The 56,602-nt window shown below is 60.2% G+C and carries 55 protein-coding genes and 1 pseudogene; 24 read left to right on the top strand and 32 right to left on the bottom strand.

From position 1 onward, the window contains the following. Positions 1–165: 165 nt before the first annotated feature. The 7 genes from HFK74_RS31550 to HFK74_RS31520 all read right to left on the bottom strand — a co-directional run bounded on the left by HFK74_RS31550 (position 166) and on the right by HFK74_RS31520 (position 6,002). Positions 166–651: a hypothetical protein gene (locus HFK74_RS31550; RefSeq protein WP_180206945.1), complete on the bottom strand. Its 486-nt coding sequence runs from the start codon at positions 649–651 to the stop codon at positions 166–168. Between the two features lie 82 nt (positions 652–733). Then, entirely contained in the window at positions 734–871 is a 138-nt protein-coding gene (locus HFK74_RS33365) for a DUF4287 domain-containing protein (RefSeq protein ID WP_257230489.1), read from the bottom strand. 232 nt (positions 872–1,103) lie between these two features. Next, entirely contained in the window at positions 1,104–1,532 is a 429-nt protein-coding gene (locus HFK74_RS31540) for a HEPN family nuclease (RefSeq protein ID WP_180206944.1), read from the bottom strand. Between the two features lie 126 nt (positions 1,533–1,658). Next, positions 1,659–2,573, bottom strand: a complete 915-nt coding sequence (locus tag HFK74_RS31535) for a hypothetical protein (protein WP_180206943.1) — start codon at positions 2,571–2,573, stop codon at positions 1,659–1,661. 226 nt (positions 2,574–2,799) lie between these two features. After that, positions 2,800–3,582, bottom strand: coding sequence for a hypothetical protein (locus tag HFK74_RS31530; RefSeq protein ID WP_180206942.1), 783 nt, complete (start codon positions 3,580–3,582; stop codon positions 2,800–2,802). Positions 3,583–3,847: 265 nt separating this feature from the next. Continuing rightward, positions 3,848–4,801 (bottom strand): restriction endonuclease, encoded by a 954-nt coding sequence (locus HFK74_RS31525; protein ID WP_180206941.1) that lies wholly within the window; start codon positions 4,799–4,801, stop codon positions 3,848–3,850. 553 nt (positions 4,802–5,354) lie between these two features. Beyond that, positions 5,355–6,002 (bottom strand): TetR/AcrR family transcriptional regulator, encoded by a 648-nt coding sequence (locus HFK74_RS31520; RefSeq protein WP_008059841.1) that lies wholly within the window; start codon positions 6,000–6,002, stop codon positions 5,355–5,357. Positions 6,003–6,127: 125 nt separating this feature from the next. On the opposite strand from HFK74_RS31520, the gene HFK74_RS31515 reads away from it, so the two are divergent. From HFK74_RS31515 to HFK74_RS31455, 13 genes are all read left to right on the top strand, one after another. Next, entirely contained in the window at positions 6,128–8,164 is a 2,037-nt protein-coding gene (locus HFK74_RS31515; RefSeq protein WP_180206940.1) for an NADH:flavin oxidoreductase, read from the top strand. Positions 8,165–8,289: 125 nt separating this feature from the next. Next, on the top strand, positions 8,290–9,597 hold the full coding sequence (locus tag HFK74_RS31510; RefSeq protein ID WP_180206939.1) for a Xaa-Pro peptidase family protein: 1,308 nt from the start codon (positions 8,290–8,292) through the stop codon (positions 9,595–9,597). A 13-nt stretch (positions 9,598–9,610) separates the two neighbouring features. Beyond that, complete coding sequence (locus tag HFK74_RS31505; RefSeq protein ID WP_180206938.1) at positions 9,611–10,420, top strand: amino acid ABC transporter ATP-binding protein; 810 nt, start codon at positions 9,611–9,613, stop codon at positions 10,418–10,420. Beyond that, entirely contained in the window at positions 10,420–11,061 is a 642-nt protein-coding gene (locus tag HFK74_RS31500) for an amino acid ABC transporter permease (protein ID WP_180206937.1), read from the top strand. Before HFK74_RS31505 ends, HFK74_RS31500 begins: the two co-directional genes overlap by 1 nt. Beyond that, positions 11,058–11,717, top strand: coding sequence for an amino acid ABC transporter permease (locus HFK74_RS31495; RefSeq protein ID WP_180206936.1), 660 nt, complete (start codon positions 11,058–11,060; stop codon positions 11,715–11,717). Before HFK74_RS31500 ends, HFK74_RS31495 begins: the two co-directional genes overlap by 4 nt. Before the next feature lie 58 nt (positions 11,718–11,775). Further along, positions 11,776–12,609 (top strand): ABC transporter substrate-binding protein, encoded by an 834-nt coding sequence (locus tag HFK74_RS31490; protein ID WP_180206935.1) that lies wholly within the window; start codon positions 11,776–11,778, stop codon positions 12,607–12,609. Between the two features lie 103 nt (positions 12,610–12,712). Next, positions 12,713–13,720 (top strand): Ldh family oxidoreductase, encoded by a 1,008-nt coding sequence (locus HFK74_RS31485; RefSeq protein WP_180206934.1) that lies wholly within the window; start codon positions 12,713–12,715, stop codon positions 13,718–13,720. A 140-nt stretch (positions 13,721–13,860) separates the two neighbouring features. Then, positions 13,861–14,775, top strand: coding sequence for a LysR family transcriptional regulator (locus tag HFK74_RS31480; protein WP_180206933.1), 915 nt, complete (start codon positions 13,861–13,863; stop codon positions 14,773–14,775). A 106-nt stretch (positions 14,776–14,881) separates the two neighbouring features. After that, on the top strand, positions 14,882–15,811 hold the full coding sequence (locus tag HFK74_RS31475) for a hydroxymethylglutaryl-CoA lyase (protein WP_180206932.1): 930 nt from the start codon (positions 14,882–14,884) through the stop codon (positions 15,809–15,811). 25 nt (positions 15,812–15,836) lie between these two features. After that, a complete protein-coding gene (locus HFK74_RS31470; RefSeq protein ID WP_180206931.1) occupies positions 15,837–17,027 on the top strand; it encodes a CaiB/BaiF CoA-transferase family protein in 1,191 nt (396 codons plus the stop codon). A 12-nt stretch (positions 17,028–17,039) separates the two neighbouring features. Continuing rightward, a complete protein-coding gene (locus tag HFK74_RS31465) occupies positions 17,040–17,564 on the top strand; it encodes a gamma carbonic anhydrase family protein (RefSeq protein ID WP_180206930.1) in 525 nt (174 codons plus the stop codon). 65 nt (positions 17,565–17,629) lie between these two features. Beyond that, positions 17,630–18,946 carry an MFS transporter gene (locus HFK74_RS31460; RefSeq protein WP_180206929.1) on the top strand — a complete coding sequence of 439 codons (1,317 nt, stop codon included), beginning with the start codon at positions 17,630–17,632 and terminating at the stop codon, positions 18,944–18,946. 54 nt (positions 18,947–19,000) lie between these two features. After that, complete coding sequence (locus tag HFK74_RS31455) at positions 19,001–20,287, top strand: OprD family porin (protein ID WP_180206928.1); 1,287 nt, start codon at positions 19,001–19,003, stop codon at positions 20,285–20,287. A gap of 63 nt (positions 20,288–20,350) precedes the next feature. On the opposite strand, the gene HFK74_RS31450 is transcribed toward HFK74_RS31455, so the two are convergent. The 5 genes from HFK74_RS31450 to HFK74_RS31430 form a co-directional block, all read right to left on the bottom strand. After that, entirely contained in the window at positions 20,351–21,724 is a 1,374-nt protein-coding gene (locus tag HFK74_RS31450; protein WP_180206927.1) for a DUF1329 domain-containing protein, read from the bottom strand. A 33-nt stretch (positions 21,725–21,757) separates the two neighbouring features. Then, the gene (locus tag HFK74_RS31445; protein WP_180206926.1) at positions 21,758–22,171 is read right to left on the bottom strand and encodes a GFA family protein; all 414 of its coding nucleotides are present in this window, start codon (positions 22,169–22,171) and stop codon (positions 21,758–21,760) included. Between the two features lie 8 nt (positions 22,172–22,179). Next, complete coding sequence (locus HFK74_RS31440; RefSeq protein WP_180206925.1) at positions 22,180–23,571, bottom strand: MFS transporter; 1,392 nt, start codon at positions 23,569–23,571, stop codon at positions 22,180–22,182. Between the two features lie 72 nt (positions 23,572–23,643). Beyond that, positions 23,644–24,183: a flavin reductase family protein gene (locus tag HFK74_RS31435; protein ID WP_180206924.1), complete on the bottom strand. Its 540-nt coding sequence runs from the start codon at positions 24,181–24,183 to the stop codon at positions 23,644–23,646. Positions 24,184–24,249: 66 nt separating this feature from the next. Next, positions 24,250–25,311: an LLM class flavin-dependent oxidoreductase gene (locus tag HFK74_RS31430; RefSeq protein WP_180206923.1), complete on the bottom strand. Its 1,062-nt coding sequence runs from the start codon at positions 25,309–25,311 to the stop codon at positions 24,250–24,252. An 85-nt stretch (positions 25,312–25,396) separates the two neighbouring features. Here HFK74_RS31430 and HFK74_RS31425 point away from each other — a divergent pair, with 85 nt between their 5' ends. The 6 genes from HFK74_RS31425 to HFK74_RS31400 all read left to right on the top strand — a co-directional run bounded on the left by HFK74_RS31425 (position 25,397) and on the right by HFK74_RS31400 (position 31,772). Then, the gene (locus tag HFK74_RS31425; protein ID WP_180206922.1) at positions 25,397–26,320 is read left to right on the top strand and encodes a LysR family transcriptional regulator; all 924 of its coding nucleotides are present in this window, start codon (positions 25,397–25,399) and stop codon (positions 26,318–26,320) included. A gap of 291 nt (positions 26,321–26,611) precedes the next feature. Then, a complete protein-coding gene (locus HFK74_RS31420; RefSeq protein WP_180206921.1) occupies positions 26,612–28,039 on the top strand; it encodes an APC family permease in 1,428 nt (475 codons plus the stop codon). A 42-nt stretch (positions 28,040–28,081) separates the two neighbouring features. After that, a complete protein-coding gene (locus HFK74_RS31415; RefSeq protein WP_180206920.1) occupies positions 28,082–28,816 on the top strand; it encodes an SDR family NAD(P)-dependent oxidoreductase in 735 nt (244 codons plus the stop codon). Positions 28,817–28,871: 55 nt separating this feature from the next. Then, positions 28,872–29,780, top strand: a complete 909-nt coding sequence (locus HFK74_RS31410; RefSeq protein WP_180206919.1) for an NAD(P)-dependent oxidoreductase — start codon at positions 28,872–28,874, stop codon at positions 29,778–29,780. 62 nt (positions 29,781–29,842) lie between these two features. Continuing rightward, positions 29,843–30,742: a polysaccharide deacetylase gene (locus HFK74_RS31405; RefSeq protein WP_180206918.1), complete on the top strand. Its 900-nt coding sequence runs from the start codon at positions 29,843–29,845 to the stop codon at positions 30,740–30,742. 127 nt (positions 30,743–30,869) lie between these two features. Then, entirely contained in the window at positions 30,870–31,772 is a 903-nt protein-coding gene (locus HFK74_RS31400) for a universal stress protein (RefSeq protein ID WP_180206917.1), read from the top strand. A 22-nt stretch (positions 31,773–31,794) separates the two neighbouring features. Here HFK74_RS31400 and HFK74_RS31395 read toward each other — a convergent pair whose 3' ends face one another. Together HFK74_RS31395 and HFK74_RS31390 are read right to left on the bottom strand one after the other, a co-directional pair. Further along, complete coding sequence (locus HFK74_RS31395) at positions 31,795–32,280, bottom strand: adenosine-specific kinase (protein ID WP_180206916.1); 486 nt, start codon at positions 32,278–32,280, stop codon at positions 31,795–31,797. A 39-nt stretch (positions 32,281–32,319) separates the two neighbouring features. After that, complete coding sequence (locus HFK74_RS31390) at positions 32,320–33,531, bottom strand: patatin-like phospholipase family protein (RefSeq protein WP_180206915.1); 1,212 nt, start codon at positions 33,529–33,531, stop codon at positions 32,320–32,322. A gap of 255 nt (positions 33,532–33,786) precedes the next feature. Between HFK74_RS31390 and HFK74_RS31385 the strand changes: the two genes are divergently transcribed. Beyond that, on the top strand, positions 33,787–33,933 hold the full coding sequence (locus HFK74_RS31385) for a hypothetical protein (protein WP_180206914.1): 147 nt from the start codon (positions 33,787–33,789) through the stop codon (positions 33,931–33,933). 144 nt (positions 33,934–34,077) lie between these two features. Next, complete coding sequence (locus tag HFK74_RS31380) at positions 34,078–35,085, top strand: Ldh family oxidoreductase (protein ID WP_180206955.1); 1,008 nt, start codon at positions 34,078–34,080, stop codon at positions 35,083–35,085. A 32-nt stretch (positions 35,086–35,117) separates the two neighbouring features. On the opposite strand, the gene HFK74_RS31375 is transcribed toward HFK74_RS31380, so the two are convergent. From HFK74_RS31375 to HFK74_RS31300, 16 genes are all read right to left on the bottom strand, one after another. After that, entirely contained in the window at positions 35,118–36,698 is a 1,581-nt protein-coding gene (locus HFK74_RS31375) for an aldehyde dehydrogenase (NADP(+)) (RefSeq protein ID WP_180206913.1), read from the bottom strand. A gap of 146 nt (positions 36,699–36,844) precedes the next feature. Next, positions 36,845–38,239 (bottom strand): fosfomycin efflux MFS transporter AbaF, encoded by a 1,395-nt coding sequence (gene abaF / locus HFK74_RS31370; protein WP_180206912.1) that lies wholly within the window; start codon positions 38,237–38,239, stop codon positions 36,845–36,847. 71 nt (positions 38,240–38,310) lie between these two features. Beyond that, complete coding sequence (locus tag HFK74_RS31365) at positions 38,311–39,228, bottom strand: dihydrodipicolinate synthase family protein (protein ID WP_180206911.1); 918 nt, start codon at positions 39,226–39,228, stop codon at positions 38,311–38,313. Positions 39,229–39,354: 126 nt separating this feature from the next. Further along, positions 39,355–40,383, bottom strand: a complete 1,029-nt coding sequence (locus HFK74_RS31360; protein ID WP_180206910.1) for a proline racemase family protein — start codon at positions 40,381–40,383, stop codon at positions 39,355–39,357. Positions 40,384–40,490: 107 nt separating this feature from the next. After that, a complete protein-coding gene (locus HFK74_RS31355) occupies positions 40,491–41,213 on the bottom strand; it encodes an amino acid ABC transporter ATP-binding protein (protein ID WP_180206909.1) in 723 nt (240 codons plus the stop codon). Next, positions 41,206–41,856: an amino acid ABC transporter permease gene (locus HFK74_RS31350; protein WP_180206908.1), complete on the bottom strand. Its 651-nt coding sequence runs from the start codon at positions 41,854–41,856 to the stop codon at positions 41,206–41,208. The genes HFK74_RS31355 and HFK74_RS31350 overlap by 8 nt, the downstream gene beginning before the upstream one ends. Before the next feature lie 10 nt (positions 41,857–41,866). Beyond that, positions 41,867–42,532 (bottom strand): amino acid ABC transporter permease, encoded by a 666-nt coding sequence (locus tag HFK74_RS31345; RefSeq protein ID WP_180206907.1) that lies wholly within the window; start codon positions 42,530–42,532, stop codon positions 41,867–41,869. Continuing rightward, positions 42,525–44,303, bottom strand: coding sequence for an aconitase X (locus tag HFK74_RS31340; protein ID WP_180206906.1), 1,779 nt, complete (start codon positions 44,301–44,303; stop codon positions 42,525–42,527). The genes HFK74_RS31345 and HFK74_RS31340 overlap by 8 nt, the downstream gene beginning before the upstream one ends. A 10-nt stretch (positions 44,304–44,313) precedes the next feature. After that, a complete protein-coding gene (locus HFK74_RS31335; protein ID WP_180206905.1) occupies positions 44,314–45,132 on the bottom strand; it encodes a transporter substrate-binding domain-containing protein in 819 nt (272 codons plus the stop codon). A gap of 229 nt (positions 45,133–45,361) precedes the next feature. After that, positions 45,362–46,111, bottom strand: coding sequence for an AraC family transcriptional regulator (locus HFK74_RS31330; RefSeq protein WP_180206904.1), 750 nt, complete (start codon positions 46,109–46,111; stop codon positions 45,362–45,364). Positions 46,112–46,184: 73 nt separating this feature from the next. After that, positions 46,185–47,441, bottom strand: a complete 1,257-nt coding sequence (locus HFK74_RS31325; protein WP_180206903.1) for an FAD/NAD(P)-binding oxidoreductase — start codon at positions 47,439–47,441, stop codon at positions 46,185–46,187. After that, positions 47,438–47,674: a 2Fe-2S iron-sulfur cluster-binding protein gene (locus HFK74_RS31320; RefSeq protein ID WP_008059756.1), complete on the bottom strand. Its 237-nt coding sequence runs from the start codon at positions 47,672–47,674 to the stop codon at positions 47,438–47,440. Before HFK74_RS31320 ends, HFK74_RS31325 begins: the two co-directional genes overlap by 4 nt. Beyond that, complete coding sequence (locus HFK74_RS31315) at positions 47,667–48,782, bottom strand: FAD-binding oxidoreductase (protein ID WP_180206902.1); 1,116 nt, start codon at positions 48,780–48,782, stop codon at positions 47,667–47,669. The genes HFK74_RS31320 and HFK74_RS31315 overlap by 8 nt, the downstream gene beginning before the upstream one ends. Then, the gene (locus HFK74_RS31310; protein WP_180206901.1) at positions 48,779–49,711 is read right to left on the bottom strand and encodes a 4-hydroxyproline epimerase; all 933 of its coding nucleotides are present in this window, start codon (positions 49,709–49,711) and stop codon (positions 48,779–48,781) included. Before HFK74_RS31310 ends, HFK74_RS31315 begins: the two co-directional genes overlap by 4 nt. Positions 49,712–49,825: 114 nt before the next feature. Next, positions 49,826–50,497, bottom strand: a complete 672-nt coding sequence (locus HFK74_RS31305) for a GntR family transcriptional regulator (protein ID WP_180206900.1) — start codon at positions 50,495–50,497, stop codon at positions 49,826–49,828. A 96-nt stretch (positions 50,498–50,593) separates the two neighbouring features. Further along, entirely contained in the window at positions 50,594–51,484 is an 891-nt protein-coding gene (locus HFK74_RS31300) for a LysR family transcriptional regulator (RefSeq protein WP_032831601.1), read from the bottom strand. A 167-nt stretch (positions 51,485–51,651) separates the two neighbouring features. Here HFK74_RS31300 and HFK74_RS31295 point away from each other — a divergent pair, with 167 nt between their 5' ends. The 3 genes from HFK74_RS31295 to HFK74_RS31285 all read left to right on the top strand — a co-directional run bounded on the left by HFK74_RS31295 (position 51,652) and on the right by HFK74_RS31285 (position 55,562). Next, positions 51,652–52,734 (top strand): 4-oxalomesaconate tautomerase, encoded by a 1,083-nt coding sequence (locus HFK74_RS31295; protein WP_180206899.1) that lies wholly within the window; start codon positions 51,652–51,654, stop codon positions 52,732–52,734. A gap of 173 nt (positions 52,735–52,907) precedes the next feature. Then, positions 52,908–54,212, top strand: coding sequence for a CitMHS family transporter (locus tag HFK74_RS31290; protein ID WP_180206898.1), 1,305 nt, complete (start codon positions 52,908–52,910; stop codon positions 54,210–54,212). 96 nt (positions 54,213–54,308) lie between these two features. Continuing rightward, positions 54,309–55,562, top strand: coding sequence for an OprD family porin (locus tag HFK74_RS31285; protein WP_180206897.1), 1,254 nt, complete (start codon positions 54,309–54,311; stop codon positions 55,560–55,562). Between the two features lie 90 nt (positions 55,563–55,652). Here the strand turns inward: HFK74_RS31285 and HFK74_RS31280 are convergent, their stop codons facing one another. Then, positions 55,653–56,213: a YSC84-related protein gene (locus HFK74_RS31280; RefSeq protein ID WP_180206896.1), complete on the bottom strand. Its 561-nt coding sequence runs from the start codon at positions 56,211–56,213 to the stop codon at positions 55,653–55,655. 204 nt (positions 56,214–56,417) lie between these two features. Further along, a pseudogene (locus HFK74_RS33015) lies at positions 56,418–56,602 on the bottom strand (hypothetical protein); the annotation flags it as partial.

Raw genomic sequence — 56,602 nt, 5'->3', positions numbered from 1 at the left:
GTTGAAGCTGGGGTCACCCCATCGAACCCCGGTGTCGCTAGGTCGAACTGCCTGACAAAAGCCTCCACCACCCGGATCGGGTGATCTTCGGCGACGAAGTCATACAGACCCTCATGTCGGAAAGGGACAGGAGTGATTTAAGACTAATCACTTTGACCCCTTTAACTAGGTGCCATTCGCCTGAGCGCATGCCTTTTTGACTTTCGCCCGAAGGAACATTGCCAATAGGTTGATTTTTGCCTCGGTATCCAGATTGCTATATGACTTCACCTGGCGCTTGTGTGCCTCTGCAAGCTTCTTGTATGCGCTTTGAATCTGCACTTTGTGCTTAGCTGACAGCGATGCATAGATGTTCTCAGCATCTGTGGGGGATAGCTCATAGTTCGGTCGATGGGCAAAGCGGTTGCGCAATTTTCCAAAAGACGAAAGCGGAGCTTTCAAATCCGCTGATAGACCAGAAATGCACGCAAGTAGAACTTTTTCGTCATAGTCAGCGTTGAGATCTTTGGCGAACCTCTTGTACTGGGGAAGAGTCGATTCTAGGAACTCTCCTACCCAGTGTTCGATATGAATGTGGGCTCGAATAACCAAGCCGAGGGCGTCTTGGCTGTTCAGAGCCTCATGGAACTGGTCGTCAGTAAGTTCTTTCATGGTACCCAGCATTCAGGTTAAGGGCCGCGGAACACGGTTCCAGTGAGCGAAGCGAACGGCTTGAGCGCATTGTTAGGCACTTTTAGCGGACGCATAGGAAATGCGCAACGAGAGCGTTAGCGTTAGCGTGACCATGGCCCATACCGTATTCAGTTTTTAGCCAGGGAGTCGCAGCAACTGCGACATAGCCCAGGGAGAAACGCGACTTGGATGACGGCAAGCTTAACTGCGGTAAAAACTCAGCGCAGCAAGCCGACGCTACCTATTTGCTACCAAGTCTGTCCCACTGCTAATGACCGATTGCTGGCTGTCGCGAAGGGCAGCCAACGATCCAAAGCCGCCCTTCGTGAAGGGTAGAAATCAGCCAAAAGCGGACACTAACGTTTGGTTAAGGGGCGGGCTTTAGCCCGTCCCAGGGAGCGAAGCGAACGGCTTGAACCATTAGCTATATGTCACTGCTGCAACAAATGTTCGAGTAAATTTCTCATTAAGTTCTTGATTTGATTTGTTGGTATCTTTGCCTCGAAGCCATTTTTATCCGCAAAATAGAAGCCTTCGCATGGTCGGTGATCATTTGGAAATGGGTTTACCCTACAATGAGCGACAGAGTTTCGTAGGTGGCGTATTATTTCCCTCAGATTTAACTCTTGTGGCTCTTTGTTTGCACCAGCATTGAGAATGCATTCTGGATTAAAACCCCAAGCCTCCAATTCTTGGAGGGAAGTCTCAGGTATTAATTCCCGCATTTTTTCATGTGGGAAAAACAAAAGCCCGATGAGCCCATTCAGTAGTTGTGTGGTTTCATACTCGCCATTGTATGTGTCAATAAGATTTAGGCTGCGTTGCATGAAGAGTCGTTCGAAATTGTTGAAATAGCTCATACAGTTATCTCTGGCGTATATATAAGTAGGCGACATAAGTGGCGTAGTGTTTCTCGCCACTTATGTTGCATGTTCTTAATAGAAAACTCGGTCACCTGGGCAGAAAATATAATAAGAGCATAACTGCTAGGTGTTGAGGTACCGTTGAGTCCATTCTTCATCAAGCTTTTTCATCTTTTTCTTGTTTAAGCCCCTAGTCCAAGGGAGCCGGCGCCATTCTGCGTGGCGAAGGGTATTTGTAAGATGCCGCGCTCTTCTCCGAGCCCCCCAACCACCTAGCCTTCGAACTTCGGCACTTAACCTAGCGCGATTCAGATGACCAGAGCGCGCTTTAGCGTCTGCGGCTGTAATCAGCTCATAAGGTGGTAGATCTTCAAGCCTCGCTGCTTCAGCCCAAAGCAAGTCGATCATAATGAGGCAGCGCCGCCGAATTCCATCGTGGCAAACCAACCATGTCGTAATTTCGCTGCGAAGACGGTCGTGCCTCAACTCCTCTTCGGTGGGCCCGATAGATCCGTAGCATTTAAGGTATTCAGAATTGCCGTCTAGCAAAGTGCGAAGAGGTGCTCCCTGCCTCAGCAACTCCGTGCCAAAAATCGGATAGATTTCATCAATTTTGATATGGCCTTGCAGTATTCTTGAACAGAGATCACTAAGCATGCCACAAACATTACGAACGGACGCCTGAGCCCATGAGGACGCGATGCCGTTAGAAGATGATTTTACAAACTCGCGTAATTCTTGGAGTTTTATATGATGAGCGATTTGATAATAGTCTTGTGCCTTGCGTCCAAGAAATACAATCGTCGCCCAGTCGCCTTGGAGTTCAGTCCATCTACGTCGGTACATCTCCGCCCAATCCAACCTTTGTTGTTGTCGTTGTCCAGATAGTATTCCTACCTGAGCTCCTCCCACCACCACCAAAAGTATAGTTGCTAATGCAGTTAGCTCGGCATCCGTCATAATTTTCCCGCCATCTGTTTCGCCACCAATAGTCGGATGATGGCCAATGATCGAAAGAACCGCAATTGGCATCGGCATCTGAATCTGAATCTGGAGACCCGCGCCTCGCCTTATATCGCCCACCGGTTTTTAGATTGATCCGATTGACAGCTTTTGGCCGTTTTCTGTCTTCCACGAAGGGCAGCTTTGGGTCGGTTGCGGCCCTTCGCGACAGGCAGCAAACGGCCAAAAGCAGACTTTCGAATTGAACTTGGGAAATTATGGGCGATTACTTGTGCCGCAAAGCGTCTCTATCTAATGAGGTCTAGATCACACATGGACCGGCGTCATTCAAAAGAGAGACAGCAAACTGCACTTGAGTTCCTCGAACATATCCGGCGCTCTTCCGCCAGCGGTTTTGAACTCCGACCAATTTAGATTCACTTGGGGTCCAGAACAATCCCTCTCGTGATTCAGTAACCAGCCAAATGCCACCGCCGCTGAGGCCCGGTGGCTCGGGCGCTTCAACGGTTCCTTCTTGGGACGGCGAGATGTTCGACGTCATGTTGTACTCGAGCGCAATGTCGTGCGCCGGGTTCAGATGAGAGGGAAATGGATCGCAAGAGTTCGTGACGTAACACATAGTCCCTGCGCCGACTGTTTTTTCAACCATTGATGCGCGCGACCAGGCGCTCGGTGCGCCATAGATAGCAAAAAGCCGTGATTCATCTGCTGATACCCCATGGAGAATGCGCGTCTCGGCAAGAAACTCTCTGCACGTTGCGATTCGGTCTCCTCCTTCTGCACTCAGTTCGAGCAGTGCAATGTCGAGAGAATCACTCTCCCCTCCACCGACCGTTAGAATCCGTCGGATGAAAGTGTTTTTCGTGTTGCCATCCTTACTGAACAACACTGCGATCGCACGCGAGTCTAGGTGCTGCCCCTGGCTATCGATCACCACGTGGGCTGCAGTTAACAGATAGCGAACACCTTGTAGTTCGATGCATGTTGCGCTTCCTAAGCCCTTCGGCTGGTCGGCATCGAGGTCCCAGATCAGCAACGTCACTGAGTGCCGCATCAGGCTCTGCTGAACAGCAGTGGTGGCCATTTTAAATCGCGTCAGATCTTGATCTGTATGAGCACTTGTCATCTGAACCACTACCATAAATGTGGAATATCATTAGTGCTACTGTACTCGAGCCATTACGATTGGCCCAGTGGCGGGCTTATGCACCTAAGGGCCGTTGGACGCTTCTGATGGCTGCCTCTCATCACGAGCGACGGCAATCGACCCGAAGCAGCCTTTCAATGTGAATGGGGGCTGGGTCAATCACTCCCCCCTTCATCATCCGAAATGGATAGGTGACATATCGCTACACATCTAGCAAAGGAACCCCTAGCTCGCGGAGTGCAGAATTCACCAATTTCAGAGCCTTCTGCCGAGTGCTTTCGAGCTTCCTGCTTAGGACTGGTTCGATCTGAAAATACGGCCCGTCGGGTTCCGACGACAGTGATCTGATAAGCCCTTGCTGCAATCCAGTATCAAAATCCATTCTTAGCTGAATTAGCGCCTTCACCGTTTTGGACAAAGAGTTTTTAACGGTAGCATTCGAGAAAAGATGCCCGGGGCAAATCCGAGATATCAAGGCGCCCTCACGATCTCTCCATATGCCTGTATTCAACGCATTTATCGTATCGCCAATCGCTTGGCTAAACGCAGGCAGCGAGCTCTCCCCCCAAATTGGAGTCATGAAAGCCGGACGAATGAATAGCCGAGCGACGAGGGCACCTGCCTCCTTGTCGTCTGATGGATCGAGCTCGGCAACTAATTCGCGAATCGCGCCTGACTCACGAGGGAGCTCCTCACCTTCGAAGAAGCGCCGCAGGACAGAATCTGCATGAAAACGCAGTTGCTCTTCAAACTCAGTTCCAGCCCATATCTGAACAGCATCTACCCCTTTCGACTTGGCGTGAGCAATACATTTTTCCTTAGTTTCTGCGCTTACATTACTTCCTACTACGATGACAATTTCAGCCGGAGGATGAGCCAGACTTGCCACAATCTTGTCTATGTCACTAATGCCTTTCGTGCTGGTGAAGGCTTTCCAGTTCGCGCAGGCAAAAACAACGGTTTCCGGGTCGCCATACCAATTGTCTCGCACTCCAATGATGTCTTTGCCATCATCCCCTCCGGTCTGCCCGAACCAATCCAAAGTATGCCAAGCATGCATCCTAAAAAGCGACGCGAAAACTAGACGTTCAAACTCATCTCCTGACAGGTTTAAAAAATGGATGGGGAAGACTTTTTTCTGAAAACGAAGAGGCATTGCGGCTCCAACCCCGGCGACAATGACGTTCGCACCGAGGGTACAAAAGGGGTTGATCAAAATGAGGGCGGGTGAGGCTTGCCCCGAGCGTTACCAAGCGTCACTGGTGGAGCTCAACATGCTGAGGTGGCGCTGGTTTCGATTCAGTAATCTCAGCTTAGCGGCGCTGATAATACTGGACAGCTGAAACGTCAAGACAGTCCTTTTGTGAACATCTGCAGCCCACCGATCCAGATGCTTCGTTCTGACGCTGCCTTCCCCTCACCAGCGCCAACGGCTTAGGTGTATCTCAATGGGCTTTGGCCAATTGGCCAGAGGCAGCTATTGTCAGATTTCTGACTTACACGAGGGGCAGAAAACGACCCAAAGCTGACGGTGGCTACAAACAGAAATCGGCCAAAAGAGCTCGCTGCCAATGAGCGAATCGCCCTGGCGTCCTTCCTGGACTGCCCCATTCAGCCAATTCAGTCAGGTATCGGGACGGCCGAGACAGTCTCGAAAACAAGGTGGACCGCGCGCAACTTCAAAGAAACCGGGTTGTGAGTCGATGTTTTTAGACGTTCAAATCGGCACCGCTAAAACCGTTGCGCTGATAAAAGCGCTCCAGCTCACGGGCTTCCGGCTCCCTGCCGGTGAAAATCTTCAGGTACTCGGGGATGTAGCGCATGCGCTGGGCCAGGGGTTCCCGGGTTTTCATGCTGATGTAACCGATTTGCGTGAGGTAGATCGTACGGGCGCGGGTAATCGCAGCATCGTGTTCAAAGCCGAAACGGTCGAACATCTGCCGCAATGCCTCGACGCGCTGCGCGTCAGCCTCGCCGATTTCCTGCGCCACTTCCGGTGATTGCAGCGCCCAACTGCGCATGGCGAACTCGAACTGCGAGTCGAACAATTCGCTGTTAAGCCAGCAGTCGAAGACGTTGAGAATCGCCTCGGTGATGGACTCGGCATAGGCCTGGGATTTGCTCACCAGGTTGAAGGTGTTCTTGTTTTTCCATTGCTCGATCAAGGCTGCGAGCAAGGCATCGCGGTCTTCGAAAAACCAATAGAAGCTGGTGCGCGACAAATTCAGTTTTTTCGCCAGCGGCATCACTCGCACGGCATCGACGCCTGACTCGGTCAGGCTTTCGTAGGCCGCATTAAGCCAGCCTTCCAGTGAGCCTCGGCCTGCCTGTTCCGCCGTTGAGGTGGTTGCTTTCATGGGCATTTCTTCCCTGTCTGAATTTGCATTTCTTGGTCAACTGTACACCAGTGTCAAGAGTATTGACACTGGTGTACAGAGGGGCATATTGTCGGCGTGCCTGATGACCTGTCTGCGAGACCGATATGAAAAACGATCCGCTACTTCAGCCTTATCGCCTCAAGCATCTGACCCTGCGCAACCGCATCATAACCACCTCCCACGAACCGGCTTACCCGGAAGACGGGATGCCGAAAAAGCTCTACCGGGCCTACCACGTTGAACGTGCCAAAGCCGGTGTAGCCATGACCATGACCGCAGGCTCCGCCGCGATCTCCCGTGACAGCCCGCCCGTGTTCAACAACATTCTGGCCTACAAGGACGAAGTGGTCGGCTGGATGAAAGACCTGACCGACGAGTGCCACGAACATGGTGCGGCGGTGATGATCCAGCTCACTCACCTGGGCCGGCGTACCCGCTGGGACAAAGGCGACTGGCTACCGGTGGTGTCGCCCTCCCACAATCAGGAACCCGCACACCGCGCCTTCCCCAAGCAGCTCGAACAGTGGGACATCGACCGCATCATTGGCGACTACGCCGATGCCGCCGAACGCATGAAAGCCGCCGGCCTGGACGGCATCGAGCTGCAAGCCTACGGCCACTTGATGGACCAGTTCTGGTCGCCACTGACCAACGAACTGGAAGGGCCGTACGGCGGCTCGCTGCAAAACCGCTTGCGCTTTACCTTCGATGTGCTCACGGCCATTCGCAAACGCGTGGGCTCGGAATTTATCGTCGGCATTCGCTACACCGGGGATGAAGTCCTCGCCGGCGGCCTGCAAAAAGAGGAGGGCTTGCAGATCTCCCAACTGTTGAAAGACAGTGGCATGATCGACTTCCTTAATGTGATTCGCGGCAACATCGCCACCGACGCCGGGCTGACCGACATCATCCCGATCCAGGGCATGCGCAATGCCCCGCACCTGGACTTTGCCGGAGAAATCAAGGCGCTGACCGGCTTCCCGACCTTCCATGCAGCGAAAATTCCCGACGTGGCCACGGCGCGTCATGCCATTGCCTCGGGGTTGGTGGACATGGTCGGCATGACCCGCGCGCACATGACCGACCCGCACATCGTGCGCAAGATCATCGAAGGCCGTGAAGACGATATCCGTCCTTGCGTGGGCGCCAACTATTGCCTGGACCGCATTTACAACGCTGGCGCTGCCTACTGCATCCACAACGCCGCGACCGGTCGTGAAACCACCATGCCTCATGAAATACCCAAGGCTGCGCAGAAGCGCAAAGTGGTGATTGTCGGCGCCGGCCCTGGTGGCCTGGAAGCGGCACGGGTGGCAGGCGAGCGCGGCCACGAGGTGGTGGTGTATGAGCTGGCGGACAAACCCGGCGGACAGATTCGCCTGACCGCGCAGTCCGAGCGACGCAAAGAAATGATCAGCATCATCGATTGGCGCATGGCGCAATGCGAGCGCCTTGGGGTGACGTTTCACTTCAACACCTGGGCCGACACCGCGATTGTTCTCGATGAAAATGCCGACGTGGTGATCGTGGCGACCGGGGGCATGCCGCACACCGAAGTGCTGGAACACGGCAATCAATTCCTGGTTTCAAGCTGGGACATTATTTCCGGCGACGTGAAGCCTGGGCGCAATGTGCTGGTGTACGACGATGCGGGCGACCACGCCGGCCTGCAAGCCGCCGAATTCATCGCCCGCAGTGGCGCCAAGACTGAAATCATGACCCCCGACCGCTCGTTCGCGCCGGAAGTCATGGGCATGAACCTGGTGCCCTACATGCGCTCGTTGCAGCAACTGGACACCACCTTTACCGTCACCTACCGGCTCAAGGCTGTGGAGAAACAAGGCGACCAATTGCTGGCGACGATCGGCACCGATTACAGCGACCTGACTAAAACACGCCTGGTGGATCAGGTGGTGGTCAACCACGGCACCCGGCCGCTGGACGAGCTGTATTTTGAACTCAAGCCCTTGGCCAGCAACGAAGGCACCGTGGAGTACATGGACCTGATTGTCGGCAAGCCGCAAACCGTTGCGAGCAACCCCGAAGGGCGCTTCCAGTTGTTCCGCATTGGTGATGCCGTGGCGTCGCGCAATACCCATGCGGCCATCTACGATGCCCTGCGGCTGGTCAAGGACCTCTAGCTGCCGTGTGTCACCCACAACAATAAAGACAGCCGTCCCCTGATTTAGAAGCCTTTAGTTACTGCCCCGACAGTTGGCCTGATTGATTTGATGAACATCAAACTCTTCCCAGCGGAGGTTGTTGCATGCATACGGGTTCTGATTCCATTGAGCTGCTCACAGCGTTAACCGAACGCGACCTGCGCTTTCGCAGCGATGCCAAGGTCACTGAACATGCCCTGGCGCCGGTCGACACGGCGTTACTCGATGCGTATACCGCCATCGACCGCAAAGCCCTGCGTCATTACCGCCTGGAGCGCATTCGCGAGCAACTGCGCGCCCAGGATTACGCCGGCATTCTGTTGGCCGATCCGATCAATATTCGCTATGCCACCGACACCAATAACCTCGGTTTGTGGGTGATGCACTCGCCCAGCCGCTATGTGTTTGTGGCCACCGACGGCCCGGTGGTGCTGTTCGAGTTCACCAGCAGCCGGCACAACAGCGAGCACGTGGAAACCATCGATGAAATTCGCCCGGCGATTCCCTGGCTGTATTTTCTTGCCGGCCCCCGCGTGCAGGAAAAAGCCGAGCGCTGGGCCCAGGAAGTGGCGGACCTGATGGCCCGCCACGGTGGCGGCAATCGCCGCCTGGCGGTGGACCGTTGTGACCCTTGGGGCGCGCAGCGCCTGACGCATAAGGGCATTGAGCTGTTCGATGCGCAGCCGTTGATGGAGCAGGCACGCTTGATCAAATCGGCTGAAGAGGTTGCCAGCCACCGGGTGTCCATGGGCGTGTGCGACCTGGCCATTGCCCGGATGCGCACAAGCCTGGTGCCGGGGGTCACTGAAAACCAGCTGTGGAGCATCATGCACGGGACTAATGTCGCGCACGGCGGGGAATGGGCCGAAAGCCGCTTGCTCAGCTCCGGGCCGCGCACCAACCCGTGGTTCCAGGACGCCACCGACAAGGTCATCAAGGCCGGTGAGATGGTCTGTTTTGACACCGACATGGTCGGGCCCGGTGGTTACCTTTCGGACATCTCTCGCAGCTTCGTCTGCCCCGGCAAGGCGCCGACAGCGGCCCAGCGCGACTTGCTGGAAATCGCCTCGCAGCAGATCAACCACAACGTCGAACTGCTGCGCCCGGGCCTGTCCTTTCGCGAGTTTGCCGAACACTGTTGGCCTGTGCCCAAGCGCTTTGAGCACAACCGCTACATGATGATGCTGCACGGCGTCGGCCTGGTGGACGAGTACCCCAGCGTCGCCTACGCCGTGGATTTCGCCGAGTGGGGCTACGACGGCCTGTTCGAGGAAAACATGGTGGTGTCGGTGGAAAGCTACATCGGTGAACAAGGCGGTGGGGAAGGGGTGAAGCTCGAGGAACAGGTGCTGATCAGCGCCAACGGGCCGATAAAACTTTCGCGCACGCCCTTAGTCGACGGCGATCGATAGCTGGAGCAAAACCATGAGCAGTATGACCGTGATCGAAACCGCACCCTCCCTGGCGCCGCGCCCAGTGGCCAGCGCCGAACCGTTCTTGCGCCTGGAGGGCATTCATAAACAGTTTGGCCCCTATCCCGTCCTGCACGACGTGTGTTTTGAAATGAGCAAGGGCGAGGTGGTGGCCATTATCGGGCCCAGTGGTTCGGGCAAAAGTACCTTGCTGCGCTGTATCAATCAGTTGGAGCCGCCGACCCAGGGCCGGGTCAGTATGGATGGCGTGCACATCGAAGCTGGCAAGACGTTGCCCCGTACAGAGCTGCTCAAGCTGCGCCGGCGCATTGGCATGGTGTTCCAGTCGTTTAATCTTTTTCCGCACCTGACGGTACTGCGCAATGTCAGCCTGGCGCAAATCCGTACCTTGGGCCGTAGCGCCAAAGAGGCCGACGCCCGCTCCATGCAACTGCTCGAACGCGTGGGGTTGGCCGACAAGGCCCAGCATTATCCGGCGCGCTGCTCCGGTGGCCAGCAACAACGGATCGCCATCGCCCGCGCCCTGGCATTGGACCCTGAATTGATGCTGTTCGATGAGCCGACCTCGGCGCTGGACCCCGAGCTGGGCCTGGAGGTGCTAGCGGTGATGAAAGAACTCGCCTGCGAAGGCATGTCGATGATCGTCGTGACCCACGAGATGCACTTCGCCGAAACCGTGTCCGACCGCGTGGTGGTGATGGCCGAGGGGCGAATCATCGAGCAGGGACCGAGCCAGCAAGTGATGCGCCAGCCCGAGCATGAACGGGTGATCCAGTTCCTCCAGGCCGTGAGGAATCGCTGATGCAAGACATCCTGATGATGCTGTTGAACGGTGTGCCGTGGACCCTTGCCGTCACCGTGCTCGCCTTCTGCGTCGGCGTGGTGCTGGGGTTTCCGATCTGTGCCCTGCGCCTGTCCAGGGTCAAGCCCCTGCGTTTCCTGGCGGCCATGCTGGTGCTGACCCTGCGCTCCATTCCGCCGATTGTCTGGCTGTTTTTCATCTTCTTTGGCATCGGTGGCGGCTATATCAGCCTGTCGCCGTTTACCGCGGCAGTGGTCGGCCTGGGGCTGATCACGGCGGCGCACATGTCCGAGGTGTACCGCGGTGCTTTCGCGGCGATTCCCATCGGGCAATTCGAAGCCGCCCATGTGCTTAACCTGTCGGCATCACAACGGTTTTTCGATGTGGTGTTACCGCAGTTGGTGCGCATCGCCATTCCCACCTCGGCCACCTACGCCATCGGCCTGCTCAAGGATTCGGCCGTGGCCTCGACCATTGGCGTCGGCGATATCAGCTTCCAGGCCTATCAGGTTTCACAACAGACCTTTCAGGGCCTGAGCGTCTACAGCGCGGCGGCGGTGGTTTACCTGGTGCTCAGCGTGCCGGTGGCCTTGTTCTCCCGTTGGCTCTCGGCCACGTTGAAACAGAGGATTGCCCGATGAGCGAACTGCTGACGATGTGGGCCCAATGGCTGCCGGAGTTGTGGAAGGGCTTTGTGCTGTCGATGCAGGTCACGGCGGTGAGCCTGGGCCTGGGTATTGTACTGGGGCTGGTGCTGGCACTTGGTGTCTCGGCCCCGAGCCGCTGGTTGCGTTACCCGTCTTTGGTCATCGTGGAGCTTGGGCGCGGTGCGCCGGCGTTGATCCTGCTGCAGTATTTTTACTTTGGCCTGCCCAGCGTCAACCTGACCTTGACCTCGTTCTGGGCTGCCGCGCTGGCCATGGCGTACTGCACGGCGGCCTACACCAGTGAAATCATTCGCGGTGGCATCGAGGCGGTGGCCCCAGGGCAAACCGAGGCCGCCGAGGTGATCGGCCTCAACCGGTTCGACGCCCTGCGCTTTGTGATCCTGCCTCAGGCCTTGCGGGTAGCGCTGCCGTCGCTGCTGGGGTTCTCGATCATGATGTTCCAGGCCTCGTCGCTGTGTTTCACCATCGCCCTGCCAGAAATCGTCAGCCGGGCGTCCTCCATAGGTTCCTCCACGTTTGAGTACATGCCGGTGCTGATCCTGGCCGGTTTGCTGTATGCCGCTGTCTGTGCCCCGGCGACCCTGGGCGTGGCAGCGCTGGAAAAAAGACTGGCACCCAGCCAGCCATAACAACAAATGCCACTCACGCCGTTTTCGGCTGCTGCTCTCTTATTGCAAAGGTGACGTCATGACTCGCTCATTCAAACATTTTACCCGTTGGATGTTCTTGTGCTCGACCCTGGCCGGCGTGCCGTACGCCCTGGCCGAATGCACCCCGGCGAACCAGTTTGAAACCATTACGCCGGGTGTGCTGACCGTGGCGGCGTATGTCTTCCCGCCTTACTCGATACCGGGGCCGAACAACCAGTTGAGCGGCGTGGATGGCGAGATCATCAAGCGCATCGCCGAGCGCGAATGCCTGAAGGTCAAGACCATGGTGGTGGACACCGCAGCGGTGGTGCAGGCGGTGGTGTCAAAGCGCGCCGATGTCGGCATCGGTGACTGGTACCGCACGGCGGAGCGCAGCAAGGCGTTGGGGTTGTCGGCACCGTTGTACCTGGACGTGATGGGCATTATTTCGGATGAGGGCTACACGAAGATTTCCGAACTGGACGGCAAGCGCATCGGCACCGTGCAGGGCTACCTGTGGGTGGACGATTTGAAGAAGGCCTTTGGCGATAATCTGGTGCTCTACCCGAACCCGGTGGCCATGGCCCAGGACCTGGCGTCCAAGCGCATCCAGGTCGGCGCGGACAGCTTCGCGGTGGGGGTTTCTTCGCAGCAGAAGGGCGCGTACCCCGGCAAGAGCATCAAGGTGTCCGAGCCCGATCAACGGGTCAAGGCCACGCTTGAGCCTGGGCAGAGCGCCTTCCCGTACACCAAGTCCAACGCAGCCTTGGGCGAGGCGCTGGGCAACAACATCCAGGCCTTGCATGCCTCGGGCGAAATCGCTGAAATCCTCGCCTCGTTTGGCCTGGACCGCGAGGCTGCGCAGGTGGGTGAGCCGAGGATGATTCAGTAAAGATAATCAACTGAACGACACAAATCCTGTAGGAGCGCCCAAAGCCGCTCCTACGGGTTCTCAAGCTGCGGCATACCTACAATCCGAGAACACTGAAGCCACCATGGACGACGACAAACCCGAAAAGCGCCTGTCCCTGACCGATGCCACCACCTTCGCACAACAGCTCTGCCTGGCTCATGGCACCAGCTACGCCGTGGCCTCGGCGCTTGCCAACGCCACGGTATCAGCCCAGGCCCATGGCCAACACGAAGTCGGTTTCGGCCATTTGCCTGACTACCTCAGCGGCTTTGCCACCGGCCGAATCGCCACGGCTGCCGAGCCCATCGTGACCCAGGTCGCGCCGGCCATGATCCGCTGCGACGCGGCCCAAGGCATTGCGCAACTGGGGTTCGATCGCGCTTTCCCGGTGCTGTGCAGCAATGCGCATCAACTGGGTATCGCCCTGTTTGCGCAGTTCAACGCTTTCACCTGTGGCGAGCTGGGCTATTACACCCGTCGCCTGGCGCGCGAGGGGCTGGTCGCGTTGGCGTTCACCAATGGCTCACCGCTGCTCACCGTGGCGGGCCAGAGCCGGCCGCTGTACTCCACCAACCCCATCGCATTTGCCGCCGCCAGTGCTGCGGGTCGTTTACTGGCGATTGACCAGGCCAGTAGCGCCACGGCCTACGTAAACCTGCTTCGGGCCGCTGAAGCGGGGGAGGCGATACCGGCCGGCTGGGCGGTTGATGCACAAGGCAATGAAACGCGCAGCGCGCGGGAGGCACTGCACGGGACGTTGCTGGCATTCGGGGGCGGTCGCGGTGCCAACATCGCGTTGATGGTCGAGGTGCTCGCGGCGGGTTTGACGGGGGCCAATTGGTCCTTGGATGCAGCAGATTTCCGTGCCGGCAGCGAATCCCCAGGGGCTGGCATGCTGGTGATTGGCATTGCTCCCAGGTTGCTGGACGAGTGCTTTGCCTCACGGCTGGGCGAGCAGATGACGCGGCTGGAAGCCTTGGGCGTTTACCTGCCGGGCAAGGCCAAGGAGCAAGCCTATGCCCGTGCGGTCCGCGAGGGCATCAGCCTGCCGTTATCGGCGTACGACGCGTTCAAGGCGCAGGTGCAATAGTCAAACCCTTCGCCACCGCCGGCCGCGCCGATCAGGCTCACAAGGCGACCCTTGCACATATCCCGGGCATCTGCGAAAACCTCACGCAAATCGAAAGAGCAACGCCTGGTACGTGCCAGGCGATGAGTTGAGGGCAGGGCATGACGCAACACCTGGATCACTTTTCCTTGCGCCTGTTCATCCTGGTCTGCGATGAGGGCACCATCGCACGCGCCAGCGAGCGGGCGTTTATCGCGCCATCGGCGGTCAGCAAGCGGATTTCCGATATCGAGGCGCGCTTCGGTACGCCGCTGCTCAAGCGCAGCAAACGCGGGGTTGAACCGACACCGGCGGGTGTCGCACTGCTGCGGCACGCGCGGTCGTTGACGCGGGCGATGGAGCGGCTCGACAGCGAACTCAGCGAGTACGCCGAAGGCGCCCGTGGGCATGTCCGGGTATTGGCCAACGTCTCGTCGATCATGGAGTTCCTGCCGGAGGAATTGTCTGATTTCATGCTGGAGCATCCCAGGATCCAAGTCGACATCGAGGAGCGCTTCAGTCCTGATGTGGTGCGAGGGGTGGCTGAGGGCAATGCCGACCTGGGCATTTGTCGGCGTTCGATGGCGGTGGGTGACCTGGAGTTCCTGCCGTTTCGGCAAGACCATCTGGCGGTCGTGGTGGGTGCCAACCATCCTTTGGCGGGTCGCTCCAGCATCGCGTTCGCCGAGACGCTGGCGTTCGATCACCTGGGATTGTCCGCGTTCGCCACGCTCAACAACTTCATGCGCGAAGAAGCCGCACAACACGGCCAGGAGCTGCGTTTTCGCTCCTATGTGTCGTCGTTCGATGCAGCGTTCCGCCTGGCGCAGTTCGGTCTGGGGCTGGCGGTGTTTCCGCTGGAAGCGGTTGCGCGATACGCCCGCTTGTTTGACCTGAGCATCATTGCGCTGACCGATGAGTGGGCGTTGGGTGAGTTCGTGATCTGCGTACGTGATCGGGAGGCGCTATCGCTGTCGGCGCGAAGGCTGCTGGATCATCTGCTGTTGCGCGCTCCGCCGCTGCAAGCCCGACCTTGAGTGTATCCATCGTGGTTGACGATGGATCAGCCCGTAAATCACGTCTTTTCGCTGTACCGATGGCTCTCTAATCTGAAACCACGCTTCAGACCGTGAGAGCCTTTTGATGACAACAATAACAATCAACGAAGTCGGCATGCGCGATGGTTTGCAAAGCCTTCAAGCCATCATGCCCACCACCGCCAAGCGCCAGTGGATCGATGCCGCCTATGCGGCGGGCGTGCGTCATATGGAGGTCGCCTCCTTCGTCCCCGCCAAACTGCTGCCACAGATGGCAGATGCCAAGGAGGTCGTGGCGCATGCCTTGAGCTACCCGGACCTGGTCGTCACCGTACTGGCACCCAACCTGCGCGGCTGCCGCGATGCGCTTGAGTCCGGTGCCCACCGCATCATTGCACCGGTTTCTGTCAGCTCGGCCCATAGCCTGGCCAACGTGCGTCGCACGCCGCTGGAGATGGTCGAGGAGCTGGGGCTGATGTGCCAGCTGCGCACCGGGTTGGGCTTGCACAACGTGCAGGTGATTGCCGGAATGTCGGTGGCCTTCGGCTGCACCCGACAGGGTGATGTGCCATTGAGCGACCTCTGCGAGTTGACCGGTCATGTGCTGGAAGCCGGTTGTGACCTGGTTTCGCTTGGCGACACCACGGGCTACGCCAATCCGGGCCAGGTGGCGACGACCTTGCAGGCCGTGCGGGCCATCGCTGGTGACAAACTCCGGGCCGCGCATTTCCATGACACCCGAGGCCTGGCACTGGCCAACAGCCTGGTGGCCGTGCAGCAAGGGATTACCGAGCTCGATTCGTCACTGGCCGGGTTGGGCGGTTGCCCGTTCGCGCCGGGGGCGTCCGGCAACACCGTCACCGAAGACCTGGTGTTCATGCTGCAAGGCATGGGCTACGACACCGGCATCGACCTGGCCTCGCTGATCGCCTCACGGGATGTGCTGCGTGAGGCGTTGCCAGGCGAGAGCCTCTACGGCTGCATCGCCCGCGCCGGCCTGCCACTCAATTACGCGCCTGTTGCCAACCGCTTCTGAGCCTGTCCGATCGAGGAGAACAACAATGTCCAGACTTCCCTTGGACGGCATTCGTGTCGTCGAAATTTCTCACATGGTGATGGGGCCGACCTGCGGGATGATCCTCGGTGATCTGGGTGCCGAGGTGATCAAGATCGAACCGACCCGTGGCGATGGCACACGCCGTTTGCTGGGCGCCGGTGCCGGCTTTTTCCGCACCTTCAACCGCAACAAGCAATGCGTCGCCATCGACGTCAATACCGCGCAAGGCCGTGAAGCCGTGCTGGAGCTCATCGACACGGCTGACGTGTTCATCGAGAACTTCAAACCCGGTCGCATGCAGGAACTGGGCTTTGGTTACGCAGCGATTCGCGAGCGTAACCCGCGCATCATCTATGCCTCGCACAAAGGCTTCCTCAACGGCCCGTACGACAACCGCCTGGCCCTGGATGAAGTGGTGCAGATGATGGCTGGCCTTGCCTACATGACCGGCCCGGTCGGCCGGCCTTTACGTGCCGGCAGCTCGGTGAACGACATCATGGGCGGCATGTTCGGGGCCATCGGTGTGCTTGCCGCGCTTAATGATCGCAACGTCACCGGCGTTGGCCGCGAGGTGCAAAGCGCGCTTTACGAAAACTGCGTATTGCTCGCGGCGCAACATATGCAGCAGTACGCCGTGACCGGCCAGGCGGCTGCGCCGATGCCGAACCGCATCAGTGCCTGGGCCATCTACGACGTGTTCGAGTTCGCCAACGGCGAGCAGATGTTCGTGGCGGCCACCGGCGAAGGGCAGTGGAACGCCTTGTGCCAGGTGCTGGGCCAGACCGCATTGCTCGACGACCAGACCCTGGCCACCAACAACGATCGTGTCCTGCAGCGGCCACGATTGCTGGCTCACCTGGCTGAAGTCTTTGCCACCATGGATGCCCAGGCGCTGGCGCTGAAGCTTGAAGCCAACAGCATTCCGTTCGCGCCGATCCGTCGGCCGGAGGAGTTGTTCGAAGATCCGCATCTGCTGCAAAGCGGCGGTCTGGCCAACCTTGAGCTGGAAGACGGAACATTCACCGCCATGCCTTTGCTGCCACTGTCCCTGGATGGCGAACGCCTGCAGGCGCGCCGATCGATTCCGCGTATCGGGGAACACACCCACAAGGTCATGCGCGAGCTGGGTTACAGCGATGAACACATTGCCGAACTGTGTGCGGCGGGCGTCCTGAAAACCGACGTTGCGGCCTGAGGGGAATCTGCCATGGCTATCTATCAATTCGACACGCTTGTTCCTGCGATTCACCCTGAAACCTTTGTCGCCGAGGATGCCACCGTCATCGGCAATGTCTCCCTCGAACAGGGCGTCAGCGTCTGGCCCCAAGCGGTGCTGCGCGGGGACAACGAACCGATTCGCATCGGTCAACACAGCAATGTGCAGGAAGGTGCGGTGCTGCACGCCGACCCCGGATTTGCGCTGACGGTAGGCGAGGGGGTCACCATCGGTCACCAGGCCATGTTGCATGGTTGCACCATCGGCGATGGTGCGCTGATCGGGATTCAAGCGGTCGTGCTCAACGGTGCGGTCATCGGCAAGAACTGCCTGGTTGGCGCCGGAGCGATTGTCACCGAGGGCAAGGTGTTCCCGGACAATTCGCTGATTCTGGGCGCGCCAGCCAAGGTCGTGCGTGAGCTGACGCCTGAAGCCATCGCCGGCATGCACCGTAACGCCCGGGACTACGTCATCAAGGGGCAGGTTTACAAAGACAAACTGGTACGAATCCGCTAAACCCCGTTGGGCAACGTCCTTGAGGACGTGCCCCTCTCCAATAATTACAACAATGGAGAAACATCATGGTTGCCATGACTGGTGCAATTTCGGTTGCGCGCAGCGAAGAAACGATCAACGAGCTTCTGCTCTATCGGCGAGTGGCCTGGCGCATCATGCCGCTGGCCATCATCTGCTTTCTGTTTTCCTATTTTGACCGGATCAACATCAGTTTCGCCAAAACCCAGATGCAGCAGGAACTGGGCTTGACCGACGCGGCCTATGGCCTGGCGGCGAGCATGTTTTTCATTGGCTACGTACTGTTCGAAGTGCCGAGCAGCCTGGGCCTGAAACGCTACGGCGCGCCCGCCTGGATCTGCCGGATCATGGTCTCCTGGGGCCTGGCCACGGCGGCGATGATGTTCGCCTACACCCAATACACGCTTTACTTCTTGCGATTCCTGATTGGTGTGATGGAAGCCGGCTTTGGCCCGGCGATCCTGTTCTACCTGGCGTGCTGGTTCCCGAAAAAGCACCTGGCGAAGATGAACGGGCTGTGGTTCCTGTCGGTACCGCTCGCCGGGGCCTTGGGCGGCCCGGCGGCCGGGATTTTGTTGGGCACGATGGACGGCGTGCTCGGCCTTGCCGGTTGGCACTGGCTGTTCCTGATGTCCGGTTTGCCCTGTGTGGTGCTGGGCTTGTTGGTGCTGTGGAAGCTCGATCGGGATATCGAATCGGCCAAGTGGTTGAGCCGAAGTGAGAAAGACCTGCTGGCGGCGAACCTGGAGCATGACAAGAAGAACCAGAAACCGGTGCTGGGGTCATTGTGGCGGGTGTTGCTGACGCGGGAAGTGGCGATCATGGCGTTGATCTACTTCGTGATCAAGACCGCTTCCTACGGCCTGAATTTCTGGATGCCGCACCTGATCAAATCGTCCGGCGTACACAGCGTGTTCTGGGTCGGCATGTTGTCATCGCTGCCCTACATCGTGGCGTGCATCGGCATGATCTGGCTGACCCGGCTCTCGGACCGCACCGGTGAGCGCAAGAAGTACCTGGTGATGTGCCTGTTGCTGGCCGCCATCGGGTACCTGCTGGCCTGCCTGTTCTCCGATTCATCCTGGGCCATGATGGCGGCGCTGGTACTGGCCACGGCAGGCACCTTCATCGCGATCCCGATTTTCTGGACGATACCGCAATCGACCTTCTCGGGGCTGGCGATCGCCAGCGGCACGGCGGCCATCAACTCCATCGGCCAGCTCAGTGGCATGGTCGCGCCGGTGATGGTGGGCAAGATCAACGACGTCAGCGGGACCAGCTACATGGGCATGCTGTCCATCGCGCCGATGATCCTGATCGCCTGTTTTGTGGTGATGCGCTACGTCAGGAATCCTAAGGTCTGACCGGATTCCCCTGCATCCTTCACTGCTGATAACAACAATAAGACAGGCGCCAACATGACCTTGTTTAACACACAGCGGGCATCGCTGATGCTCGCGACGCTTTGCTGCGCTTCGCATTCGGCGGTTCATGCAGGTTTCGTCGACGATGCAAAGGGCAGTCTGGAACTGCGTAACTTCTACTTTGATCGTGATTTCCACGGTGATTCCGCCACCCAGTCCCGACGGGCCGAATGGGCCCAGGGGTTCATGTTGAAGCTCCAGTCCGGCTTCACACCCGGCCCCGTGGGTTTTGGCGTGGACGCCGTGGGCATGTTGGGGATCAAGCTCGATTCCAGCCCGGATCGCTCCGGTACCGGTTTGTTGCCCCGGGGTTCGGACAAGCGTGCCGTGGATGACTATTCAAAGGCCGTCGGCGCGTTCAAGGCCAGGTTGTCCGAGACAGAAGTGCGTGTGGGCGGTCTCAGCCCACAACTGCCGTTGTTGGCGTCGAACTACAGTCGTCTGTTTCCACAGTGGTTCAACGGCGCCCAGCTGGTCAGCAAGGACCTGGACAGGTTTACCTTCACGCTGCTTGAGGTCGACGCCACCAAGCTGCGTGACTCCACTGATTTCGAAGACCTGACGGCCATGGCGCAGCAGGGGGCTTATTCGGCAACGGTGACCAGTGACCGGTTGTACTACGCGGGGGTTGATTACCAGCCGCTGAAAAACCTGACGCTGAGTGTTCACACAAGTCAGCTTGAAAACCTGTTTCAGCGCAACTTCGCCGGCTTCAAATACAAGACCGCGATGGGGCCGGGCGAAGCGTTCACCGAATGGCGCTATTTCTCTGCCCGCGAAGCAGGTCGCGAGTTGCTTGGCAAGGTCGATAACAGGACCTTGAGCACTAACTTCGGCTATTCGATCCAGGGGCACACGTTCAGCGGCGGTTACCAGAAGGTCAATGGCGATACGGCTTACGCTTACGTCGGCGGAACGGACACCTACCTGTTCAGCGAGCAACAAATCAGCACCTTTGCGCTGGCCAATGAGCGCGCCTGGATGATGCGCTATGACTACGACTTCGCGGCCCTCGGTGTGCCAGGGCTGACGTTCAATCTACGTTACGTGAAGGGCGACCAGGTCGATCCGCAACGCATCAGCAGCGTCAAAGGTCGCGCCTTGAATGCCGCAGGCGGCGAGGGTGAGGAATGGGAGCGCACGACCGACCTCAGCTATATCGTCCAGTCAGGACCTTTGAGGAATGTTTCGCTGCGCTGGCGCAACGCAACGATGCGCTCCAATTTCGCGGATGCGGCGGACGAAAACCGGATCATCGTGGGTTACACGTTGGCGTTTTAGTCGAGGTCTGAGGGGCTTGAAAAAGGCGGCTGGATAGCCGCCAAATACACGTGGATGACGCGATCAGCGCACGCCCGCCTGACGCAGTGCGGCCGGGGTGTAGTTGTTCGCCGAAGCGACGGCGCCGAATTCAATGCTGCGCTTTTCCTCGTTTTTCAGGCCCAGTACCGAGTAGCGACCGGACTGCAGGTCATACAGGGCTTCGGCGGTATAGCCCGGCGCCTGCTTATGGTAGTACTGCTGGGCATGCCCTTCGCCGACGCGCCACAGTTGGCCACGGCCGTCGTAATGGTCTACCTCGGCCAGTTGCCAGGTGTCTTCATCGAAGTACATGTGGCGTGTCGCATAGATGTGACGCTGGCCGGGCTTGACCTTGGCCACCACTTCCCACACCCGGTGCAGTTCGTAGCGGGTCAGGTCCTGATTGATATGACCGGCCTTGAGGATGTCGGCGTACTTGAGGTTGGGTGAATCGAGCTTGTAGCTGTTGTAAGGGATGTACAGCTCCTTTTTCCCGACCAGTTCCCACGTGTAGCGATCCGGCGCACCGTTGAACATGTCGAAGTTGTCCGCGGTGGCCAAGCCATCGGCAGCCGTGGCCGGACCATCATAGGCAACCTGTGGTGCGCGGCGCACGCGGCGCTGTCCGGCGCTGTACAGCCAGGCATCGCGCGGTTCCTTCACCTGGTCGATGGTTTCGTGCAGCAGCAACACGTTGCCGGCCAGGCGAGCCGGTCCTGTGACGCGCTGGATGAAGTAGAACAGGATGTTGTCGGCCTTGCTCTTGTCCAGGTCAGGCAGCTCGCTCGGATAAGAGATCTCGTCCTCCAGCTGGACCATGCTGAACGCCCCGTCCGCTTGCGGCTGGACGCGGGTTACCAGGCGGTGGAGGTTGCCGCCCCGATAACGAGTCATGTGGTTCCACAGCACCTGGATGCCATTTTTGGGCACCGGGAATGCGTAGTAACGGGTATTGGCAAAACCGCTCAGGCCATTGCCGCCGTCCACTTCTTCAGTCTTGACCGCGCTGGCCTTGATGACCGAATAGATGCCTGTTGGCAGCGCTGCGCTGCGGTGAGTGGGGTAGACGGGGATCTTGTAGCTGTCCGGGTAACGCTTGAGCATTGCCAGCTGGCCGGCAGACAGCTTGTCCTTGTACTTCTCGGCGGTGGCCGCCGTGATGACGAACAGGGGTTTTTCGTTGGCGAACGGGTCACTCAAAAAGCCTTTGCTGTCCACCGTGCCAGCCGTTGTCGGCAGGCCTGCGGTCCAGGCCGGAATGCTGCCGTCGGCGTTCGCGGCTTTGACGGCACCCATGGGCGTCAGTGTCGTGCCCAGCTGTGCAGCCTCTTCGGGAGAGACCTTGGCCATGACGGCCGTGGCCAGCAGCGAAAGCGCCAGGGCGCCGGTTTTCATCAGTATTTTTGTTGTTTTCATGAAGTCGCTCTCAAGTGTTGGAACGGTGGTGTTTCACTCGGTGGGTGTCTGTTCGAAGCACGGCAGCGTGCGATCGATGACCACCCACGGCTGTGCCGAGGCGCACCACAGGTGCATATCCGGTGTGGGGTTGGCCGGCTGGACCAGGGTGCCGGCCTTGACCGCCAACAGGCCGGGCATCGCGCTGATTTCGGAATACAGCGCCGAGCCGCATCGGGTGCAGAAGTAACGCTTGACCGGCAACCCGCTGCCACCGGCCTTGGAGTAGCAGCCAAGGCTTGAACCTTCGACCCGAAAGCCTTGGGCGTGCACCAGCAGGTTGACCGAGAAGGCGCTGCCGGTCTGTTTCTGGCAGTCGCTGCAATGGCAGACCGCGGTGGACAGCGCACCGAGGTGGCTGGAGTAGTGGATGCCGCCGCACAGGCAGCTGCCTTTGATCATGTTCATGAGCGTTCTCATCGGTTTGGGGTCAGTTCAGCGCGCTGCCATTCTCGGGCTCGCCGGGCGGTGTGCTCGAAGCTGTGGCGGGCGCAGAGCAGCAGCGGGCAAGCGAGGACGCAGGCGATCAGCGTGACGACCAGGATCGAGTAGCGAATGGCGGCGGGGTCGACCAGCACGTAGTCGGTGATCACGCCGATCGCCAGCGGGCCGATGCCCACCCCGAGCAGATTGAGCACGCCGGTAAACAGCGCGATGAACTGTCCACGCATCGGCGCGGGCGCTAATTCGACGATCAATGCCGGGCCGATGCCGAACAGGCTGACCCAGAGGGCCGCGCTGAGGGCCAGGAACGGCAGTGCCAGCGTGGCGCTGGGCGCCAGCAGCAGCGGGGTGACGCACAGCGGCAGGACGATGCTGGCGCAGATCGCCACGCGCAGGTTGCCATTGGCCACGCCGCGGCGGCGCCAGTATTCACCCAGCCAACTGGCACCGAGCACACCCAAGGGCGAGCTGACGCACATGATCAGGCCCATCACGGTACCGGCCTTGGCGTAAGTCCAGCCGAACTCGCGGACCAGATAGCTGGGGACCCAGGCGCCGCCGCCGTACACTGCGGCGTTATAGCAGCCCATGCCAATCACGATGGCGACGAAGGTGCGCCGGTTTGCGCGCAAGAACGCCAGCACTTCACCCAGTGGCACGCCCGACGCCACTGCGCTCGGCGTTGTCCGTGTGGCGCGATTGAGTCGTGGTTCCGGCACACCGGCCATCAGCAGCAGAACGATCAGCCCCGGCAGGCCGATCGACATCAGTGTGGTTTGCCAGGGCGCCAGGGTGCCGAGCAAGGGCAGGGTCAATGGATGGGCGCTGAAGTAGCCGAGCACCAGTCCGGTGGCGAGCAGACCTCCGCCAACGCCGATCGGGCCACCGGCGCCAAAAACGCCAAGGGCGCGGCCGCGCTTGTGCGGCACGAACAGGTCGCTGATCAGCGATACGGCGCCCGGTAGCAAGACGGCTTCGCCGACCGCCACCCCGACGCGAGCCAGCAACAGGTGCCAGAACTCGCTGGCCAGGCCGCTGGCAGCGGTGGCCAGGCACCACAAGCCAATACCGACCATGATGATCAGGCGCCGGTTGCCACGATCGAGCGCGCGCGCGATCGGCAGGCCGGCCAGGGAATAGAAGGCGGCAAAGGTGAAGCCATGCAGCAGGCCCATCCAGGCATCGTTGACGTGCAGCGCTTGCTGGATCGGCCCGACCAGCAGGCTGAGGACCTGCCGGTCCATGATCGAAAAGACATAGGCGAGCGTCAGCACACCCAGGGCATAGTGGGCTCGGCCCTGATTGAGCTGTAATGGCGTGGCACAAGGCGTGGCCGGCGCCGGGACGGTCGTCGTGCTGGTCATCGACGGTTTACCTCTTGGGCTTGTTCTTGTGGTCGAGGCCACACGGCGCACTCGTCGCCGCGCGGTACTGCCTTAGCGGGCCGACGCGACGGCATCGGGCTGCTGCCAGAGGTTGTTGTCCGCGGCGACAGGCAACAGGCGTCGGTAGCCACCGCTGTGGAACACCAGCGGGGCCTTGTCGAAGCGGTCGAAGGCCAGCACTTCACCGACCAGGATGATGTGGTCGCCACCCTCGTACTGATACGTGGTCTTGCACTGGAAGCGCGCCGAGCAGCCGTCCAGCAACGGTATGTCGCGGGTGCCGCGTTGCAGGTCGAGACCGCTGAACTTGTCCGCGGCGCTTTTGGCGAAGCGGTTCGACAGCGGCTCCTGGTCCGTCGCCAGGATGTGCACGGCGAAGTGCGAACCTTCGGTGAAGGCGCGTGCCGACGAGGAATTCTTGTTGATGCTCCACAGCACCATCGGCGGGTCGATCGACACCGAGTTGAAGCTGTTGGCGGTCAATCCGTAGTCCTGGCCATCCGCGCCGCGGGTGGTGACGATGGTAACGCCGGTGGTGAAGGCGCCGAGCGCCTGGCGGAACTGCTTGGGATCGAAATGCTGGGTGTTCATGAGGGGTACTCCAGTTGCCGCCGGGCGTGCCGGCGACTGATTGTTATTGGACAGGAGTGCAAGGGCTCAGCGGTTGAGCAGCGGCATGACCAGGCGGCCGAAGCGCTCGGCTTCTTCGTGGTGCGGGTAGCCCGACAGGCAGAAACCGCTGCATCCGGCATCGACGAACGCCAGCAACTGGTCGGCGACCTGTTGCGGGTTGCCCACCACGGCAATACCGGCACCGGGGCGCACTTCGGTGATGCCGGTCCACAGGTGCGGGGTCATCTTGCGGCCGACGGTGTGGGAGAGCTCTTTCATCCGTTGGTTGGCAACGGACTCGGCCATCATGGTTTTCACCTGCTCGGTCCAGGTCGGGTCGGCGCCGTTGACCAGGGTATCTGCCGCGGCCCAGGCCTCTTCTTCGGTTTCCCGGCAGATGATCTGCAGGCGCATGGCGAACTCGATGGCTTCGCCGCGGCCATATTTGGCGGCCCGCTCACGCATGTCCTTGATCTGTTCGGCGATGCGCTCCGGGTAGTCGCCCCAGAACAGGTGGACGGCGGAGTGCCTGGCGGAAATGTCTGCCGCCTGCTCCGAACCGCCGCCGAGGAAGAACGGCGGGTGTGGTTGCTGGAAGGGCGCCGGTATGACTTTCGGGCCGTGCGCCTGGTGGTACTTGCCTGCGTATTCCACGCCTTCCTCGGTCCACAGGCGTTTCATCAGTTCGACTTCTTCTTCCAGCTGCTCGTAGCGTTCTTCCTTGGAGACGATCTGGCCCTCGGCGTAAGCGTCTTTCTCGCTGAGGCCGGCGATCAGGTTGATGTAGATGCGTCCCTTGGACAGCTGGTCGAAGGTGGCGAACATCTTGGCCTGGGCGACCGGGTGGATGAAGCCGGGCTTTACCGCCACCAGGGCCTTGAGCTTTTCGGTGCGGGCGATGACGAAGGCGGCGGTGACCCAGGCATCCCAACAGAAGGGCGTCACGGGGACCAGCACGTAGTCGAATCCGGCCTGTTCGGCGGCGACGGCTACCCGCTCGAAATGTTCGAGGGACTGCGGGATGCTTTTACTCGGGTCGCTGAAGGCAGTGGTGTCGCCAATCGTTGGAATGAACCAACCCATCTGCAGGGATTTTTTATTGTTCATGCTTGGGCTCTTGTACCGGGGGAACGTTGGAGCCACTACATCAAAGCCTGTACAGTGAGGGAAATGAATAGTTGGAATTTCAGGTATGCATAACGTAAATACACGTACCCTCGACCTGAACCTGCTGGTGGTCTTCGCGACCCTGTGGGATACGCAAAACGTCACGCGTGCCGGCGAACGCCTGGCGCTCAGCCAGCCGGCGGTCAGTCATGCGCTACGGCGACTGCGCGAACGCTTGGGCGACGAACTGTTCGTCAATGGACGCCATGGCCTGGTGCCGACCGCGCGCGCGAGCGAACTGATCGGCCCCGTGCGCGAAGCATTGGGTCGCCTCGACGAAGTGCTGCAAGGCTCTACGCCATTTTTGCCGGCCGTGGCGCAGCGCAAGTTCCGCATTGCCTCCGGCGATTTCGTCGAGTTCCTGATCTTGCCGCGGTTGATCCAGCACATCGCCGACCAGGCACCCGGAGTGATGATCGAGGTGGTGCCGCTGCCGCCGAACAATGCCTTGCCAGCGCTGCTGGAAAACGGCGAGATCGACCTGGTCATCAGCACGTCCATGACGCTGGGTTCGGGTTTGCGGGAGGAGGCGATCACCACGGTTTCGCTGCTGACGCTGATCTGGCAACGCGAAGGCTTGCCACCCGGGCGCTTTCCGCTGGACCTCTACCTGGAACGGCCGCAAGTGATGATCGAAGTGCACCAACGGGAGGGCAACATCATCGACAACGCGCTACAGGCCCTAGGGCTGGCTCGACGGGTTGGCGTACTGGTGCAGAACTTCATGGCGATGCCCGTGATCGCCGCGCAAACGGGCTATATCTGCAATCTGCCGGGGCCGATTGCCGAGGCCTTCGCAGAGACGTTCGGCCTTAGTTGCCATGAGCCACCGGTCGATTTCCCCGCACCGCAATTGATTGCCTATTGGCACGCCCGGTTCGACGCCGATCTAGGCTTGAAATGGCTGCGGGAGCGGATAAAGGATTGCGCGGTTACCCGAACGGTGTGATGACCGACACTTACTTCGCGAATCCAGATGCAAATATCGGATATTGCTGATGGTAGGTTTTTTTTAGCTGTTTCTATACTGGCGCCCAATCAAGGTTCAGTACCGAGGTTATCTGGAAGGCGATAAAAATAAGAAAGTTACAAGTTAACTCTGAATAAGATTTCGGGGTGTGGCTTGTTGAAGTTGTAAGTTTCTGCATTCTGCTTAGTTGAATAATAAAAGCGGCGCTCAAATCCATTCAGTCGATTTGACGCTACAACATCTTCTATAGCTATCAATCAGAGCCTGAAAATGAACTTCTATGACATCATCGGTTATGACCGTGACGGAACTGTTCGTGAACTTGATACGGCGCTAAACAAGGGGACCCTCACCACAAGGGATGTAACGTTTTCCGCACTTGGCTTCAATGCACCTGGCTGGATTGCAGCCTCTTCGATGTCGATTCTTTATTCAATATCCGGCCACCATGCGCCACTGGCCATCTTGATTGCGTACTTCTTTCCCATGCTGGTCATGGCGTTCTGCATGATCTCCCTCACTCGCCAGGCACCCTCGGCAGGCGGCGTCTTTACCTTCACCTCGCGATTTCTCCATACCAGCGTCGGGACCATTCTCGGCTGGGCGTACGCTGTTGCCTGCACGGCCGTGATGGCCATGTGCGCAATCATCGGCACCGAATACATCCAGGCACTGTTCCCGGCCCTGGCGGGTGCGCTTAACGCCAAGCTGATCGGCACGGGCATGGTGCTCACCTTCCTGGCCATTTCCTGCAAGGGCGTCAATGCCACGGCGAAAATCGCCAGCATCTTCCTGATTTTCGAGATCACCGTCGTCGCCGGTCTGGGCTTGATGGGCATCATCGACCCACAGGTTCCGGACCTGTCGGTTCTGTCCATGTATACGCCGCAAGGGGCGGATGGCTGGTCGGCCATCGGGCCGGGGGTGCTGTTCGGTGTCTGGATGCTCGCCAACTTCGATTCGGCGATCAACTACATCGAGGAGTCGCGTATTCCCGTTCGAACGGTTCAACGTTCGATGTTGCTCGTCCTGACCAGCGCCTTTGTCATCTACACCCTCGCGGCGATCGGCTGGCAGTACGCCGTGCCCGTGGAGAAACTGGCGGCCATCATCGAGGACGGCAACGGCGGGCCAATCGCCGCTGTCGCCAACGTCTACTTGCCACCGGCCATGGCCTGGATTGCCTTGTTCGTAGTGATCACTTCGGCCTGTGCCGGTATGCAAATCTCTTCCAGTGCGGCGGCTCGCACACTCTATCGCATGAGTGAGGAAGGGCACTTGCCGCTGGCGCTCAGCGCCGTCAACAAAACCAAGTCGCCGTGGCTGGCCAGCATGATTGTCTCGGCCGTCGCCATTTCCCTGCTCTGGTGGAAACCGCTGGACAAGATCGTCTGGTACTACGACGTCGTGACCATCACCCTGGTGATGTCCTATATGGCCGCCATTGCTGCCTTTATCGTCATGACTTTCCGCCGCCAGCGCTTCGGCATCGCATTGGCTTTGTCGGCCCCTGCGTCCCTGGCCATCCTGGTGTTGGGATACATCGGTTATACCGCTGGAGCAAATCCGGTTTCCCCAGAAGATCAATACACCGCCTGGTACCTCGGCGCGCTGACGATATTGTCTGGCGCACTGATTCTGGTCTGGCAATCGCGCGTCTCCAGAAAACCCGTACTTTCCAAAGTTCAACAGTCCTGATGCCCACGCGCGGCGTTCATTTAAAAAATCAACGGAGAACTTATGAAACGAGTAGTCGTTATCACTGGCGCTGCAAGGGGCATCGGGCTGGCAATCGCCAAGCGTTTTGCTGCAAGTGGCGATCATCTGGTGCTCAATTACTTTGACAGCAAGGAGCAACTGGACGCCGTGCTACAGATTGCCGAAGACAACGGTGGCGACGGGTTCACCGTTCAAGCGGATATCAGCGATCCCGACGCCGCGGCCGGCATCATCCGCGAGGCGCAGAGTCGCTATGGAAAGGTCGATGTGCTCGTCAACAATGCTGGGAGACTGGTGTCGGCGACCGTCGAGCAGACGACCTGGGCGCAGTGGGAGCAGATGATCAGCACCAATCTCGGGGGCACCTGGGCCTGCATGCAGGCCGTCTTGCCGGGCATGCTGGCACGCGGGCAGGGGCGGATCATCAACATCAGCTCGGAGCTGGGCTTGATTGGCTTTCCCACCTACGCCGCCTACTGCGCCTCCAAGGGCGGGGTGATCGCGTTGACCAAAGCGGTGGCCAAGGAAGTGGCCCCCAAAGGTGTACTGGTCAATTCGGTGGCGCCTGGGCCGATTGAAACCGACATGCTGATCAACGACACCATCGAATACAACGATGAGACCCGCGCGAGCCTTCCGTTGAAGCGCTTCGGCAAACCGGATGAGATCGCGGCGATGGTCGAAGCCCTGGCCGGGCCTGCGGGTGATTACATGGTTGGACAGATCATCAGCCCCAATGGCGGTGCTGCAATCTAGTTGGATGTCTCGAAGTGCGTGGCTCTTATTCTGCTAATAACAAGAAGGATACACAATGAGCGCTGTAATGATTACCGGTGGCTTGGGTTATGTCGGTAGATACCTGACGAAAAAGCTCAGCGAACAGGGCGTCAAGGTGATTAGTTACAATCGTGACTACTCCGAAGCCAAGTCTGATTTCATGACCCCTGTGCAGGGGGAGTTGTTCGATATACCGAGGATTGTCCGGACTATCCAGGAACATGGTGTTGATCGTGTGATTCACACGGCGGCCATGTCCCATCCCGACTTGTCCATAGACCTGCCCATTACCACGGTGGCGGCAAACATCGATGGCACCATTCATTTGCTTGAAGCCATGCGCCTGGCGGGCATCAAGAAGTTGGTGAATTTTTCTTCCGAAACAGTGTATGGGCATTTCGAAGGTGTGATTAACGAGCAGACACCGACTTACCCAACGACACCCTATGGTGTCACCAAGATTGCCACCGAACACTTTGGCCGGGTCTACAACGATCTTTATGGCATGGAGGTGATCTCACTGCGGATTGCGGAAGTGTACGGCCCGGAAAATAAAATGCCGCAAGTGCTCAGGGACATACTTAAAACCGTTCATCGTGGTGAAGCATTTTACTTGCCGTCCGGCGGAGATCATCGATTCCACTATATCCATGTGGAAGACGTGGTGCGTGCGGTACTGATGGCCGCTGAAACCCGAGACCTCAAAGGCGGTGTATACAACATTGCCGGTGACCGTTCCTGGACGTTGCATCAAGCCGTTGAAATCATCCGCAAAATTATTCCTGGTGCGCGCATCGAAGTGGGCGACGGTTATTGGCATCTCGATCGCCATGGGGAATGGGACCTGAGTGCAGCCGAGCGCGAGCTGGGCTATCGAGCGCAATGGTCACTTGAACAAGGGCTCACGCATTATTCCAACTGGTTGATGGATCACGAGTACTGATAGGGGACTGGATCGTTGTTGTGGGTGATTCGCAAACTTTCAACATCAACCGGTGAACAAGCATGATTGAAAATCCGATTGTCTGGCCAAACGGTGCCCGCTGCGCCGTCGCCTTTACCTTCGATATGGATGCGGACAGCATTCTGCATGTGGCGCACCCCAAGGATTCCGCGACACGGGTTGCCAGTATTTCGATGCTGCACTATGGGCCCAAGGTGGCGATTCCAAGGATTCTGGAAACCTATCAACGCTTCGAGATCAAACAGACGTTTTTCATTCCGGCCTGGTGCATCGAACAATATCCCCAGGCCATCGAGGCGATCGTCGAAGGCGGGCACGAAATTGCCCATCACGGCTACATCCATGAGCATCCAAACGAGCTGACCCGTGAAGAAGAGGCTTACTGGCTCGACCGCGGTTGCGACACCATCAAGCGCTTCACCGGCCAGGCCCCACGTGGCTGGCGGGCGCCGCTCTACAACATGTCGGAGCACTCGGCTGACTTGTTGATCGAGCGCGGCTTCAGTTATGACGCTTCGTTGATGGGCGATGATGTGCCTTATCTGCTGCGCACCGGAGTGGGAGAGCTGGTGGAGCTTCCCTCCAGCTGGGCGCTGGATGACTGGCCGCAGTACATGCACAGCATCGACCTCGATTTCCAGATGCCGATTCAGTCACCGCAACGCGCCGCCGAGGTGTTCAAGGCCGAGTTCGATGCAGCCTGGGAGTATGGCGCGCTCTTCGTGCCTGTCTGGCACCCGTTCCTTTCCGGTCGTTTGTCGCGCTGGCATGAAGTGTCGAAGTTGATCGAATACATGATGGCCAAAGGCGATGTCTGGTTTGCACGGATGGATGAGATCGCCGCGCATGTCCAGCGCAGCGTCGCCTCGGGCGCCTACAAACCACGGATTGACAGGCTGCCTTATTACCAGGGGCCGGTTAAGGCGCATAAGGGTATTTGATGTAAGGGGAAGCGGCCATCGAGGGGTGGCCGTTACTCCATTAATGGAATCCAGGCGTATATTGATAGTTGAGGCGATCGTGAATCGTCGGTGTTGTGAAACGCCCCGAAACTTTTGGAGGTGTTGCATGAGCCAGTATCAACGACTCTTTCTGGTAGCCGGTCCCTCCATGCGTCATACCCCGGCGCTGGAGCGAGCAGTCGCCATTGCCCAAGCTACACGCGCGGCGCTGCACATCACGGTGTTTATCGAAGACTCCCACCTCCTGGGCTTGAAGAGCGCTGGGGCGCGTTTTCGTGAAGCCTGTCAGCAAGAGAACGAACAGTGGTTGGAGGATGAGGCCGACCTGATCCGCGAGCGCGGGATCAAGGTGAGTACCGAAGTGCTTGTTACGCGCACCGCGTTGCAGGAAATACTGCTGCATGTGGCAGAAATGCAGGCCGATCTGCTGATCAAGGACGTGCAACACGAGTCAGCGCTCAAGCGCGTTTTCATCACACCCCTGGATTGGCACCTGTTGCGCGAATGTCCGGTGCCTGTGCATCTGGTCAGCGAAGTCAGGTGTCCACTGCCGCGAGTGGTCGTGGCGGCAGTCGATCCGTCACACCCTGAGACGCAGATCACCGGTATCAACGACAGCATCATCCAGGCGGCAAACGGATTGGCGATGCAATGCAGCGCCGAACTGCATCTGCTGCATGCCTACGATCCATCGCGCACGCATATGTCCGACGCCGGCGCGGGTGCCGTGACGATGCCAGGTTTCAGCAGCGATGTGCGCAAGTCGCTGCAAAAGACCTTTATCGCCTTGGCCGACCACTATGGCGTGCCGGGTGAGCGACAACACTTTGTTGAAGCGTCACCTGGCAAAGCGCTGGCCGACTTTGCCGCGCATCACCGGGCCGATGTGATCGTCATGGGCAACGCCCATCACAAGGGGCTGGGCAAATGGGTGGGCAGTACCACGGAGCATGTGCTGTATCAGGTGCCCTGCAACATTTTCGCCGTGACGGGGGCTGCGGATCAGTGAGTGGATTGGCTTTCAACGGCATTCATTGCTTGTAGCCAATCTGCCGCAACAGGTTCTTGCGCCACAGGATGTCGTCGTCGCCCTCAATGTCTCGGGCGCAGAAACCATCCACGACGCCAAGGATGGCTCGCCCTTGTTCGGTCTCGGCGACAATCACTTCAGTCGGGTTGGCGGTTGCACAAAAAATTCGGCACACCTCTGGCACCATCTTGAGGGTGTTCAACACGTTCAGCGGATAGAAGCCGTCGCCCAGGAAAATGATGAAGCTATGGCCTGCGGCGATGGCCTTGGCATTTTTCTGTGCCAGTTCCACCATTGCTCTATCGGTGCCAGACCATCGCACCAGGCAAACGCCTGAGGCTTCGCAAAAGGCCACGCCAAACTGGATACCCGGCACGGCATTGACCAAGGCTTCGTGGATGTCCTCGACGGACTTGATGAAGTGCGTCTGGCCCAGGATGAAGTTCGTATCTTCCGGCTTTTCGATTTTCAACGTGATGAGTTGCATTTTAAACGCCTCCTTTCACGATGTTGCGGGCAGGGTTTTTCAGCGATGGGTACGTAGCCTGGGGTTTTGCGAGGGCGGTGATTTATGCCACGGATAGCCCTTCGTGCTGAGTTGAAAGGCGTAATCGAATAAACGCTTCATGTACTCGCCATCGAATTTCTGGGTGCGCGCAACGTTGAAGTCGGAGCCGATGTACGCCAGGTTGAATTGCGCGCCATCCTGCTGCGCCATGCGGTAGATTCGCTCCAGGTCGCTGATCCCCTGGGTTTGAATCAATGCACTGATGGCTCGACCGCCGATGCTCAATGTGCGGCGCTTGGTCCCGGACCATTGCGGCTCCAGTGTGCCGTTGCGAATGACATAGAAATGACGTTCGAGTCGCAAAGGTACTCCGGCGGCCCTGTTGAGCCTCACCAGCGTGCCAGGTGGGTAAAGAAACACTTGAGTGATGACCCCGCCGTCCACGTGCATTTCCTGAAACTGTTTGCCGTCGACCTCCACATCGATCATGACGGGTGAGACGGCACCGGGAATGCTCATCGACGCGATCATGATGCTGCGAAACAGCTCGAGCGCGCCCGGTGCCTGGCTTGCGGCAATGGCGCCCATGTTCCAGGTGACGGGGCGCCCTGCATCAAGGTCCGTGGTGCCGATCAGCAGGATTCTGCCCTTGGCGTATTCCGCGGCGATCGCCGCCAGAATCTGCGCAGTGATGTGTTTTGTGATGAGCCGCGACAGTGGCTTGCTGTCCGCAATGCCGTCGCTGGCAAGACGGGTCAGCACGTTGCGCGAATGAAAAATGTCTTTTGGGCCGACGCCATTGCAGACGTGCCGGATCACGCCGTCGTACTCCGGCCCCAGGTAGGCGAACGGGGCGACCAGGGCACCCGCGCTAATGCCCGTGACGACCTTGAACATGGGCCGGGTGCCATGGGTGGTCCATCCCGCAATCAGTCCCGCTGCGAATGCGCCTGCATCGCCGCCGCCGGAAACGGCCAGCATACTGGCCGGCGGCAGGATATCGTTCGGCTTCCCGGCCTGGGCGAGAAGCTCGCTCTCACGTTTGTTGGATTGAACCGCATCCTGAATGAACGGCGTCAGGTCGTGGTCCAGCCTGTAGCGGGCATCGGGAATGCCCGGGATGACCGCTTTTTCCGTCAAGGTGGGCGGAACTGCGTCACGGCGGGGCAGACACGCTTGAAGAAATACGTCCAGGGTCGAGGTGCCGGGTTTGAGCGGGAATGGTTTCAAAACGCCTCCTCCGGCCCTTGCAGTCGACAGCAAGCGAGCTCGTTGCCCATGGCGCTCGAGATGACCACTCGCCAATTGACCGCGACACGTCACTCGAACGCCGGGTAGCTCATTCTGCGCTCGTTTAGATGATAAAAAAACTCATTGGGTGCGCGCCATTTTGCGTTATCTCTGCTGATGATTGTCTTTGAGGTGTACATATCCATTCCTGCGATAACGGCCACCCATGGTTTCGCCCTTAGGGTAGGAGCGAGCATGCTCGCGATGGTCGCCAACGATGACGAGGGCTATCTGAATGCCCGTGCCGTTCCGACAAACGTCCAGGCAATGCAATCATCCAGACAGGGCGCGTTATCGTTGGCGACCATCGCCAGCAGGCTGGCTCCCACAGGGATTGGCTGAAACCTCCAGACGTGTACGACGCCCTTCAGTTGTCAGGGTCTTCATGTCTTGGCTATGCCGATTTCGTCACACCAGGGTCAAAAACGCATCAAGCCAGGTGGCTTCAACCGGATCACCCTGACCGGTCTGTCCTGGGAGATGAATATGATCCGACTGACCCTGATCGAAGCCCGTGAATTGGCCGAATCGATCCTGTTGCACAACGGTTTTAATCTGGCCCATGCGCAAGCGGTGGCGGCGACGGTCATCGCGGGTGAGCGTGATGGCTGCGCCTCCCACGGTTTGTACCGGATTCTTGGGTGTGTCAATTCCCTGCGGGCGAGCAAGGTGTCGGCCAATGCCGAGCCGAGGGTCATCGACCAGGCGCCGTCGATTGTGCGGGTGGATGCCGGGGGTGGCTTTTCGCAGCTGGCGTTTCAGGCGGGGCTCGCGTTGTTGACGCAGAAAACCCGTGCCAACGGGATTGCCGCGCTGGCGATCAATCACTGCGTGCATTTTTCCGCGTTATGGGTGGAGATCGAGCAACTGACGGAAGCCGGCCTGGTCGCGTTGGCGTGTAATCCGAGCCATGCCTGGGTGGCGCCGGCCGGGGGGCACTTGCCACTGTTCGGCACTAATCCCATTGCCTTTGGCTGGCCGCGCGCAGGGCGAGAGCCTTTTGTATTCGATTTTGCCACCAGCGCCATCGCACGCGGCGATATCGAGCTGCATCGACGTGCCGGCAAGGCGATCCCCGAAGGTTGGGGCGTGGATGCGCAAGGCCATTCGAGCAGCGATGCGAGCGTGGTGCTCGACAGCGGCGCGATGCTGACGTTCGGCGGGCATAAGGGATCAGCACTGGCGGCGATGGTGGAGTTGATTGCCGGGCCGCTGATTGGCGACCTGACCAGCGCTGAATCACTGGCTTACGACGCGGGCAGCAAGTCATCGCCTTATCATGGCGAACTGATCATCGCCCTGGATCCCCAGCGCTTTTTGGGCGATGCAACCCAGGAGCACCTGGCCAGGGCCGAAGCGTTGTTCCAGGGAATCGAAGGGCAGGGCGCGCGCTTGCCGTCGCAACGACGCTATGAGGCGCGAGCGCGCAGCCTGGTGGAAGGGGTGCAGATTCCCGAGGCGTTGTACGAGGACTTGAAGGCGCTGCTGGATTGAAAGGAAGCGGGCGCCCATGGCGCCCGTCTGGTTTACAGCGATTGGCGCTGGAGGGCGCCGTTGACCAGGCGATTGATGCCTAATGGGTTGGCATTTTGCAGCGCTTCGGGCAGCAAGGTGTCGGGGCAGTTCTGGTAGCACACCGGTCGCAGGAAACGCTCCAGGGCCAGGGTGCCGACCGAGGTGCCACGGGCATCGGAAGTGGCCGGGTAGGGGCCGCCATGCACCATCGCATCGCAAACTTCGACGCCGGTGGGGTAGCCGTTGAACAGTACACGACCCACCTTCTGCTCCAGTAGCGGCAGGACGCCCGCGCAGATTTGCAGGTCGATGGCTTCAGCAATCAAGGTGGCGGTGAGCTGGCCGTGCAAGCTCTGCAGTACCCGCAACAGTTCGCCTGCATCGGCGACTTCCACCAGCACGGTTGTCGGGCCGAACACTTCTTCCTGTAGCAGCGCGTCACTGTTGAGCAGCAGGCTGGCGTCGGCCTTGAACAGGTGTGGTTGGGCCTGATTGCCCAGCTGTTCCTGACCGGCCAGGTGGGTCACCCCTGGATGCCTGAGCAGCGCCTGCACGCCTTTTCCATAGTTGGCCAGGGTGGCGGCGTTGAGCATGGTCTGGGGCGCTTGTTCGCTCATCAAACCACTGAGCAGCGCAGTGAATGCGTCGAATCGCGGTGACGAGATGCCGATGACCAGGCCAGGATTGGTACAGAACTGACCGCAGCCCTGGACCACCGATGCCACCAGCTCACCGGCGATTTTCTCGCCACGAACCTGCAAGGCTTCGGGCAACACCACGACCGGGTTGATGCTGCTCATTTCAGCGAACACCGGGATCGGTTGTGCTCTTGCAGCGGCCATATCGCACAGGGCTCGGCCTCCCTTGAGTGAGCCGGTGAAACCGACAGCCTGGATCGCCGGATGCTTGACCAGGGTTTCGCCCACGCCAGCCCCGTAGATCATGTTGAACACACCTTTGGGCATGTCAGTCTGCTCGGCAGCCCGGATGATCGCGTCGGCCACAAGCTCGGCCGTCGCCATATGCCCGCTGTGGGCCTTGAACACCACCGGGCAACCGGCCGCCAGGGCGGCAGCGGTATCGCCACCGGCGGTGGAAAACGCCAACGGGAAGTTGCTCGCACCGAACACCGCGACCGGACCGACGCCGATCCGGTATTGGCGCAAATCAACCCGTGGCAGTGGTTGGCGTTCGGGCAAGGCGCAGTCGATGCGCGCACCGTAGAAATCACCACGGCGCAGGACTTGCGCGAACAGGCGCATCTGGCCGCTGGTGCGAGCGCGCTCACCCTGAAGGCGTGCGGTCGGCAGTGCCGTCTCTCGGTTCACCAGGGCGACGAATTCATCGTCCAGCGCGTCCAATTGCGTGGCGATGGCCTCAAGAAACTCCGCACGGCGGCTGGCCGGCAGGTTGCGAAAGTTCGGGTAGGCGGCTGCGGCGGCCTGGGCGGCGGCGTGCACTTCTTCTGCGGTGGCTTGCATGAACGAGAAGGGCAGGGCTTGGCCAGTACTTGCGTCATGGCTGTGCAGCACGATGCTGCCGGCGGCGCTGCGTGTGCCGCCGATGTAGTTGTGACCGAGGATCTCAGGCATCTAAAAAGCTCCTGTCAAAAGGGGGGGTAATACAACTCCCCCTGTAGGAGCGAGCCTGCTCGCGATGGTCTCAAATGCACCGCGTGAATCCAGGATCCCCCGCGTCATCGTTGACGTCCATCGCGAGCAGGCTCGCTCCTACAGGGTTATGCCAGTGAATCGGCGCGACGTGGGGTCGCCGCAGTCGGGTCCAGCGCCGCAATCCGCGCAGCAGACTCGGCATCTACCGTGTGCAAAGATTTGCCACGGGTTTCCCGGGTCAGCCCGACGGCCACGATGGAGATCAGCGAAGCGCCCACCAGATAGAGCGCGATCGGTGTCGAGCTGTGGTACTTGTTGAGCAGGGTGATCGCGATCAGTGGGGCCAGGGAGCCGGCGAAGATCGGCGCCACCTGGTAGCACAGCGAGAGTGCGGTGTAGCGCACATGGGTCGGAAACATCTCGGCCATCAGCGCCGAGTACGGGGCGTAGGTCATCGACTCGATGGCCAGGCCCAGGGTGATGGCCGCCATGATCAGCCAATTGTTGCCGGTGTCCATCATCGGGAAACCGACGAATCCCCAGAAAGCGGTGAGTACCGCACCGACCAGGTAAACCGGTTTGCGCCCGACCAGATCCGACAGGTAACCCATCAACGGAATCAGGAAGAAGTGCAGCAGGTGAGCGCCGAACATCAGCAGCAAAATCTCTGACGTGTCCTTGTGCACCACCAGTTTCAGATAAGTGATCGAGAAGGTCACGACGGTGTAGTAGAGGATGTTCTCGGCAAACCGCGCGCCGATACCGACCAACACCGAGCGCCAGTGATGGCGCAGCACTTCGACCACGCCCAGTTGCTGGTGCCGGGTCTGCGCCTGGCGGGCCTGGGCCTCCTTGAAAATCGGCGCGTCATCGACACTGGTGCGAATCCAGTAGCCGATCAACACCACGACGGCCGAGAACCAGAATGCGACGCGCCAGCCCCAGGCGAGGAATTGCTCCTCAGACAGGTTCGACGACAACAGCAGCAGGGCGACCGTCGCCACCAGGTTGCCGGCCGGCACACCGGCTTGCGGCCAACTGGCCCAGAAGCCGCGTCGATTGTCCGGACAGTGCTCGGACACCAGCAAAATCGCACCGCCCCATTCGCCGCCAAAGGCGAAGCCCTGGATCAACCGCAGCAGCACCAGCAATACCGGCGCGGCATAGCCGATCTGGTTGAAACCAGGCAGGCAGCCCATCAGGAAGGTGGTGATGCCGACCACCACCAGGCTTAATTGCAGCAGGCGCTTGCGGCCGTACTTGTCGCCGTAGTGACCGAACACCAGCCCTCCCAGCGGGCGGGCGAGAAAGCCCACGGCGTACAGGGCGAAGGCTGCGATGATGCCATCGATGGGGCTGTCGGTCTGGCGGAAGAACAACTGGCCGAAGACCAGTGCCGAAGCGGTGCCATAGAGGAAGAATTCATACCATTCGGCGACGGTGCCGGCCATGGCGGCGGCCACCACACGCTTGAGTCCCGAAGGTGTGGTTGCGCTTAGGGTGTGTTGAGCGTTGGGCATGCTGGCGTTTCCTGTAGGGGCGCAAAAACAGGCAGCCGGGTCGGGCCCACAAGGACCCTCCCGACAATCACTCAGAGACCGACGTCCGGCAGGTGCGGACGGTTGGCCAGGGCCTTGGCCATGATCTGCTCGACAAAGACGCGATCAGCTTCCGGCAGGGCCAGGCGTGGCGGACGGGTCAGTGCGCTGCCGCGACCGGCGATGGCTTCGCACAGCTTGATGCACTGCACCAGGTCGGCACGGGCGTCGAGGTGCAGGATCGGCATCAGCCATTCGTAGATCGGCATGGCTTCGGCATAGCGTCCGGCCTTGGCCAGGCGGAAGATGGTTTCGCCTTCTTTGGGGAACACGTTGGACATGCCCGACACCCAGCCTTCAGCGCCCACGGCGAGGCTTTCCAGCACCACGTCGTCGAGCCCGGCGAACAACACGAAACGGTCACCCACTTCATTGCGAATGTCGATGAAGCGGCGGGTGTCGCCCGAGGAATCCTTGAAGCACACCACGTTGTCGCAGTCGGCCAGGGCAATCAGGATGTCCGGGGTCACGTCGTTTTTGTAGATCGGCGGGTTGTTGTAGACCATCAGCGGCACGTCGGCGTTTTTCGCCACGTAGCGGTAATGCTCGGCGGTTTCGAACGGCTTGGAACCGTAGACCAGCGCCGGCATCAGCATCACGCCATCGACCCCGACCCGGCGTACGGCGTTGGCGACCTTGGCCGCTTCCACGCTGGTGAACTCGGCCACGCCGCAAATCACCGGCACACGACCGCGGGCGGCATCGACTGCGACTTCGGTCACGGCGATTTTTTCGGCGGCGCTTAGCGAGGTGTTTTCACCCACCGAGCCACAAACCACCAGGCCTGAAACGCCGTCGCGGATCACGTTGGAAATCACCTGATGGGTTTTTTCCAGGTTGATGGAGAAGTCATCGTTGAATTGCGTGGTGACTGCTGGGAACACGCCGCTCCAGTTAATGCGCTTGCTCATTGTTGCCTCCGGGGTTGTTTATTGTATTTCGTATACGATATTAAAAGTGAAAGAAATCAGCCAGTGGTTTTTTCAGGTTTGCGGGGGTTTTCCTGGCCGTTGGTCGGGGGGGCAGGGGCTCAGCCTTCAGGCACCCGGCCAGGTGTCTGACAGTCGATAGCCCTGTGGCCATGGATCGCTCGGATCGAGCAGTAGTTGATGGGTGCCGGTAATCCAGGCCCGCCCGGAAATGCACGGGTAGATGGCGGGGAGCCCGGCCACTTCGGTCAATGAGTCAATGCGGCAGTGGAACTGCGAGCCGATGATCGAGCGACCGATAAACCGCTCTCCGACGCCCAGCAAACCCTTGGCATGCATCACCGCCATTCGTGCGGAGCAGCCCGTGCCGGTAGGCGAGCGGTCGATCTTGCCCGGTTGAATCACCACCGCATTGGCGCCCGTGGCAATGCCCTGCTCATAAACGATGGGCGCGGCGATCTGGCAAAAGGAAATGTGCGACCACTCGGGGTTCAGCGGATGCACGAAGCCCAGTTGCTCGTTGGCGGCCCGGGTGATCTTCAGCCCGACTGCCACCAGGTCGGCGGCTTCATCGGGGCTCACTGAAAAGCCCAGGCCCTGGGCATCGGCAATCACAAAACTGTCGCCGCCATAGGCGGTATCGACCTTGAGCGTGCCAAGACCTTCCACTTCAATGCACGCGTCAAGGCGATCGGCGAAGGACGGCACGTTTTTGATTTCCACCCGTTCGACCTTGCCGTCACGGCAGTCGGCTACGGCTTCGATCAGGCCGCCGGGGGCTTCGAGCACCAGCCGGGTTTGCGGTTCGGTCATTGGCACAATGCCGGTGTCGAGCAACACGGTGGCCACGCACAATGAATTGGAGCCTGACATCGGCGGCGTGTCCGCCGGCTCCATGATGATCCAGGCCATCTGCGCCCGCGGGTCCTTGGCGGGTACCAGCAGGTTGACGTGCCGGAATACCCCGCCACGTGGTTCGTTGAGTACGAAGTTGCGCAGGGTTTCGTCTTTGGCGATCCAGCGCGACTGTTCCCATACCGTGGCACCGGGCGGTGGTGCGACGCCGCCGACGATCACGTCGCCGACTTCGCCTTCCGCGTGGCAACTGACTACATGAATGACTTTCGATGTGCGCATTGTTTGCTCCTTGTTTTGTCTGACAGGGCCCCTTCGCGGGCAAGCCCGCTCCTACAGTGATTGCACATTCCTTGTAGGAGCGGGCTTGCCCGCGAAGGGGCCATCCGTTACTTCACCGATTTGAGAAACGCCGCGGTCTCGGCATGCACCGGGTTGCCGATCACCTGATCCGGCGAGCCGATCTCATGCACAAGGCCGTTGCGAAAGAACGCCACGCGATCCGAGACATCGCGGGCAAAGCGTATTTCATGGGTCACCAGGACCATGGTCATGCCGTCCTCGGCAAGCATGCGCATGGTGTCCAGCACCTCACCCACCAACTGCGGATCGAGCGCCGAAGTGGCCTCGTCGAACAGCATGTAGTCCGGCGACATCGCCAGGGCGCGAGCGATGGCCATGCGTTGTTGCTGACCGCCGGACAGTTTGCCGGGGAAGGTCTTGAGTTTGTCGCCCAGGCCCACGTGGGTCAGTTGCCGTACCGCCAGTTCTTCGGCTTGCGCTTTGCTTTTACCCAGCACTTTGCGTGGTGCCAGCATGACGTTTTCCAGCACCGTCAGGTGCGGGAAGGCGTTCCATTGCTGGAACACGATGCCGATTTTCTGTCGCAGGCGGTTAAGGTCGGTGGCGTTGTGATGGACCTCGACGCCGTCGACCCGGATGTTGCCTTTCTGGATCGGTTCCAGGCCGTTGATGCACATCAACAAGGTCGACTTGCCAGAGCCGGAGCCGCCGATGATGGACACCACCTCGCCCTTGCTCACCGTGAGGTTCACGCCCTTGACCACTTCGAGATTGCCGAAGGATTTATGTACGTTGTCGATCTCAATCATTTTCTTGCCACCTTCTTTCCAGACGAGCGCCGAGGCGGGCGACCACCAGGCTCATGACGTAGTAGATAAGACCTGCAATGCACAGCACCACCAGCGGTTCCTGGATGCGGGTCACGATGGTTTGCGAGGCGCGCAGCAGTTCGACGATGCCGATCCACATCACCAGCGCGGTGTCTTTCATCACGCCCAGCACCAGGTTCAGCCAGCCGGGAAAGGCCACGCGCGTGGCCATCGGCAGGACGATCCAGCGCAGGTCCTGCAGGAAGCTCAGGCCCAGCGAGCGACTGGCGCGGCGCACCGTGAACGGCACCGACAGCACGCCGCCGCGCACGATTTCGGTGAAGTACGCAGCGGTGTAGACCCCCAGCACAATGCAACCGACGCTGAAGGCGCTGATGTTCAGGCCGACGATGCTTTTGAGTGAGTTGAACAGGACGAACTGGATCAGCAACGGCACGCTGCGAAACACGTCCAGCACCCAGGCCAGCGGCAGGCTGACCCGTGGGAACAGGGCCCGCAGCAATCCGAACAACAGCCCGGCAACGGAGCCGAGGATGATCGCCCAGAACGTCAATTGCAGCGTGACCCAGGCGCCGTCGAGCAGGAACAACAGGTCATTGGCGGAAAACTCGGTGGAAAACATGCACAGCTCCTCAGTAACGGAACAACCGCCAGGCCATCAGCCGGGCTGCCGCGACGATCGCCTTGGCAATCAGGTAATACAGCACGGCTGCGATGGCGAAGTATTCGAAGGTGCGGAAGGTCTTGACGTTGTATTCCTGAGTCACTCCGGTCAGGTCGTTGTTAAGGCCGACGATGACCCCCAGCGATGTCATCAGCACCGCCCACACCATTTGATTGGTCAGCGGATAGAAGACGATTCGCAGCAGTTGCGGGACGATGATCATGCGGTAGGTCTGGAAGGCACTCATGCCCAGTGAGCGCGCAGCACGCACCTGGGTGTGGGGCACCGCCTTCAGCCCGCCGCGGAAGTTTTCCGCCAGGTAACCGGCGTTGTTGAAGGTGATGCCGGCCAGCAGCGCGAGCCAGGAACTGACATGCAGGCCCAGTGAGCCGAGGCCGAAGTACAGGATGTACACCTGGAACAGCGACGGGGTGTTGCGGGCAATCGATACCCAGCCGTTGCCGATACCGCGCAGCAGCGGGTTCCTAGCTTCGCGCATGACCGTCAGGGCCAGGGCAATCAGTACACCGAAAATCATCGACAGCGCAGCGGTCTCGAACGTGACCCAGGCGCCGCTGAGCATGTCCGGCAGGGCGCGCAGGGCCGCGCGCCATTGGAAGGTGTAATCAAACATGCGAGTGGTTCTCCCTCGGCAAGGCGGGTTGCAACCAGCTCGGCAGACGCCCGCTGGCGGTGGCGGTGCAGGCGGCATCGACGCATTCGGCGAGACTCGCGAAGTGCACGGTGCGCCCCACCAGACCGGGTGCGTAGTGGGCGTACTTGCCCGAGTTGGTCATCAAGGTGGTGGCGACCGGTGGGATCACCGGTTCGCCGAGCATGCACCAGCAGGTGTCGGTCACCAGGGTGGCGCCGAAGGTCTCAATCACAGCGATATGCCCGGCGTCACGGGCCTGTTCCAGCACCGCACGACCGCAGGTGATGGCGAGCACCACCCCGGGGTGTTTGACCCGGCCGCGACACAGCGGTGCCAAGCGGGCGAACTCGCTGAGCGAGAAGTGCGGGTTACCCAGCGAGACCACATCCACGCGGTTGTCCCTGGCGCTGTTGAGCTCACGCCAACTGACGAGCAGGTCCTCCAGGCGGATCGTTGCCACGGGCAGCGGGGTATCCGGTTCCAGCACCTGTGCCGGGTCGAGTGCTTCGGGTGTGACCCCGGCGATGTGGAACAGCGGCGCGGCGGACGTGGTGGCGAACGCCGCGCCGAAGGCTTTCAGATCGTCCAGGTCCGGTTGGTGTTGTTCCAGCCCGAATACCAGCGGGATCCGGCTGCCCGCGAGGGCGCCGATGTGGTAACCGAGCAAGGGGTAGAACGCATCGTCGAGTTCACCCAATCCTGGCAGTTCAACGCGCAGGCGGGCTTTGCGTGGCGCATCCAGATGGCAGCCGATCAGGGGCGCGCGGCCGGTCAGGGCGATGCAGATATCCAGGTAGTCCGGGTATTTCAAGGTTCGCGCGCCGAGCACGCTGTTGGCGTAGACCACCGCGTTGGATTCGGCCCAGACGATCTGCTCGCCGGCTTTCGGTGCGCTGTCGAGCAAGTAGGGCGCACAGGTGAAACTGAGCTGTGCGCCCATCGCCATGTAGGCGTCGCCCAAGGCACTGGCCGGCTCGCCGAGCAGTGGGTCGATGCCCAACTCGCGCCAGCGGCGTTGGTCTACGGATATTGAATTGAGGGTAGTGGGCACCCGAACCTTCGCGCCCCACTGCACCAGTTGTTGGGCAAAACGCAGGCTCGCCGGTCCCGTGTAGATGCAACCGTCGATGTGTGCCTGGGTGACATCTATCAGACGCAGCGCGCCTTGCAGTTCGGCCATGCGCAGGACAACTTGCATGGCCATCTGCGCCGCTTTGCCATGCGCGCCGTCGAGCAGCGCATGGTCGAGTTCGCTGAGTACCATTGACGCGCTGGTTGCATGGGCCTGCATTGGCGTTTCGCAGGGCTGCCAGTTGTCGACGGGTATGTGATCGAACACGGCCAGGCCGGTGCCATCGATTCGGGCGAAGGCCCTGCCGCGCAGGGCGGCAAAGGCCTCCCTGCCGATGCACAGCACCGGCAGGGAACGCTCGAAAATCATCTGTGCCACCAGCACGCCCAAGGTCAGGATCTCATCGGCCTCGGCCAGTACCAGTGCGGCCGGCGCATGACCGTTGCTGATCAGTTCCATCAGCACACTGCTGCCGGTACACGAACCGCGGCCACTGGGAATGGCGAGCACACGACCGGTCAGGTATTCGCCGCTGAGCGGGTGGTGACGGTCGATGATTTCACCCCGCAAGGGGTCGACGCCGCCCCAGAAGCTCAGCCCGACATCGGCAAACAGCAGGGCGCCCTGGGCAGAGCCCGGGACCAGGCGGCGACCCGTCAGAGAAGTGGGCCCAGGCATGCCGGACATCTCAGTAGTAGACCTTTGGCACGGTCAGGTCGGTCGGCGCAATCTCGGTGCCGACCCATTTGGCGTACAACTCCTTGTAACGGCCGTTGCGCACCTGCTGGTTGACGAACAGGTTGAGGTAATTGAGCAGGCCGTACTCGTTGCGTTTGGCCCCCAGGGAGACGTAGTCGATGGTGTAAGGCGCGTTGCCGGCGATCTTCAGGTTTTTGTATTTGCCCGACTTGATCGTCGCGGCGGCCACGGTATTGGTGACCACCGTGGCGTCGATGTGCCCCTGGGCCACTGCCAGCAGGGTGTCGTTTTGCGACTGGTAGGCACGGAAGCTGCCGCTGCCCCATTTCTTCACATCGTTTTCCAGGGCAATGGCTTCAAAGGTGCCGCTGGTATTGCCCAGTGCCTTGCCCTTGATGTCGTCGAAGCTGTTGATGCCGGTGTTGTCGCGGGTCAGCACGACCATCTGGAAGGCGAAGTATGGCACGGTGAGGCCGACGGTCTTGGCCCGTTCGAGGGTGTCGGAGGTCGAGGCGACAATCACGTCGGCCCGCCCGGAGATCAGGGCCGGAATACGGTCCGGGAAGGGTGTTTCGACCACTTCGGCCTCGACCCCGAGGATTTTCGCGAGGTCGTGGCAATAGTCCACGTCGAAACCGGCCGGCGCGTTGCTGGCATCTCGAAAACCCATGGGCGGGAAGTCCAGGGTGACGGCACAGCGCAGCTTGCCGGAACCGATAATGTCGTCGAGCTTGTCGGCGTGCGCGGTGGCGATGAAGGAGGAACTGAGAACAGCGCTGAGGGCTACGGCAAATGCGGGGTTTTTCATAGAGGCCTCGTTATCGAAAGTGCTGTTAGATATCGTATTGGGGATTTCGTATACGATATTAACAATAGCAACGGTTGTGCCGATTTGCCTTTTTCCAGGCAAATATTTTCCAGCCCTTGAGACAGGGCGGTTCAGACGTCGGGAGCAGGGCAACGGCGCCACGGCGCGAGGCTGGCGGGTGTTACAGAAGGGAGCACCCGGTGTGCGAGGCGCCCCTTAAAGGAACATTCTAACGACCACGATCCCGGAACTGGCTGGGCGAAAGGCTGGTGAGGGCACGGAACTGGCGGCTGAATGCACTGTGGTCGGTGTAGCCACAGCGCAGTGCGATTTCGGTGATGGGCAGCTCGGTGTCCAGCAACAGCCGCGTACCTTCTTCGAGCCGGGACTTGTGGATCATCTGCCGTGGGGTGAGCTGGAAGACCCGTTTGCAATGGCGTTCAAGTTGCGCAATCGAAAAGCCTGCGATTGCCGTCAGTTCGGCAAGGCTGATTGGCCGGGCAAAATGGCGACGGATGTGCGCGTCCACCGCTGCCAGTTTCTGGAACGCCGGATGGTTGGACTGGGGCAGTTGCAGGTCGCGGGAGATGCCGGCCAGGCCAACGATCCGCCCTTGTTCATCGCGCAGCGCGAGCTTATGGGTCAGGCACCAGACCGGCTGGTTACCAAAATACAGGTGCAGTTCCAGTTGATCGGCCAATTCGCGGCCGGTGGCCAGCACCCGCCGATCCTGCTCGGTGTAAATCGGGCCAAAGCGCTCCGGGAAGACACGGTCCGCTGTCAGCCCCAACAGTTGCTCACTGTGCTTCAAGCTACAGCGTCGGACCAGGGTCTGGTTGACGAAAACGTAGCGGGCCTCGCTGTCCTTGATGAAAAACACCACGTCCGTCAGGGTATCGAGCAGCGTCGCGATGGCCTGCAAACTGTTCAGCAGCGTCGGCAGGTCGCAGGGTTTGAAGTGATTGAGTGAGGGGAACATGGCAAGGGGGCCTGGTGGCGACTACCGGGACTATAAAGACTCGGCAGCGCCCCCGAAACCCCGGCGCGAGCGTTTACGCCGGCGGCGTGTCATCCAGGCACATCAGGGTTTCGATGCGTGCCGGGTTGAACGGCGGCCGGGGCGCCGAGGGTTGCCAGTCGAACAGATACTGCAAGGCAGCGCCACACACCCGGCCCTGGCAGGCGCCCATGCCGCAGCGACTGGCCAGTTTGGCCTCGCGCCAGTCAGTGTGCCCGGCCAATGCCGCGTAGGGCACGTCTTCGCAACGACAGACCAGCGTGTCGGGTTGCGCCAGCGACTTGAGCTGCGGGTCGAGGCTGAAGGCGCTGTTCAACGCCTTGGCGAAACCCTGCCAGCGCGCCCGGCGTGGCCACAAATCCCGTGCCGCCGCGGTGTTGCCCACGGCCACATGGCCGGCGATTGCTCCTTCGACCAGCGCCAGTTCACTGCCGCCGAAACCGGTGCATTCGCCGGCGGCGTGGTGGTCGGCGCGGCTCGTGGTTTGCCAGGCATCCACGGCAAGCGCCGAGCCATCGAGCGCGCAGCCCAAGGCCTGGCCGAGTTGGGTGTTGGGAATCAGGCCGAAACCACAGGCCAGGCGATCACACGCCAGTTCGACGATTTTGCCCTGATGCCGCAGTCGCACAGCTTCCAGTCGTTCGTCGCCCAAGGCCGCCACGACGTGGGTGCCGGTGCGGTATTGGCGGTCGAACAGACTGAAGGATTGCACCAGCTTGCCCGGCCAGCGCGGCAGTTGCAGGGCGAACCCGGCGACCGCGCCCGCAGAGGCCTGCTCGGCGATGCGCAGCACCTGGGCGCCGTTATGTTTCGCGGTGGCCGCGCTGGCCAGCAACAACGGCCCGCTGCCGGCGATCACCACACGCTCGTCCTGCACCGGCAGGCCGCCCTTGATCAACGCCTGGAGTCCGCCCGCGCCGGTCACCCCTGGCAGTGTCCAGCCGGGGAAGGGCAGCAGCAACTCACGGGCACCGGTGCACAGAATCAGTTGGTCATAGCCGATCAACCAGCCGTGGTCGGCGTCTTCCACCAGCAATTGCCTGGCACCGGCGAGGGCGATCACCCGGGTGCCGGCATGGTGGCGGATATTGTTGTGGGCGTGCAGGCGCTCGCGCATCTGCCGGGCCTGATTCGGCAGGCTGGCCTGGGGCCCGTCGCGCCAGATCTGGCCTCCCGGCAACGGGTTGTCGTCGAGCACCACAATGCGTGCGCCACTGGGTGCCGCGGCGAGGGCGGCACTCATGCCGGCGGGGCCAGCGCCAATGATCAGCAGGTCGGCGTATTCGTTCATGCTCGGGTCTGCACTTGCATGCCCTGCTGGCACAGCGTCTGGCAGGCCAGGCGGCGGCGACCGTCGATGGTCACCCGGCATTCCTGGCAGATGCCCATACCGCACAGTGGTGCACGGCGCTCTCCGCTGACCGAGGTGCGACTGCAACCGTCGCCGGCCAGTGCCAGGGCCGCGGCCACCGTCGTGCCCTCGGCCACCTTCAGGGTGCGGCCGTCCATGATCAAGTCAGGCATATAGGGGCTCTCCCAGAAAGCGTTGCGGCAGATAGGGTTGTGCCGCCAGTGGCGGCGTCTCGTTGAACAATTGCGCGACCAGCAAATCGGCAGTGCCGGGGGCCGTGGTGACTCCGAGCCCCTCATGCCCGACCGCCAGCCACAGGCCTTTGCGTTTGGGATGCTGGCCAACCAGCGGCAGGCCATCGGGGCTGGCGGCGCGAAAACCGGTCCAGGCGCGGATACCATTGAGCTGGGCCAGGCCCGGCATGTATTCGCTGGCGCGCTTGAGCATTTTCGCCAGCATCCAGCTTTCGACCTGCGGGTCGGTGGTGCCGAATTGTCGCGAGGCACCGATGAACAGTTGCCCGGTGGGGCGGGGCTGTATGTTGCAGGCGGTCGACGGTCCCGTGGCGTTGTGGGCGCTGGTGACGTAGCCCAGTTCGACCAGCGTGTGGGTGACCTTGCCGGGGTAGCGGTCTGTGATCAGCAAGTGGCCCTTTTTCGGTTCGATCGGCAGCTCGGGGCACAGGTCATTGGCCTGGATGCCGTTGGCCAATATGACCGCTTCGGCGCTCAGCCACTGGCCATCCTCGAGTCGCACGCGGTTGCCATCGACCTCGCTGACCCGTGCCCGTCGTTGTTCGATGCCAGGGGTGTCGAGCATCCAGTTGGCGGTCGCCGGGGCGTAGAGAATGCCGTCGCCGTTGATCAATAAACCGCCTTCGAGGCCGTCGTGCAGCTCGGGCTCACGGGTACGCAGGGCGTTGCGGGCGATCAACTCGCAGGCAATGCCCTGGGCCTGCAGGTTCAGGTATTTGCTGCGGGCCACTTCCATTTCTTCGGCATTGGCCGCCAGCCACAATGTGCCGTTGCAGCGGTAGGCGCAGCTGTCGGGCAGTTGAGGTGCCTGTTCGCGCCAGCGTTGCAGCGAGTATTGGCTGAGGGCCAGTTCGGCCACATTGTCATCCAGCACCAGCAAGTGGCCCATGCCGGCGGCCGTCGCGCCGTGCAGGCCCGAGTCCAGCACCAGCACGCGCAAGCCGCGCCGGGCCAGCGCCTGGGCGCAGGCGGCGCCGATGATACCGGCACCGATCACGATCACATCGGCCACCAGGCCCTGGTTCATGGGCGAATGCCCCAGGCAAACGGGTCGTCCTGTTCAATGATCAGGCTGGCCTCGGCACTGATGAAGGCGCGACCGCGAATGGTCGGTACGATGCGCTCGCCCTGCCGTTCGTAGGAGCCTTCGAACTCGCTGCCGATCACGCTGGCCTGGCGCCAGATCTGTCCCGGTTGCAATTTGTCGTCGGCCGCCAGGCACGCCAGCTTGGCACTGGTGCCGGTGCCGCAGGGCGAACGGTCATAGGCCTTGCCGGGGCAGAGTACAAAGTTGCGGCTGTCGGCCCGGGCGTCATCGGCGAAGAGTTCGACGTGGTCGATCAACCCGCCGTCTTCGCCGCGTATCCCCTGAACGTCCAGTGCCTGCTGCACGGCGTAGGTGTAAGCGGTCAACGCCTCGAGGTTGTCATTGGCGATGCGCAGGCCATGTTCGGCGATCAGGAAAAACCAGTTGCCACCCCAGGCGATATCACCGACCACCTGGCCGATCCCCGGCACCTGCAATGCCACGGCTTTGCGATAACGGTAGGCCGGCACGTTGCGCACGCTGACAGAATAGTCGTCGTGCAAGGTGGCTTGCACCGTACCGACCGGCGTTTCGATGCTGTGCACGCCCGGGCCGATCTTGCCCAGGTGCGCCAGCGAGGCCACCAGGCCAATGGTGCCGTGGCCGCACATGCCCAGGTAGCCGGTGTTATTGAAGAAAATCACCCCGGCGCAGGCGGCGGGGTCCACCGGTTCGCACAACAGCGCGCCGACCAGCACGTCGCTGCCCCGTGGTTCCAGCACGCAGGCGGCGCGCCATTGATCATGGTCTGCAGCCAGCCGCCGAAGCCGTTCGGCCATGCTGCCGGTGCCCAGGTCGGGAAAGCCGGCGGTCACCAGGCGGGTGGGTTCGCCGCCAGTGTGGGAGTCGATCACGGTGATGCGTTTCATGACAGGGCCACGTCCGTTCAGATGAGTGAACGCAAGAGTGGCCCGTGCGAGGGGATGCCGGCTTGATGGTTTTATCTTGCGCCGATGACGAAATCGGCACAGTAGATCGGACTGTCAATGGTGGTGCGGCAGATGCTCGAACAAAGTCTTGCAGACCCCGGCGATGTGTTCGTCGAGCAGCTTCACCGCCCGGTCGACGTCACCGGCGCGGCAGGCTTCGACGATCTCCCGGTGCTCGTGGTCGGCCCGCTCCTTACCGGCGGAAAGGCTCATCTGCATCCGCAGGTAACGTTCCAGCTTGTCGTTGACCGAACGGATCAGGCTCACCAGGAATGGACGTTGCGCCGGCTCGTAGAGACAGGCGTGCAGTTCCCAGTTGAGCTCGGCCCAGCGGCCCACGTCATCTTCACCGACGAATTCCTGGCAAATGCTTTCGGCGCGGGCGAAGGTGGCTTCGGTCATGTTGGGGATGGCCAGGCGCAGCACCTTGTCTTCGAGCAACATGCGCACTTCGAACATCTGTGCCAGTTCGGCATCGGACACCCGCGTGACCATTGCCCCGCGATTGCGCTGGAACATCACCAGGCCTTCGGCTTCCAGGCGCTTGAGGGCCTCGCGGACCGGGATCTTGCTGACATTGAATTGCCGGGCGATGTCGTCCTGGCGAATAGGCTCGTCTTCGGCGAAGTGCCCGGCGACGATGGCGTCACGCAGGTGGCGGGTGATGATTTCCGATGTCGAAGGCGCATTGCCCAGGTCGGGAGCGTTGAATTTGGGTGGGTTCACGGCGGCGGTCGTTCGGATTGAGTTAGAGATATGGTATACGAATTTTGTCGACCAAGACGTCGACTATGCGCACCGGATGGGTATCGCTGATTGAGCTCATTGCTCCCACTGCTCCAGCAGTATCGAGACGAATTTTTCCGCTGCCGGAGACAGTGAGGCGCCTCGTCGGTACACCAGTCCCAACGATCGGTTCACAATTGGCTCGATCAAGGGGACGCTGACCAACGTTGGATGATCCACAGCCGGCATTGCAAGGCTCGGCATTGCCGAAACGCCTAATCCGGCTTCTACCAGCCCCAGCGACGTAGACAGGTGTTGCACCTCATAGAACCACTGCGGACGCCAGCTCAAGCCTGACAAGGCATGGTCAAGCAACATGCGGTTGCCGCTCAGGCGGCCGACCCCGATAAGTCGGTAATTGCTGAGTTCAGACCAGGTGACCGAGCTGCGTTCGGCCAACTCGTGATCGCGTCGACACGCCAAGACAAAAGGCTCGTTGACCAACGGCACGAACTCGATGTCCGGGTGCTGGCCGCTCATCATGTTGATGCCAAAGTCGGCTTCGCCACGCAGGACAGCCTCCAGCCCTTCGTTCGCACTCAGGTCGAGCAAGCGAATGCGGATTTGTGGATAGCGCTCGTTGTAGAGGCGGATGACCGAAGGGAGGAAGTAGAAGGCGGCGGTCGGGATGCAGGCAAGGGTGACGCGGCCGCTCTGGCGCTCCGCCAGCTCCCGGATGTTAAGTATCGAGTCGTCGAAGTCATCCAGTAAACGTCGTGCCTTGGGCAGGAAGTCTCGCCCGACGCTGGTGAGGCTAACCCTTCTTGTCGTGCGATCAAGGAGGGCGGTTCCCAACCCCTCTTCAAGCTTTTTCATTCTGCGACTCAACGCGGGTTGAGAGAGATGCAAGGCATCGGCAGCCTCGTGGAAGCTCCCAAGTTCTGCGATCTTCACGAAAGATCGGATGTCATTGAGCTCATAATTCAATTGTTTTATCTCAGCAGACGAGGGTGATCCGGCGAAATCATCCTAAATTTATCATTCGTCAAACGCAATAATCAGGCTGATATTTGCATTGGAAACAATTTTCAAAGCCTGCGACTCTTGCTCACAAGACATCAATTGCTCCGATTGATCAACAAGAGTCAGTATTCATGCAACGAATTCCCTGTGTGCTAATGCGCGGTGGTACTTCCAAGGGCCCGGTGTTTCTCGCCTGGGATCTACCGGTTGCGATCGCAGAACGTGACGAACTGCTGCTCAACCTGATGGGTTCTGGCCATGAGCTGGAAATTGACGGCATCGGTGGCGGCAGCCCGCAAACCAGCAAGGTGGCGATCGTCAGCCCATCGCTGCATCCCGATGCGGATGTCGACTATCTGTTCGTTCAAGTCATGGTCTCCCAGCGTCGAGTCGACACCGCGCCCAATTGCGGCAACATGCTCTGCGCGGTTGGCCCGTTCGCCATCGAGCAGGGGCTGGTCAAGGCGGGCAACGGATTGACCCGGGTGCGTATTCGCAACCTCAACACCGGCACCTTCGTCACCTCGGACGTGCACACGCCCAACGGCAAAGTCAGCTACGAGGGCGACACGGTCATCGATGGCGTGCCTGGCAGTGCGGCACCCGTGCAGTTGACCTTCCTTGACGCTGCCGGCAGCAAGACCGGTAAATTGTTCCCGACCGGCAACACCCTGGATGTGTTCGATGGGGTGCCTGTTACCTGCATCGACATGGCCATGCCGATGCTGATCATCGAGGCCCGTCATCTGCACAAACGCGGCGATGAAACCCCGGCCGAGCTGGACGCCGACAAGGATTTTCTGTGCCAGCTCGAAGCCTTGCGGTTGCAGGCCGGCAAGGCGATGGGGCTGGGCGATGTCAGCGACAAGGTCATCCCCAAACCGGTGCTGGTTTCGCCGGCCAAGGCGGGTGGCACCTTGCAGGTTCGCTACTTCATGCCCCACAACTGCCATCGCGCGCTGGCCATTACCGGCTCCATCGGGGTGGCGACTGCCTGTGTCAGCGAGGGCAGCGTAGTGGCCCGGATGCTCGGCAACACCGCGGGTCCGCGCCTGCAACAGGTGCGAATCGAGCACCCGAGTGGCGGCATCGATGTCGTGTTGTCCTACGTCGGCGATAACGGGCAGACCATCCGCGCCTCGGTGGTGCGTACGGCACGACGACTGTTCTCCGGTTTCGTCTACGCGCCGATTTCCCAGCGACTCGCCGGGTAGTGATCTGACGGTGCCTGCGTTTTTGTATCAGCACAATTTTAACAATGGGTGATGCCATGAAACCCGCTCGTCATTACCCACCACCGGACATAGCGGACAGCAACGTCTGGTAGTCTCGGGGTCGTTCGCCTGTGCGTCGGCCTCGCCATTAATAACAACAAGAGAGATGCCCTATGCTCGCCTTACTCGGCCTGGCCATGGTGGTAGTGTTCACCTACCTGATCATGTCCAAGCGTTTGTCGCCAATCGTTGCGTTGACCGTTGTGCCGATCGTCTTTGCCCTGATCGGCGGTTTTGGCGGGACCACCGGGAAAATGATGCTCGACGGCCTGAAAATGGTCGCGCCGTCGGCCGCGCTGCTGCTGTTCGCGATCCTGTTTTTCGGCTTGATGATCGACTCGGGACTGTTCGATCCGCTGATCCGCAAAATCCTCAAGCGGGTAAATGGCGACCCGATGAAAATCGCCATCGGCACCGCACTGTTGTCGTTGACTGTCGCGCTGGATGGCGATGGCACGACCACCTACATGATCACCTGTGCGGCGATGCTGCCGTTGTACAAGCGCATCGGCATGAATCCGATGATCCTGGCAACGATTTCCATGCTGTCGCTGAGCATCATGAGCGGTTTGAGCCCTTGGGGCGGTCCGGCCACCCGGGCGATTGCCGCGCTGGGGGTGGATGCCGGGGAATACTTCATCCCGTTATTGCCGACCATGATCGGCGGTGCCGCCTGGGTGGTGTTCACGGCATTTTTGCTGGGTCGCGCCGAGCGCAAGCGAATCGGCAATACGCAGCTGCAGAGCGGCGGCGGTGATTGCTACATCAAGGCCATTCTTGAAGACACGCCGTACAAGCGCCCGAAGCTGGCCTATGTGAACCTGCTGTTGGTGATCGGAGTGATGATTGCGCTGGTGATGGGGTTGGCCCATTCGGCGATTTTGTTCCTGATCGGTTTTGTCCTGGCGCTGATGATCAACTACCCGCAGCTGGACATTCAAAAGGAACGCATCCTCGCCCATTCCGGCAACGCCATGACCGTGGTACTGCTGGTGTTCGCAGCCGGTGTCTTCGCCGGGATATTCTCCGGCACGAAAATGGTCGATGCACTGGCACAGACATTGGTGGAGTGGATTCCACCGTCCTGGGGGCACCTGTTCCCGCTGGTGGTGGCTATTACCAGCATGCCGCTGACGTTCGTGCTGTCCAACGATGCCTACTACTTCGGCGTGGTACCGATCCTCGCCAATGCAGCTGCCGCCTACGGTATTGACCCGGTGGAAATTGCCAGGGCATCGGTCCTGGGTCAGCCGGTGCACTTGATGAGCCCGCTGGTGGCTTCGACCTTGTTGCTGGTCGGGATGGTCGATCGCGACATTGGCGACTTCCAGCGCGCCACCGTGAAATGGGCAGTGCTCACTTCTCTGGTGATCACCGCTTTAGCCCTGCTGACCGGTGCCTTGACGCTGTTCGCCTGATTCACCCCTGACTCACCTCTAGACGCCTTTCACGCGCCGACTGCCGGCGCGCGGATACCTGCATCCTGAAAAACAACAACAAGAGAGTAGTTCGACATGCCCCATTCTCTGATCAGCAGGGCGCTTTTACCTCTCCTGGGGGTATTACCGATTGCCGCTGTCGATGCGAGCGATTTCATCGCCGACAGCAAACTGAAGTTGCAGCTGCGCAATGTGTACTTCAATGAAAACTTTCGCGATGAACATGGATTGAGTGCCCGTGCGGCGAGCACTGCCAAAAGTGAGCGTACCGAGTGGGCGCAGGGCTTCCTGCTGGACTATCAGTCGGGGTTTACCCCGGGGACATTGGGCGTGGGTGTTGATGCGTTGGGCTTGCTGGGGGTAAGGCTGGACTCGGGGCGTGGCCGCAGCGGTACCGGGCTGCTGCCGGTGCACGACGATGGACGCGCCGCCGATGAGTTCTCCAGTGCGGGCGCCACGGCGAAGATCAAGCTGGCCAAGACCACCCTCAGGTACGGAACCCTGCTACCCAAGACGCCAGTACTGATCTACAACGATGCACGCCTGTTACCGCAGACCTATGAGGGTGGCCAGGTCACCAGCCTGGATATCGACAATCTGACCCTGACTGGCGGCCGTCTGGATCGGTTCAAGCAGCGTGATTCCACCGACAGCGTCCCGATCATTCCTGATGGCTATTCGGGCGACAGGGGCGGGGATTTCACCTATGCCGGCGCCGATTACAAGCTCGGCAAGAACACGCGCCTCAGCTACTTCCACGGCGAGCTGGAAAATTTCTATCGCCAGGACTTCGCCGGCATCCAGCACGATGTAGCGTTGGGCCGCGGGACCCTGACGGCCGACCTGCGCTATTTCAACAGCCATGACGCGGGCCGCGCCTATGCCTCGAAGATCGACAACGACATGCTCAGTGCCCTGGTGTCCTACACGGTGGCGGGGCACACAGTGGGCGGTGGTTATCAAACCCTCAGCGGCGATGCCGGGCTGCCCTACATCAGCGGTGCCACGGTTTACTCGTTCAGCAACGCCGGGATCGGCAAGTTCATCGAGGAGGACGAGAAAACCTGGATGCTCAGCTACGGTTATGACTTTGCGCCGATGGGTGTGCCAGGCCTGACGTTCATGACCCGTTACCTGAAGGGCAACGATGGCAAGTCCGACACCCACATCAAAGAATCCGAGCGTGACACCGAACTGGCTTACGTGGTCCAGAGCGGTGCTTTCAAAGGCGTGGGGGTAAAGCTGCGCAACTATGTCTACCGCGCGGACTTCGCACGTGGGCGCGACAGCAATCGCATTTATTTCACCTACGATATGGCGCTCTGGTAAGCAGGCCTTGATGTCATGGCGTGGCAGCCTTGCCTGATACGTAGGCACAGGCTGCCATTGCTTGCCCGACGATCAACTGAACGGCCGGCTCTAGCGTTTGATCAGGGAAATCTTCGTGCCTTCGATGCTGATCCCGGCCATCAGTCCTTGCTGGTCGAAGATGAACGCGTAGGCGTCGTCCTTGAGCGTCGAGCTGGACAGGTTCTTCGCAACCCCTTCATCCACCACTACCACCGTTGGCCCTACACCGATTTCCCAGCCTTTGGTTTCAGTGATGTACTTCACCGCTTTGTCGGTCATCAGGAAAACCACATAGCCATAGGACTGGGCGCCAGCCTGCAATCCCCAGGAGCCGCTGACGGAGTTGTAATAGTCCTGGACTTTCGTGCCCTTCATCAAGACGCCTTCACCGTAGCTGCCGCCGAATACCAGGCCGGCCTTGATGATTTTCGGGAAGACCAGCACGGCCTTGGCCTGGTGCGAGATGGTTTCGGAGAAGGGATTGGTCTTGTAGAGCGTCTGCAACGCTTGCCGGGAGTCGGCATTGAGATCCTCGGCGGTGGCGGCGCCTGCCGTGTTCAGGAAACTGGCCGATGCCAATGCAGCTACTGCGAGCAAGGCCGTCAGGAAGAACCGTATGGATTGAGTCATTTGCGTACTCCGATGAGGGAGCATTGGATGGCAGCAGCAGTCGGCACCTGCGTCAGGCAGGACCCGAGCTTACTGAAGGTTATCCGGCGCGCCCTGGAATGTGTGGATAGCAAGCGTCGCGGCTGAATCAAGCAGGCCTGCGGCCCGTGATCAGTTGCGATGCCATCACTGGTTGTGACCACCGTGTGTTGGACGCGTTCAGCGTTAGTGTTCGATGGTACCCCTGTAGGAGCCAGCGGTGCGGCGATCCGACTTGCCGGCGAAGAACGGTAACGCGGTACGACAGATACACCGCAGCGTCTGGTTCGCCTGTAGGAGCGAGGCTTGCCCGCGAAGAACGATGACGCGGTGCAGCAGACACACCGCAGCGTCTGGTTCGCCGGCAAGCC

This window comes from Pseudomonas sp. SbOxS1, assembly GCF_013416725.1.
Taxonomy (GTDB): Bacteria; Pseudomonadota; Gammaproteobacteria; order Pseudomonadales; family Pseudomonadaceae; genus Aquipseudomonas.
Note: the sequence above shows the minus strand (reverse complement) of the source record. Positions and strands in the feature narration are given on the sequence as shown.

Coding starts and splice junctions, on each gene's coding strand:
- HFK74_RS31550 (WP_180206945.1), bottom strand. CDS start 651: ATGAAAGAACTTACTGACGACCAGTTCCATGAGGCTCTGAACAGCCAA.
- HFK74_RS31540 (WP_180206944.1), bottom strand. CDS start 1,532: ATGAGCTATTTCAACAATTTCGAACGACTCTTCATGCAACGCAGCCTA.
- HFK74_RS31535 (WP_180206943.1), bottom strand. CDS start 2,573: ATGCCGATGCCAATTGCGGTTCTTTCGATCATTGGCCATCATCCGACT.
- HFK74_RS31530 (WP_180206942.1), bottom strand. CDS start 3,582: ATGGCCACCACTGCTGTTCAGCAGAGCCTGATGCGGCACTCAGTGACG.
- HFK74_RS31525 (WP_180206941.1), bottom strand. CDS start 4,801: ATGCCTCTTCGTTTTCAGAAAAAAGTCTTCCCCATCCATTTTTTAAAC.
- HFK74_RS31520 (WP_008059841.1), bottom strand. CDS start 6,002: ATGAAAGCAACCACCTCAACGGCGGAACAGGCAGGCCGAGGCTCACTG.
- HFK74_RS31515 (WP_180206940.1), top strand. CDS start 6,128: ATGAAAAACGATCCGCTACTTCAGCCTTATCGCCTCAAGCATCTGACC.
- HFK74_RS31510 (WP_180206939.1), top strand. CDS start 8,290: ATGCATACGGGTTCTGATTCCATTGAGCTGCTCACAGCGTTAACCGAA.
- HFK74_RS31505 (WP_180206938.1), top strand. CDS start 9,611: ATGAGCAGTATGACCGTGATCGAAACCGCACCCTCCCTGGCGCCGCGC.
- HFK74_RS31500 (WP_180206937.1), top strand. CDS start 10,420: ATGCAAGACATCCTGATGATGCTGTTGAACGGTGTGCCGTGGACCCTT.
- HFK74_RS31495 (WP_180206936.1), top strand. CDS start 11,058: ATGAGCGAACTGCTGACGATGTGGGCCCAATGGCTGCCGGAGTTGTGG.
- HFK74_RS31490 (WP_180206935.1), top strand. CDS start 11,776: ATGACTCGCTCATTCAAACATTTTACCCGTTGGATGTTCTTGTGCTCG.
- HFK74_RS31485 (WP_180206934.1), top strand. CDS start 12,713: ATGGACGACGACAAACCCGAAAAGCGCCTGTCCCTGACCGATGCCACC.
- HFK74_RS31480 (WP_180206933.1), top strand. CDS start 13,861: ATGACGCAACACCTGGATCACTTTTCCTTGCGCCTGTTCATCCTGGTC.
- HFK74_RS31475 (WP_180206932.1), top strand. CDS start 14,882: ATGACAACAATAACAATCAACGAAGTCGGCATGCGCGATGGTTTGCAA.
- HFK74_RS31470 (WP_180206931.1), top strand. CDS start 15,837: ATGTCCAGACTTCCCTTGGACGGCATTCGTGTCGTCGAAATTTCTCAC.
- HFK74_RS31465 (WP_180206930.1), top strand. CDS start 17,040: ATGGCTATCTATCAATTCGACACGCTTGTTCCTGCGATTCACCCTGAA.
- HFK74_RS31460 (WP_180206929.1), top strand. CDS start 17,630: ATGGTTGCCATGACTGGTGCAATTTCGGTTGCGCGCAGCGAAGAAACG.
- HFK74_RS31455 (WP_180206928.1), top strand. CDS start 19,001: ATGACCTTGTTTAACACACAGCGGGCATCGCTGATGCTCGCGACGCTT.
- HFK74_RS31450 (WP_180206927.1), bottom strand. CDS start 21,724: ATGAAAACAACAAAAATACTGATGAAAACCGGCGCCCTGGCGCTTTCG.
- HFK74_RS31445 (WP_180206926.1), bottom strand. CDS start 22,171: ATGAACATGATCAAAGGCAGCTGCCTGTGCGGCGGCATCCACTACTCC.
- HFK74_RS31440 (WP_180206925.1), bottom strand. CDS start 23,571: ATGACCAGCACGACGACCGTCCCGGCGCCGGCCACGCCTTGTGCCACG.
- HFK74_RS31435 (WP_180206924.1), bottom strand. CDS start 24,183: ATGAACACCCAGCATTTCGATCCCAAGCAGTTCCGCCAGGCGCTCGGC.
- HFK74_RS31430 (WP_180206923.1), bottom strand. CDS start 25,311: ATGAACAATAAAAAATCCCTGCAGATGGGTTGGTTCATTCCAACGATT.
- HFK74_RS31425 (WP_180206922.1), top strand. CDS start 25,397: ATGCATAACGTAAATACACGTACCCTCGACCTGAACCTGCTGGTGGTC.
- HFK74_RS31420 (WP_180206921.1), top strand. CDS start 26,612: ATGAACTTCTATGACATCATCGGTTATGACCGTGACGGAACTGTTCGT.
- HFK74_RS31415 (WP_180206920.1), top strand. CDS start 28,082: ATGAAACGAGTAGTCGTTATCACTGGCGCTGCAAGGGGCATCGGGCTG.
- HFK74_RS31410 (WP_180206919.1), top strand. CDS start 28,872: ATGAGCGCTGTAATGATTACCGGTGGCTTGGGTTATGTCGGTAGATAC.
- HFK74_RS31405 (WP_180206918.1), top strand. CDS start 29,843: ATGATTGAAAATCCGATTGTCTGGCCAAACGGTGCCCGCTGCGCCGTC.
- HFK74_RS31400 (WP_180206917.1), top strand. CDS start 30,870: ATGAGCCAGTATCAACGACTCTTTCTGGTAGCCGGTCCCTCCATGCGT.
- HFK74_RS31395 (WP_180206916.1), bottom strand. CDS start 32,280: ATGCAACTCATCACGTTGAAAATCGAAAAGCCGGAAGATACGAACTTC.
- HFK74_RS31385 (WP_180206914.1), top strand. CDS start 33,787: ATGCTCGCGATGGTCGCCAACGATGACGAGGGCTATCTGAATGCCCGT.
- HFK74_RS31380 (WP_180206955.1), top strand. CDS start 34,078: ATGATCCGACTGACCCTGATCGAAGCCCGTGAATTGGCCGAATCGATC.
- HFK74_RS31375 (WP_180206913.1), bottom strand. CDS start 36,698: ATGCCTGAGATCCTCGGTCACAACTACATCGGCGGCACACGCAGCGCC.
- abaF (WP_180206912.1), bottom strand. CDS start 38,239: ATGCCCAACGCTCAACACACCCTAAGCGCAACCACACCTTCGGGACTC.
- HFK74_RS31365 (WP_180206911.1), bottom strand. CDS start 39,228: ATGAGCAAGCGCATTAACTGGAGCGGCGTGTTCCCAGCAGTCACCACG.
- HFK74_RS31360 (WP_180206910.1), bottom strand. CDS start 40,383: ATGCGCACATCGAAAGTCATTCATGTAGTCAGTTGCCACGCGGAAGGC.
- HFK74_RS31355 (WP_180206909.1), bottom strand. CDS start 41,213: ATGATTGAGATCGACAACGTACATAAATCCTTCGGCAATCTCGAAGTG.
- HFK74_RS31350 (WP_180206908.1), bottom strand. CDS start 41,856: ATGTTTTCCACCGAGTTTTCCGCCAATGACCTGTTGTTCCTGCTCGAC.
- HFK74_RS31345 (WP_180206907.1), bottom strand. CDS start 42,532: ATGTTTGATTACACCTTCCAATGGCGCGCGGCCCTGCGCGCCCTGCCG.
- HFK74_RS31340 (WP_180206906.1), bottom strand. CDS start 44,303: ATGCCTGGGCCCACTTCTCTGACGGGTCGCCGCCTGGTCCCGGGCTCT.
- HFK74_RS31335 (WP_180206905.1), bottom strand. CDS start 45,132: ATGAAAAACCCCGCATTTGCCGTAGCCCTCAGCGCTGTTCTCAGTTCC.
- HFK74_RS31330 (WP_180206904.1), bottom strand. CDS start 46,111: ATGTTCCCCTCACTCAATCACTTCAAACCCTGCGACCTGCCGACGCTG.
- HFK74_RS31325 (WP_180206903.1), bottom strand. CDS start 47,441: ATGAACGAATACGCCGACCTGCTGATCATTGGCGCTGGCCCCGCCGGC.
- HFK74_RS31320 (WP_008059756.1), bottom strand. CDS start 47,674: ATGCCTGACTTGATCATGGACGGCCGCACCCTGAAGGTGGCCGAGGGC.
- HFK74_RS31315 (WP_180206902.1), bottom strand. CDS start 48,782: ATGAACCAGGGCCTGGTGGCCGATGTGATCGTGATCGGTGCCGGTATC.
- HFK74_RS31310 (WP_180206901.1), bottom strand. CDS start 49,711: ATGAAACGCATCACCGTGATCGACTCCCACACTGGCGGCGAACCCACC.
- HFK74_RS31295 (WP_180206899.1), top strand. CDS start 51,652: ATGCAACGAATTCCCTGTGTGCTAATGCGCGGTGGTACTTCCAAGGGC.
- HFK74_RS31290 (WP_180206898.1), top strand. CDS start 52,908: ATGCTCGCCTTACTCGGCCTGGCCATGGTGGTAGTGTTCACCTACCTG.
- HFK74_RS31285 (WP_180206897.1), top strand. CDS start 54,309: ATGCCCCATTCTCTGATCAGCAGGGCGCTTTTACCTCTCCTGGGGGTA.
- HFK74_RS31280 (WP_180206896.1), bottom strand. CDS start 56,213: ATGACTCAATCCATACGGTTCTTCCTGACGGCCTTGCTCGCAGTAGCT.